The 52609-nt window shown below is 52.7% G+C and carries 49 protein-coding genes, 2 tRNA genes and 1 pseudogene; 29 read left to right on the top strand and 23 right to left on the bottom strand.

All coding sequences use genetic code 11. From position 1 onward, the window contains the following. The 5 genes and pseudogenes from JTI85_RS19745 to gltB all read right to left on the bottom strand — a co-directional run. Positions 1-1094 (bottom strand): cytosine deaminase (locus JTI85_RS19745; RefSeq protein WP_255574903.1); only part of this gene is annotated, 1094 nt, incomplete at its 3' end. After that, complete coding sequence (gene codB, locus JTI85_RS19740) at positions 1084-2334, bottom strand: cytosine permease (RefSeq protein WP_219351936.1); 1251 nt, start codon at positions 2332-2334, stop codon at positions 1084-1086. The genes codB and JTI85_RS19745, both read right to left, overlap by 11 nt. A 122-nt stretch (positions 2335-2456) precedes the next feature. Further along, positions 2457-2588 (bottom strand): annotated as a pseudogene (locus tag JTI85_RS21690) (DUF1016 domain-containing protein); the annotation flags it as partial. A 98-nt stretch (positions 2589-2686) separates the two neighbouring features. Beyond that, positions 2687-4105, bottom strand: a complete 1419-nt coding sequence (locus JTI85_RS19735; RefSeq protein ID WP_219351935.1) for a glutamate synthase small subunit — start codon at positions 4103-4105, stop codon at positions 2687-2689. 12 nt (positions 4106-4117) lie between these two features. Then, positions 4118-8578, bottom strand: coding sequence for a glutamate synthase large subunit (gene gltB / locus JTI85_RS19730; protein ID WP_219351934.1), 4461 nt, complete (start codon positions 8576-8578; stop codon positions 4118-4120). A 686-nt stretch (positions 8579-9264) separates the two neighbouring features. Between gltB and JTI85_RS19725 the strand changes: the two genes are divergently transcribed. The 4 genes from JTI85_RS19725 (at position 9265) to mtgA (ending at position 14327) form a co-directional block, all read left to right on the top strand. Beyond that, on the top strand, positions 9265-10194 hold the full coding sequence (locus tag JTI85_RS19725) for a TIGR01212 family radical SAM protein (RefSeq protein ID WP_101741917.1): 930 nt from the start codon (positions 9265-9267) through the stop codon (positions 10192-10194). 197 nt (positions 10195-10391) lie between these two features. Continuing rightward, on the top strand, positions 10392-12728 hold the full coding sequence (gene arcB, locus JTI85_RS19720) for an aerobic respiration two-component sensor histidine kinase ArcB (protein WP_219351933.1): 2337 nt from the start codon (positions 10392-10394) through the stop codon (positions 12726-12728). A 229-nt stretch (positions 12729-12957) separates the two neighbouring features. Then, the gene (elbB, locus tag JTI85_RS19715) at positions 12958-13611 is read left to right on the top strand and encodes an isoprenoid biosynthesis glyoxalase ElbB (RefSeq protein ID WP_048213430.1); all 654 of its coding nucleotides are present in this window, start codon (positions 12958-12960) and stop codon (positions 13609-13611) included. Beyond that, positions 13608-14327, top strand: a complete 720-nt coding sequence (mtgA, locus tag JTI85_RS19710) for a monofunctional biosynthetic peptidoglycan transglycosylase (RefSeq protein ID WP_048213429.1) — start codon at positions 13608-13610, stop codon at positions 14325-14327. The genes elbB and mtgA overlap by 4 nt, the downstream gene beginning before the upstream one ends. A gap of 11 nt (positions 14328-14338) precedes the next feature. Here mtgA and npr read toward each other — a convergent pair whose 3' ends face one another. From npr to JTI85_RS19655, 11 genes are all read right to left on the bottom strand, one after another. Beyond that, positions 14339-14611, bottom strand: a complete 273-nt coding sequence (gene npr / locus JTI85_RS19705) for a PTS phosphocarrier protein NPr (protein WP_003828770.1) — start codon at positions 14609-14611, stop codon at positions 14339-14341. Further along, on the bottom strand, positions 14608-15462 hold the full coding sequence (gene rapZ / locus JTI85_RS19700) for an RNase adapter RapZ (protein ID WP_048213428.1): 855 nt from the start codon (positions 15460-15462) through the stop codon (positions 14608-14610). Before rapZ ends, npr begins: the two co-directional genes overlap by 4 nt. 45 nt (positions 15463-15507) lie before the next feature. Next, positions 15508-15999 (bottom strand): PTS IIA-like nitrogen regulatory protein PtsN, encoded by a 492-nt coding sequence (gene ptsN, locus JTI85_RS19695; RefSeq protein WP_048213427.1) that lies wholly within the window; start codon positions 15997-15999, stop codon positions 15508-15510. 83 nt (positions 16000-16082) lie between these two features. Then, entirely contained in the window at positions 16083-16370 is a 288-nt protein-coding gene (gene hpf, locus JTI85_RS19690; RefSeq protein WP_005121327.1) for a ribosome hibernation promoting factor, read from the bottom strand. A 22-nt stretch (positions 16371-16392) separates the two neighbouring features. Beyond that, positions 16393-17826 carry an RNA polymerase factor sigma-54 gene (gene rpoN / locus JTI85_RS19685; protein WP_048213426.1) on the bottom strand — a complete coding sequence of 478 codons (1434 nt, stop codon included), beginning with the start codon at positions 17824-17826 and terminating at the stop codon, positions 16393-16395. Between the two features lie 46 nt (positions 17827-17872). Further along, positions 17873-18598 carry an LPS export ABC transporter ATP-binding protein gene (gene lptB / locus JTI85_RS19680; protein ID WP_048213425.1) on the bottom strand — a complete coding sequence of 242 codons (726 nt, stop codon included), beginning with the start codon at positions 18596-18598 and terminating at the stop codon, positions 17873-17875. A gap of 6 nt (positions 18599-18604) precedes the next feature. Further along, on the bottom strand, positions 18605-19159 hold the full coding sequence (lptA, locus tag JTI85_RS19675; protein WP_048213424.1) for a lipopolysaccharide ABC transporter substrate-binding protein LptA: 555 nt from the start codon (positions 19157-19159) through the stop codon (positions 18605-18607). Beyond that, positions 19128-19703 carry an LPS export ABC transporter periplasmic protein LptC gene (gene lptC, locus JTI85_RS19670; protein WP_048213423.1) on the bottom strand — a complete coding sequence of 192 codons (576 nt, stop codon included), beginning with the start codon at positions 19701-19703 and terminating at the stop codon, positions 19128-19130. Before lptC ends, lptA begins: the two co-directional genes overlap by 32 nt. Then, entirely contained in the window at positions 19700-20266 is a 567-nt protein-coding gene (kdsC, locus tag JTI85_RS19665) for a 3-deoxy-manno-octulosonate-8-phosphatase KdsC (protein WP_005121322.1), read from the bottom strand. Before kdsC ends, lptC begins: the two co-directional genes overlap by 4 nt. Positions 20267-20286: 20 nt before the next feature. Then, the gene (kdsD, locus tag JTI85_RS19660; protein WP_048213422.1) at positions 20287-21273 is read right to left on the bottom strand and encodes an arabinose-5-phosphate isomerase KdsD; all 987 of its coding nucleotides are present in this window, start codon (positions 21271-21273) and stop codon (positions 20287-20289) included. Between the two features lie 13 nt (positions 21274-21286). Continuing rightward, positions 21287-22264: a calcium/sodium antiporter gene (locus JTI85_RS19655; protein WP_219351932.1), complete on the bottom strand. Its 978-nt coding sequence runs from the start codon at positions 22262-22264 to the stop codon at positions 21287-21289. A 214-nt stretch (positions 22265-22478) separates the two neighbouring features. Between JTI85_RS19655 and mlaF the strand changes: the two genes are divergently transcribed. The 7 genes from mlaF to murA all read left to right on the top strand — a co-directional run bounded on the left by mlaF (position 22479) and on the right by murA (position 27327). Further along, positions 22479-23291 (top strand): phospholipid ABC transporter ATP-binding protein MlaF, encoded by an 813-nt coding sequence (gene mlaF, locus JTI85_RS19650; RefSeq protein ID WP_048213420.1) that lies wholly within the window; start codon positions 22479-22481, stop codon positions 23289-23291. 7 nt (positions 23292-23298) lie between these two features. Further along, positions 23299-24081: a lipid asymmetry maintenance ABC transporter permease subunit MlaE gene (mlaE, locus tag JTI85_RS19645; RefSeq protein WP_048213419.1), complete on the top strand. Its 783-nt coding sequence runs from the start codon at positions 23299-23301 to the stop codon at positions 24079-24081. A gap of 4 nt (positions 24082-24085) precedes the next feature. Then, on the top strand, positions 24086-24643 hold the full coding sequence (gene mlaD / locus JTI85_RS19640; protein ID WP_048213507.1) for an outer membrane lipid asymmetry maintenance protein MlaD: 558 nt from the start codon (positions 24086-24088) through the stop codon (positions 24641-24643). 18 nt (positions 24644-24661) lie between these two features. Further along, positions 24662-25297 (top strand): phospholipid-binding protein MlaC, encoded by a 636-nt coding sequence (gene mlaC, locus JTI85_RS19635; protein ID WP_048213418.1) that lies wholly within the window; start codon positions 24662-24664, stop codon positions 25295-25297. Beyond that, positions 25297-25590: a lipid asymmetry maintenance protein MlaB gene (gene mlaB, locus JTI85_RS19630; RefSeq protein WP_101741914.1), complete on the top strand. Its 294-nt coding sequence runs from the start codon at positions 25297-25299 to the stop codon at positions 25588-25590. Before mlaC ends, mlaB begins: the two co-directional genes overlap by 1 nt. A 169-nt stretch (positions 25591-25759) precedes the next feature. Next, the gene (gene ibaG / locus JTI85_RS19625; RefSeq protein WP_005121314.1) at positions 25760-26014 is read left to right on the top strand and encodes a BolA family iron metabolism protein IbaG; all 255 of its coding nucleotides are present in this window, start codon (positions 25760-25762) and stop codon (positions 26012-26014) included. A 53-nt stretch (positions 26015-26067) separates the two neighbouring features. Continuing rightward, positions 26068-27327, top strand: coding sequence for a UDP-N-acetylglucosamine 1-carboxyvinyltransferase (murA, locus tag JTI85_RS19620; protein ID WP_219351931.1), 1260 nt, complete (start codon positions 26068-26070; stop codon positions 27325-27327). A gap of 57 nt (positions 27328-27384) precedes the next feature. Here the strand turns inward: murA and sfsB are convergent, their stop codons facing one another. Both sfsB and ispB read right to left on the bottom strand, forming a co-directional pair. After that, a complete protein-coding gene (gene sfsB / locus JTI85_RS19615; protein ID WP_048213415.1) occupies positions 27385-27669 on the bottom strand; it encodes a DNA-binding transcriptional regulator SfsB in 285 nt (94 codons plus the stop codon). 222 nt (positions 27670-27891) lie between these two features. Continuing rightward, the gene (gene ispB, locus JTI85_RS19610; protein ID WP_048213414.1) at positions 27892-28863 is read right to left on the bottom strand and encodes an octaprenyl diphosphate synthase; all 972 of its coding nucleotides are present in this window, start codon (positions 28861-28863) and stop codon (positions 27892-27894) included. A 258-nt stretch (positions 28864-29121) separates the two neighbouring features. Here ispB and rplU point away from each other — a divergent pair, with 258 nt between their 5' ends. The 4 genes from rplU to cgtA all read left to right on the top strand — a co-directional run bounded on the left by rplU (position 29122) and on the right by cgtA (position 31990). Beyond that, positions 29122-29433, top strand: coding sequence for a 50S ribosomal protein L21 (rplU, locus tag JTI85_RS19605; RefSeq protein ID WP_003025032.1), 312 nt, complete (start codon positions 29122-29124; stop codon positions 29431-29433). Between the two features lie 19 nt (positions 29434-29452). Further along, on the top strand, positions 29453-29710 hold the full coding sequence (gene rpmA, locus JTI85_RS19600) for a 50S ribosomal protein L27 (RefSeq protein ID WP_003025030.1): 258 nt from the start codon (positions 29453-29455) through the stop codon (positions 29708-29710). A gap of 126 nt (positions 29711-29836) precedes the next feature. Continuing rightward, positions 29837-30802, top strand: coding sequence for a DMT family transporter (locus JTI85_RS19595; protein ID WP_048213413.1), 966 nt, complete (start codon positions 29837-29839; stop codon positions 30800-30802). A gap of 15 nt (positions 30803-30817) precedes the next feature. Beyond that, positions 30818-31990, top strand: a complete 1173-nt coding sequence (cgtA, locus tag JTI85_RS19590) for an Obg family GTPase CgtA (protein WP_003828732.1) — start codon at positions 30818-30820, stop codon at positions 31988-31990. Positions 31991-32088: 98 nt separating this feature from the next. Here the strand turns inward: cgtA and dacB are convergent, their stop codons facing one another. After that, on the bottom strand, positions 32089-33522 hold the full coding sequence (gene dacB, locus JTI85_RS19585) for a serine-type D-Ala-D-Ala carboxypeptidase (protein ID WP_003025021.1): 1434 nt from the start codon (positions 33520-33522) through the stop codon (positions 32089-32091). A 248-nt stretch (positions 33523-33770) separates the two neighbouring features. Here dacB and greA point away from each other — a divergent pair, with 248 nt between their 5' ends. Then, positions 33771-34247 (top strand): transcription elongation factor GreA, encoded by a 477-nt coding sequence (gene greA, locus JTI85_RS19580; protein ID WP_003025019.1) that lies wholly within the window; start codon positions 33771-33773, stop codon positions 34245-34247. 155 nt (positions 34248-34402) lie between these two features. Here greA and yhbY read toward each other — a convergent pair whose 3' ends face one another. Then, positions 34403-34696, bottom strand: a complete 294-nt coding sequence (gene yhbY / locus JTI85_RS19575; RefSeq protein ID WP_003025016.1) for a ribosome assembly RNA-binding protein YhbY — start codon at positions 34694-34696, stop codon at positions 34403-34405. Between the two features lie 125 nt (positions 34697-34821). Here yhbY and rlmE point away from each other — a divergent pair, with 125 nt between their 5' ends. From rlmE to glmM, 4 genes are all read left to right on the top strand, one after another. Further along, positions 34822-35451, top strand: coding sequence for a 23S rRNA (uridine(2552)-2'-O)-methyltransferase RlmE (gene rlmE / locus JTI85_RS19570; protein WP_004106110.1), 630 nt, complete (start codon positions 34822-34824; stop codon positions 35449-35451). 99 nt (positions 35452-35550) lie between these two features. Then, positions 35551-37482 (top strand): ATP-dependent zinc metalloprotease FtsH, encoded by a 1932-nt coding sequence (gene ftsH / locus JTI85_RS19565; RefSeq protein ID WP_048213411.1) that lies wholly within the window; start codon positions 35551-35553, stop codon positions 37480-37482. Between the two features lie 217 nt (positions 37483-37699). Then, positions 37700-38548, top strand: a complete 849-nt coding sequence (folP, locus tag JTI85_RS19560) for a dihydropteroate synthase (RefSeq protein WP_048213410.1) — start codon at positions 37700-37702, stop codon at positions 38546-38548. Beyond that, on the top strand, positions 38541-39878 hold the full coding sequence (glmM, locus tag JTI85_RS19555; RefSeq protein WP_101741911.1) for a phosphoglucosamine mutase: 1338 nt from the start codon (positions 38541-38543) through the stop codon (positions 39876-39878). The genes folP and glmM overlap by 8 nt, the downstream gene beginning before the upstream one ends. Before the next feature lie 50 nt (positions 39879-39928). Here the strand turns inward: glmM and dcuC are convergent, their stop codons facing one another. Then, entirely contained in the window at positions 39929-41395 is a 1467-nt protein-coding gene (gene dcuC / locus JTI85_RS19550) for a C4-dicarboxylate transporter DcuC (protein ID WP_048213408.1), read from the bottom strand. Between the two features lie 10 nt (positions 41396-41405). After that, positions 41406-42539 carry a beta-aspartyl-peptidase gene (gene iadA / locus JTI85_RS19545; RefSeq protein ID WP_219351930.1) on the bottom strand — a complete coding sequence of 378 codons (1134 nt, stop codon included), beginning with the start codon at positions 42537-42539 and terminating at the stop codon, positions 41406-41408. A gap of 148 nt (positions 42540-42687) precedes the next feature. On the opposite strand from iadA, the gene JTI85_RS19540 reads away from it, so the two are divergent. From JTI85_RS19540 to JTI85_RS19530, 3 genes are all read left to right on the top strand, one after another. Then, a complete protein-coding gene (locus tag JTI85_RS19540; RefSeq protein WP_219351929.1) occupies positions 42688-43581 on the top strand; it encodes a LysR family transcriptional regulator in 894 nt (297 codons plus the stop codon). Between the two features lie 167 nt (positions 43582-43748). Then, positions 43749-44081, top strand: coding sequence for a preprotein translocase subunit SecG (gene secG / locus JTI85_RS19535; protein ID WP_006687886.1), 333 nt, complete (start codon positions 43749-43751; stop codon positions 44079-44081). A gap of 9 nt (positions 44082-44090) precedes the next feature. Continuing rightward, positions 44091-44177: transfer RNA gene (locus JTI85_RS19530), tRNA-Leu, on the top strand. Positions 44178-44382: 205 nt separating this feature from the next. Here JTI85_RS19530 and argG read toward each other — a convergent pair. Beyond that, positions 44383-45726 carry an argininosuccinate synthase gene (gene argG, locus JTI85_RS19525; protein ID WP_005131837.1) on the bottom strand — a complete coding sequence of 448 codons (1344 nt, stop codon included), beginning with the start codon at positions 45724-45726 and terminating at the stop codon, positions 44383-44385. A gap of 334 nt (positions 45727-46060) precedes the next feature. On the opposite strand from argG, the gene JTI85_RS19520 reads away from it, so the two are divergent. From JTI85_RS19520 to truB, 6 genes are all read left to right on the top strand, one after another. Continuing rightward, positions 46061-46137 (top strand) — tRNA-Met (locus JTI85_RS19520). A gap of 207 nt (positions 46138-46344) precedes the next feature. Further along, entirely contained in the window at positions 46345-46797 is a 453-nt protein-coding gene (gene rimP / locus JTI85_RS19515; RefSeq protein ID WP_061068860.1) for a ribosome maturation factor RimP, read from the top strand. Positions 46798-46825: 28 nt separating this feature from the next. Beyond that, entirely contained in the window at positions 46826-48313 is a 1488-nt protein-coding gene (gene nusA, locus JTI85_RS19510) for a transcription termination factor NusA (RefSeq protein ID WP_043017784.1), read from the top strand. Positions 48314-48337: 24 nt separating this feature from the next. Then, the gene (infB, locus tag JTI85_RS19505) at positions 48338-51028 is read left to right on the top strand and encodes a translation initiation factor IF-2 (RefSeq protein ID WP_048213393.1); all 2691 of its coding nucleotides are present in this window, start codon (positions 48338-48340) and stop codon (positions 51026-51028) included. A 146-nt stretch (positions 51029-51174) separates the two neighbouring features. Then, positions 51175-51579 (top strand): 30S ribosome-binding factor RbfA, encoded by a 405-nt coding sequence (gene rbfA, locus JTI85_RS19500; protein WP_003024988.1) that lies wholly within the window; start codon positions 51175-51177, stop codon positions 51577-51579. Next, positions 51579-52523: a tRNA pseudouridine(55) synthase TruB gene (gene truB / locus JTI85_RS19495; RefSeq protein WP_003024986.1), complete on the top strand. Its 945-nt coding sequence runs from the start codon at positions 51579-51581 to the stop codon at positions 52521-52523. Before rbfA ends, truB begins: the two co-directional genes overlap by 1 nt. Positions 52524-52609 lie beyond the last annotated feature (86 nt).

Genomic DNA, 52609 nt, shown 5'->3' with positions numbered 1-52609 from the left:
TCCTGCAGGTGCAGGGTTTTCGCACTGTGGGTAGTGATCAGGTTCAGCCCATCGTTAATCTGTCCGTATCCCATCAGCTGACACACATGTAATCCCATATGCAGAACTTGCAGCATATTCGCGGTTCCCAATGGGTACCACGGGTCAAAAACGTCATCATGGCCGAAGCAGACGTTGATGTCCGCTTCCAGCATCTCCTTGACGAGGGTGATGCCACGGCGCTTAGGATAGGTGTCAAAACGTCCTTGCAGGTGAATATTCACTATCGGATTCGCGACGAAGTTAATACCTGACATTTTTAACAGACGGAAAAGGCGGGAAGCATATGCGCCGTTGTAGGAATGCATCGCTGTGGTGTGGCTGGCGGTCACGCGTGCGCCCATGCCATCGCGATGTGCCAGCGCCGCGACGGTTTCAACAAAGCGCGATTGCTCATCATCAATCTCGTCACAGTGCACATCGATAAGCCGATCGTATTTCTGCGCCAGAGCGAAAATTTTGTGCAGCGACTCAACGCCATATTCACGCGTGAATTCAAAGTGAGGAATTGCGCCAATGACGTCGGCACCCAAACGCACAGCTTCTTCTAGCAGCGCTTCGCCGTTGGGATAAGAAAGAATACCTTCCTGTGGGAACGCCACAATCTGCAGCTCCACCCACGGTGCCACTTCTTGCTTCACTTCCAGCATGGCTTTCAGCGCCGTCAGCGTAGGATCGGAAACGTCTACGTGAGTTCGGACATACTGGATGCCGTTGGCCATCTGCCACTTGAGAGTCTGCATGGCGCGGGTCTTCACGTCTTCGTGGGTGAGCATCGCCTTGCGTTCGGCCCAGCGCTCAATACCTTCAAACAACGTACCCGATTGGTTCCAACTGGGCTCCCCTGCAGTTTGCGTGGTGTCCAGATGGATATGTGGCTCAACGAACGGTGGAATGGCCAGCCCGCCTTCAGCATCAAGCACCTTGCCCTGTGGCGCAGATGCTGTTTCCTGGGGATCAATACGGCTAAAACGCCCGTTTTCAATCGTGATTTGCCACAATCCTTCACGCCCCTGCAGACGGGTTTGAGTTAGAGTGATGGTGTTATTCTGCATGGCTGACCTCCGGGGATTTTGCAGGGCTGCGATTGAAAAGTGGGTTCAGCAGGATATAGCTGAATACGCCGCCAAGTACGGCGTTGACCGGCACAATACCGGGAATATAGTGACCTGCGGCAATGCCTAATGCAACGGACAAGATAGCTATCCAGTTGACGGGAATAAACTGCGCTTTGCTGAAGTCGGCATAGCGGCGATGGTTCAGCAGATAGTCGGCGATGATCACCCCGCCAATGGGGGGAATTGCTGCCGACAGAAAGGTCAGCCAGCCGACAAAGTTATTGTAAAGCCATAATGCGCACAGTGTGCCGATAATACCGTTGGCCACGGACAATGTGCGGCTGGAAAGGCCGGTAATATTGGCAAATCCCAGACCGGAGGCGTACAGCGCGTTGTCATTGGTTGTCCAGATATTCAGGCCGAGAACGATGATCGCGGGCAGCAGCAGTCCCTGGGCAATCATCACGTCAGAGATATCTGCCTGTCCTACCGCGGCGGCTCCGGCGGCTCCGAAGATAAACATCAGCGAGTTGCCAAGGAAAAACGCCACCATGGCAATCAGCACCGCGCCTTTGGCGTTGCGACCAAAGCGAACGAAGTCGGCGGTTAATGTTCCTGCGCTGACAAACGATCCGACGACCAGCGCCAGGGCGGTGGAGAAATTCAGCGGTGTCTGCGGCACAATTGCTTTTAAATGATCCAATCCCCCCACATCGCTCACTGCCAGCCAGACAGAGTAACTGCCAAGAATGACGATAGCGGGAACGGCGATGATGGACAAAATGGTGAGTGCCGAGATACCAAAGAAGATGGTCATGGTCATCAGCAGACCGGAAACTGCAATCAGGATGTTGACGTCAATACCCGTCGCTTTACCCACCGGGATGGCGAACATTGCCACGCCGACGCCAAACCAGCCCACCTGTGTGCCGCCCAGGAGCAGTGAGGGAAGCCATGAACCTTTCAAACCAAATGAGTAACGCGCCAGAAGGTGGGTTGAGAGCCCTGTTTTTGCGCCGATAAAACCGAGAAATGCAGTGTAAATACCGAGGAGAAGATTACCGAAGAGAACTGCCAGGAAGAAATCATTATAGGAAAGACCGGTACCGAGTGTGCCACCGGTCCACATACTGGCTGAAAAGAATGTTAACCCCAACATCACAAACGTCAGTGGTATCACGCCTTTCCGCGCTGCCAGAGGGACGGGGCCCTGGCTATAATTGTTGTCCTGCGACACAACGCCTCCTTGAATTTTGCCCAAAAAATCCGCCGCATCATATACACTTCTCAGAATAAAGCAAACGATTACGTATAATCTTTACATGGTTATTATTTATGGTGTTGATGATTGCGTTGATTTTTGGGCTCGACATTTTTAACCGATAAGAAGCGGACAAACGCCGACCAGGGTAGTGGAAAAGATTAAGTCAGTTACGCCAAATGGTAAGATTCTGCAGACAATGTCTGCGGAATTTCAATGTACTGAATATACGGCTGTATTTGTGAGCGGCTTTCGAAAAATGATTCCGCATGTATTTAGTGGAGGAATATTGGCTCCCCATCCATCAGCATCAGGGGAGCCAGAAGTATTACACTTCCAGGTAATTCAGGATACCGTCTGCCGCTTTACGACCTTCGGCAATTGCGGTGACCACCAGATCCGAACCGCGTACGATGTCGCCGCCGGCGAAGATTTTCGGGTTGCTGGTCTGGAAAGCGTTGTCACTACGTTCCGGGGCAATAATGCGCCCCTGTGAATCCAGCTCGACGCTGTGCTCTTTCAACCATTCCATGCTGTGCGGGCGGAAACCAAACGCCAGGACCACCGCATCAGCCGGAACAACGTGCTCGGAACCCGCGACGATCTCCGCACGGCGACGCCCCTTCGCATCCGGTTCGCCCATCTCCGTGCGCGCCATTTTCACACCACACACTTTGCCGTTGGCATTCACTTCCACACCTAACGGCTGGACGTTGAACTGGAATTCGACGCCTTCTTCACGCGCGTTTTTCACTTCGCGTTTCGAACCCGGCATGTTCTCTTCATCGCGACGGTAGGCGCAAATAACGTGTGACGCACCCTGACGCACGGAGGTGCGCACGCAGTCCATCGCGGTATCGCCACCGCCGAGCACGACGACACGTTTGCCTTCCATGCTGATGTACGGCTCGTCGCTGCTTTCGCCAAAACCCATCAATTGCTTGGTATTAGCAATCAGGAACGGCAGGGCATCAAACACGCCCTCAGCGTCTTCGTTTTCCAGCCCGCCGCGCATTGACTGATAGGTTCCGACGCCCAGGAACACAGCGTCGTAATCCTTCAGCAAATCGTTGAGCTGTACGTCACGGCCCACTTCCACGTTCAGTTTGAACTCAATGCCCATGCCGGTGAAGATTTCACGGCGACGGGTCATGACCTCTTTTTCCAGCTTGAAGGCTGGGATACCGAAGGTCAGCAAGCCGCCGATTTCCGGGTGACGGTCAAATACCACCGCCTTTACGCCGTTGCGGGTCAGCACATCAGCACAGGCCAGGCCCGCCGGACCCGCACCGATAATCGCCACGCGCTTGTCCATCTGGCGAACGCCGGTCATATCCGGACGCCAGCCCATCTCGAATGCTTTATCGTTGATATAGCGCTCGATGTTGCCGATAGTTACCGCGCCAAACTCATCGTTCAGCGTACAGGATCCTTCACACAGTCGATCCTGCGGGCATACGCGACCACAGACTTCCGGCAAGGTGTTGGTCTGGTGCGAAAGCTCTGCCGCTTCAAAAATACGTCCCTCATTCGCCAACTTCAGCCAGTTCGGGATGTAGTTATGCACCGGGCACTTCCACTCGCAGTACGGGTTACCGCAGGACAGGCAGCGATCTGCCTGTGCTTTGGCCTGACCTTCGGAAAACGGCTCGTAAATTTCGATAAACCCGATCTTACGGATCTTCAGCGGCTTCTTCGGCGGATCAACACGCTGCAGGTCGATAAATTGGTATACGTTTTGACTCATTGCTGCTACCCCTTACTGCGCCTGCACACGCAGCTCTGCTGCGCTACGACTACGGTGACCCAACAGTGCTTTCACATCACTGGACTTTGGTTTTACCAGCGCGAATTTCGCCGAGAATGCTGGCCAGTTCGCCAGGATCTCTTCGCCGTGTGAAGATCCGGTATGCTGTACGTGCTCGGTAATCAGGCCGCGCAGGTGCTCTTCGTGGATAGCCAAAGAGTCCACGCTCAGCACTTCGACCAGTTCCGGGTTCACGCGTTTGCGGAATTCACCGTCTTCGTCGAGCACGTAGGCGAATCCGCCGGTCATGCCCGCGCCGAAGTTAACGCCGGTTTTGCCGAGAATACAGACGATGCCGCCGGTCATGTATTCACAGCCGTTGTCGCCAATTCCTTCAACCACGGTGATTGCGCCGGAGTTACGCACCGCAAAGCGCTCACCCGCACGACCCGCAGCAAACAGGCGACCACCGGTGGCGCCATACAGGCAGGTGTTACCGATGATGCTCGCCTCATGGCTACGGAAAGCTGAGCCAACCGGAGGACGCACTGCCAGCAGACCACCCGCCATGCCTTTACCGACATAGTCGTTGGCATCGCCGGTCAGATACAGCTCCACGCCGCCCGCGTTCCACACGCCAAAGCTCTGGCCTGCAGTACCGCTGAAGTGCGCTTTGATCGGGTCAGACGCCAGCCCCTGATCGCCATGCGTCTGAGCGATATAGCCCGACAGCGATGCGCCGACGGAACGGTCGGTGTTGCGGATATCGAACCAGAAGGTTTTGCTCTGGCGCTCGTCGACGAACGGCTTCGCCTGCTGCAACAGCTGGGCGTTCAACACGCCATTATCAAACGGTGGGTTGTTCTCGGTGCAATGCAGCGCTTTACCCGGATGCGGTTCGGCGGTTTCCAGCAGACGAGACAGCTCCAGCTTCTGTTGCTTGGCAGTGAAGCCATCCAGCTCTTTGAGCAGGTCGGTGCGACCAATCAGATCCACCAGGCGGGTAACGCCCAGCTGTGCCATCAGCTCGCGCACTTCACGAGCGATAAATTCAAAGTAGTTGGTCACTTTGAACGGCAGACCGTGATAGTGGTTCTTACGCAGTTTCTCATCCTGAGTCGCCACGCCGGTTGCACAGTTATTCAGATGGCAAATACGCAGGTATTTACAGCCCAGCGCCACCATCGGGCCGGTACCGAAGCCAAAGCTTTCTGCACCCAGAATTGCCGCTTTAATGATATCGACGCCAGTTTTCAGACCGCCATCGACCTGCAGACGAATCTTGTGACGCAGGCCATTAGCCACCAGCGCCTGTTGAGTTTCCACCAGCCCCAGCTCCCACGGACAGCCCGCGTATTTCACCGATGACAGCGGGCTTGCGCCGGTGCCGCCATCGTAACCCGCGATGGTGATCAGATCCGCATAGGCTTTCGCCACGCCGGTAGCGATAGTGCCGACGCCCGGTTCGGAAACCAGTTTCACCGAGATCATCGCCTTCGGGTTGACCTGTTTGAGGTCGAAAATCAGCTGCGCTAAATCCTCGATAGAGTAGATATCGTGGTGCGGCGGCGGGGAGATCAGCGTCACGCCCGGTACCGAATAGCGCAGTTTGGCGATGTACGGGGTGACTTTATCACCCGGTAACTGACCACCTTCGCCAGGTTTCGCACCCTGAGCGACTTTAATCTGAATCACGTCGGCGTTCACCAGATACGCCGGGGTTACGCCAAAGCGACCAGAAGCCACCTGCTTAATCCGCGACACTTTGTTGGTGCCGTAGCGCGCCGGGTCTTCGCCGCCTTCGCCGGAGTTCGAGTTACCGCCGATGCTGTTCATCGCTTCGGCCAGCGCTTCGTGTGCTTCCGGGCTTAATGCGCCGATAGACATGGCCGCAGTATCAAAACGTTTAAACAGTTCGGTTGCGGGTTCTACCTCGTCAATGCTGACGGCTTCATCACCAGGCGTGATCGTCAGCAAATCGCGCAGCGTGGCCGCCGGACGCTCGTTGACCAGCTTGGCGTATTCCTGATAGTCGCTGTACTCGCCGCTTTGCACCGCCTGTTGTAGCGTGCGCACCACGTCCGGGTTGTAGGCGTGGTATTCGCCGCCATGGACGTACTTCAGCAGACCGCCCTGGCTGATAGGTTTACGCGCCAGCCATGCATGTTTGGAGAGGTTCAGCAGATCCTGCTGGAAGTCGGTAAACCCTGCGCCGCTGATGCGGCTGACCACGCCCTGGAAACACAGCGCAACCACATCATCGTGCAGACCAACGGCTTCGAACAGCTTCGAGCAGCGGTAAGAGGCAATGGTCGAGATGCCCATTTTGGACATGATTTTGTACAGGCCTTTATTGATGCCGTTACGGTAGTTCAGCATCACGGTGCGGTAATCTTTGGCAATCGCCTGGGTGTCGATCAAACGTCCCAATGTTTCATACGCGAGATACGGATAAATGGCCGTCGCGCCAAAGCCGAGCAGGACGGCAAAATGGTGCGGGTCACGGGCACTGGCGGTTTCAACGATGATGTTGGCGTCGCAACGCAGGCTTTGTTCAACCAGACGCGTTTGCACTGCGCCCACGGCCATTGGCGCCGGAACCGGCAGACGGTTTTTGGCGATGTTGCGATCAGAGAGTACCAGCAGTACCGTGCCGTTGCGCACCATCTGTTCCGCCTTATCGCACAATGCTTTGACGGTCTCTTCGAGCGTAGTTTCGGTCGCGTCGAAGGTGATATCCAGGCGGTCAGCGCGATAATGCTCCTCTTTCATGGTGGTGAGCTGGGTGAAATCGGAGTACAGCAGGATCGGCGATTTAAAGCTCAGACGGTGTGCCTGACCTTCAGCTTCGCAGAAGACGTTCATCTCACGACCGATGCTGGTGGCCAGCGACATAACGTGCGCTTCACGCAGCGGATCGATCGGTGGGTTGGTGACCTGCGCGAACTGCTGGCGGAAGTAGTCATAGATGATGCGCGGCTGGCTGGAGAGCACGGCAAACGGGGTATCGTCACCCATTGAACCGACCGCTTCCTGGCCATTTTCGCCGAGCACGCGGATCACGGAATCCAGCTCTTCAGCGCTGTAGTTAAATTGTTTTTGGTAGCTGGCGAGGGTGTCATCGTCGAGTTCACGGCTGCCGACCTGATCGTCAGCCAGGTCTTCGAACGGTACCAGGCGGCGGACGTTTTTCTCCATCCACTCTTTGTATGGGTGACGGCTTTTCAGGTCATCATCGGTTTCGGCTGAGTGCAGAATGCGCCCGCTGCGGGTATCGATAACCATCAGCTCGCCAGGGCCGACGCGGCCTTTCTCGACCACTTCATCCGGCTGATAATCCCAGATCCCGACTTCAGAGGCGCAGGTAATTAGCTTGTCTTTGGTGATGACGTAGCGTGCCGGACGCAGGCCGTTACGGTCGAGGTTACAGGCGGCGAAGCGACCATCGGACATCACGATGCCCGCCGGGCCGTCCCACGGTTCCATGTGCATGGAGTTGAAGTCAAAGAACGCGCGCAGCTCCGGGTCCATATCCGGGTTATTCTGCCAGGCCGGTGGAACCAGTAAGCGCATGGCGCGGATGATGTCCATCCCGCCTGCCAGCAGCAGTTCCAGCATGTTATCCATCGAACTGGAGTCTGAGCCGGTTTCGTTAACAAATGGCGCGGCGTCGTGCAGATCCGGGATCAGCGGGGTCTGGAACTTATAGGTACGGGCGCGCGCCCACTGGCGGTTGCCCGTGATGGTGTTGATTTCACCGTTGTGCGCCAGATAGCGGAACGGCTGCGCCAGCGGCCAACGCGGCACGGTGTTGGTGGAGAAGCGCTGGTGGAACAGGCAGATGGCCGATTCCAGACGCAGGTCTGCCAGGTCCAGGTAGAAGCGCGGCAGATCTGCCGGCATACACAGACCTTTATAGATATTGACCAGATTCGACAAGCTACAGACGTAGAAGTCTTTGTCTTGCAGGAGACGTTTTTCGATACGACGACGCGCGATGAACAGGCGACGCTCCATATCACGCGGACGCCAGCCCGCAGGGGCGTTAACAAAAATTTGCTCGATACGAGGCAGGGAGGAAAGGGCTATTTCACCGAGAACACCTTCGTTGGTTGGCACGTCGCGCCAGCCTACGATCGACAGGGTCTCCTGCTGTAATTCTTCTTCAACAATGCGACGAGATGCCGCCGCCAGTTCAGGGTCTTTATTTAAAAAGATCATGCCGACGGCGTAGTTTTTAGCTAAACGCCAGCCGCGCTCTTGCGCAACAATGCGGAAAAAGCGGTCAGGTTTTTGTAACAGCAAGCCGCAACCATCGCCGGTTTTGCCATCGGCAAGAATTGCGCCACGGTGCTGCATACGTGCCAGTGCGTGTATGGCGGTACGCACTACCTTGTGGCTAGGTTCGCCTTCTATGTGGGCGATCAGGCCGAAACCACAGTTATCCTTCTCAAGGGATTTATCGTACAACATATCAGTGAACCTCCCCAGGCTCTGCGGGACACCTCTCCGATACCGTTTGCGCACGGGCACACCAAGAGCATGGCGACGGGGTTTGCGTTTCATACGCTCACCTCGCATTCGCCCTCTTTATCCTTTTCGCATAGGTCAAACAAGTTTGAGGACTTGCTTCAGAGGGAATCTCAATTACTGCATAAATATGATGAGCAGACTGCTCATCCAGAAAGCTTCCAGCGGATTTCCAAGTTATCGGGAATCCACACACAGGTCAAATGGCAATCTTATTTATGCAAAAATGTGCTATAGGGCGATTAACTTTATGAAAATGTTGAAATAAAAGGATTTTTTACATTGATTTAACCTGGGGAGTATACCCCTGGAAGTGTGATCTGTCTCACTGTCAGAAAGGCCTGATATCCCTCATCCTCCCTTTATTTATCGAGATAACTGGCATTTTATGCTGGTTTTTAGAGTTCCGGCGTCTTAAAGATACTGTTTTTGCGCTGAGAGTATAAGAAGATAAAAAAAACCGCTGAATATAAGGAAAAGTAATTAGATTTAGAGTGAATGAAATTTCAATTATTTTGATTTGTTATGCAATAAATAAAGGCTCGCCAGGGCGATTGATCCAGGTCATCGCCGACTGGGGCAAAAAATGGCAGGCTTTGGCCTCTTTTCAAGGCGCGGTCTACCAGATTATGCAGTTACAGAAATTAGTCAATATGTTTGGTGGGGATCTTTCTCGCCGTTATGGGCAAAAGGTTCATAAGCTCACGCTGCACGGCGGCTTTAGCTGCCCAAATCGCGATGGCACCATTGGACGTGGCGGATGTACCTTCTGTAATGTCGCCTCTTTTGCTGACGAAGCGCAGCAGCATCATTCTATCGCTGAACAGCTTGAGCATCAGGCGCAATTAGTGAATCGCGCGAAGCGCTATCTGGCCTATTTTCAGGCTTATACCAGTACCTTTGCGGAAGTACAGGTGCTGCGTTCGATGTACCAACAGGCGGTTAGTCAGGCCAGCATCGTCGGGTTATGCGTTGGCACGCGCCCTGACTGTGTGCCGGGTGCCGTGCTCGATCTGCTATGCGAGTACAAGGATCAGGGCTACGAAGTGTGGCTGGAACTGGGCTTGCAAACGGCCCATGACAAGACGCTGCATCGCATTAATCGTGGGCATGATTTTGCCTGTTATCAGCGAACGACCCAACTGGCGCGTGAACGCGGGCTGAAAGTGTGTTCACACCTGATTGTCGGTTTGCCGGGAGAAGGGCAGGCAGAATGTCTGCAAACCATGGAACGTGTGGTGGAGACGGGTGTCGACGGTATTAAGCTGCATCCGCTGCATATCGTCAAAGGCAGTACGATGGCGAAAGCCTGGGAGGCCGGACGGCTGAACGGTATTGAACTGGACGATTATACGGTTACCGCCGGAGAGATGATCCGCCATACGCCGCCAGAGGTGATTTATCATCGCATTTCTGCCAGCGCGCGTCGCCCAACGCTGCTGGCACCGCTATGGTGTGAAAACCGCTGGACCGGGATGGTTGAACTGGATAAGTACCTTAATGAGCACGGCGTGCAAGGCTCGGCGCTGGGTACGCCGTGGGTGCAGCCGGGGATCTAACCCTCCGTAGTCATGTAGGCCTGAAAGCTGCGCGCCATCAGGTGGCCCGGCGCACATTGCCGGATGGCGGCTATGCCTTATCCGGCCTACCGCCTACCCAGTCATTTCACCGATAACCCCCGCATTTCTTGCACAATCTTCAACGTCACGCTGAGAATTGAGTATTATTGTGCCAAGTTGTCGTGAAGGAACCCTCTATGAAGCAAATTCGTATGCTGGCGCAATACTATGTCGACCTGATGATGAAGTTAGGTCTGGTGCGCTTTTCGCTGCTGTTGGCGCTGGCTTTGGTTGTGTTGGCAATTGTGGTGCAGATGGCTGTCACCATGGTGCTGCATGGCCAGGTAGAAAGCATTGATGTCATCCGTTCTATCTTTTTTGGCCTGTTAATTACCCCCTGGGCCGTCTACTTCCTTTCTGTGGTGGTGGAGCAACTGGAAGAGTCCCGGCAACGCTTGTCACGACTGGTACAAAAGCTGGAAGAGATGCGCGAGCGCGATCTCAAGCTCAATGTGCAGTTGAAAGATAATATTGCCCAGCTCAACCAGGAAATTGTCGAGCGCGAAAAAGCCGAAGCGGAGCGCCAGGAAACGTTCGAACAACTGAAGGTTGAAATCAAAGAGCGCGAAGAAGCGCAGATCCAGCTTGAGCAACAGTCCTCCTTTTTACGCTCTTTCCTTGATGCCTCGCCGGATCTGGTTTTTTATCGCAATGAAGATAAAGAATTTTCCGGCTGTAACCGTGCTATGGAGCTGCTGACCGGTAAGAGCGAAAAGCAACTGGTGAATCTAAAGCCGGCTGATGTGTATTCGCCAGAGGCGGCTGAAAAGGTGATTGAAACCGACGAGAAGGTATTCCGTCATAACGTCTCGCTCACCTATGAACAGTGGCTGGACTACCCGGATGGGCGCAAAGCCTGCTTTGAAATTCGTAAAGTGCCTTACTATGACCGCGTAGGTAAGCGACATGGCCTGATGGGCTTTGGGCGCGATATTACCGAGCGGAAGCGTTATCAGGACGCGCTTGAGCGCGCCAGCCGTGATAAGACCACTTTCATTTCCACCATCAGCCACGAGCTGCGCACTCCGCTTAACGGCATTGTCGGCTTAAGCCGGATCCTGTTGGATACAGATTTAACCGCTGAGCAGGAAAAATATCTCAAAACTATCCATGTTTCCGCCGTGACGCTGGGGAATATTTTCAACGATATTATTGACATGGATAAGATGGAGCGGCGTAAAGTCCAGCTTGATAACCAGCCTGTTGATTTCACCAGCTTTATGGCTGATCTGGAAAACCTCTCCGGCCTGCAGGCGCAACAAAAAGGGCTGCGCTTTGTGCTTGAGCCGACGCTACCGCTGCCACATAAGGTCATCACCGACGGAACGCGTTTGCGCCAGATTCTGTGGAATCTGATCAGCAACGCCGTGAAGTTTACTCAGCAGGGGCAGGTGACCGTACGGGCGCGCTATGACGAGGGAGACATACTGCATTTTGAGGTGGAGGATTCCGGGATCGGTATTCCACAGGATGAGCAGGATAAAATTTTCGCCATGTACTATCAGGTGAAGGACAGCCATGGTGGTAAACCGGCAACGGGAACCGGGATTGGACTGGCCGTCTCGAAGCGTCTGGCGAAAAACATGGGCGGTGATATTACGGTTTCCAGTCAGGCCGGAAAAGGCTCCATCTTTACGCTAACCGTGCATGCTCCTGCCGTGGCAGAAGAAATTGAAGATGCTTTTGAAGACGATGAAATGCCGTTACCAGCCCTGAATGTGCTGCTGGTGGAAGACATTGAACTGAACGTTATTGTTGCGCGTTCGGTGCTGGAAAAGCTGGGCAACAGCGTGGATGTCGCCATGACCGGGAAAGCCGCGCTGGACATGTTCAAACCGGGTGAATATGACCTGGTGCTGCTGGATATTCAGCTACCGGATATGACCGGTCTGGATATCTCACGAGAACTGACGCAAAAATACGCCCGTGAAGATCTGCCGCCGCTGGTGGCTCTCACCGCCAACGTACTGAAAGATAAAAAAGAATATCTGGATGCAGGAATGGACGACGTGCTGAGTAAGCCGCTGTCAGTTCCGGCGTTAACCGCCATGATCAAAAAATACTGGGATACCCGAAACGAAGAGGAGAGCACTGTGACGTCTGAAGAAAGCAGTAAATCGCAAGCGCTGTTAGATATTCCCATGTTGGAACAATACCTCGAACTGGTCGGGCCGAAGCTGATCACCGACGGTCTGGCGGTGTTTGAGAAAATGATGCCAGGATATTTGAGCGTGCTGGAGTCTAATCTGACTGCCCGTGATAAAAAAGGCGTGGTTGAGGAAGGCCATAAAATTAAAGGTGCAGCCGGATCTGTCGGTCTGCGCCACCTGCAACAGTTGGGTCAGCAAATTCAATCACCCGACCTTCCTGCTTGGGAAGATAACGTGGCTGAATGGATTGAAGAGATAAAGCAGGAGTGGCAGCACGACGTGGCGGTGTTAAGAGCCTGGGTTGCGAGCGTGGAAAAAAAATGACCCCGGCTTGACCGGGGTGCGCGAATACTGCGCCAACACCAGGGAAATCGTGGCTGCGCCGTAAATTATTATCATTGTTTACAAGGGCGCAGCCCTAATTTTCAGGCCGCACGCAGTTAAGATAGCAAATCTTAAATAATTTGTTACATGAATCAGTTAAATGTGTGAAGCGTGGCATTCTAATCAGAATTATTAATATGCTTCAGTCAGTTGCGAAAGGAGTATCACGATGAAAAAAGTTGGCGTAGTGCTCAGCGGATGTGGCGTGTATGACGGTGCAGAAATTCACGAAGCCGTACTCACGCTGCTGGCTATTGCCCGCAATGGCGCTCAAGCTATCTGCTTTGCCCCAGATAAACAGCAGGCGGATGTGATTAATCATCTGACGGGCGAGCCGATGCCGGAAACGCGCAATGTCCTGATTGAAGCTGCGCGTATTACGCGTGGTGATATTCGTCCCCTGGCCCAGGCGGTCGCAACGGAGCTGGATGCGCTAATTGTGCCTGGCGGGTTTGGCGCAGCAAAAAATCTGAGCAATTTTGCCAGCCAGGGCAGTGAGTGTCGGATTGATAGCGACTTAGCTGCTCTGGCGAAGGCGCTGCATCAGGCCGGTAAACCTCTTGGATTCATGTGTATTGCTCCTGCTATGTTACCTAAGATTTTTGACTTCCCGCTGCGTCTGACCATTGGCACTGACATCGATACAGCGGAAGTACTGGAGGAGATGGGCGCTGAACATGTGCCTTGCCCGGTCGATGACATTGTGGTTGATGAAGATAATAAAGTTGTCACCACGCCTGCTTACATGCTGGCGCAGGATATCGCTCAGGCGGCGAGTGGGATCGACAAACTGGTCTCGCGTGTTCTGGTACTGGCTGAATGAGAAAAGGGGCTACCGCCTTTCTGCGACGTCTGCTTCTGCGGGCGGTTATTGTCCTCGCCGTGTTTTGGGGCGGGGGTATAGCGCTCTTCAGCGTGATGCCCGTTCCTTTCTCAGCGGTCATGATTGAGCGGCAGCTTGGTGCCTGGATACAGGGTAATTTCGGCTATGTGGCGCATTCTGACTGGGTCAGTATGGATGAGATATCACCGTGGATGGGGCTGGCGGTCATTGCCGCTGAGGACCAGAAATTTCCCGATCACTGGGGATTTGATGTCTCAGCGATAGAGAAAGCGCTGGCGCATAACGAACGTAATGAAAACCGTATTCGGGGCGCTTCGACGTTATCGCAACAAACGGCAAAAAACCTCTTTTTGTGGGATGGGCGTAGCTGGGTGCGCAAAGGGCTCGAGGCCGGGTTAACGCTTGGGATAGAAACCGTCTGGAGCAAGAAACGAATCCTGACGGTTTATTTGAATATTGCGGAGTTTGGCGATGGAGTATTCGGTGTAGAGGCTGCATCACAGCGCTATTTCCATAAACCCGCCAGCCGTCTTAGCCCGTCTGAAGCGGCATTGCTGGCGGCGGTGCTGCCCAATCCGTTACGTTTTAAGGCGAGTGCGCCTTCCGGCTATGTACGCAGTCGTCAGGCGTGGATCATGCGCCAAATGCGCCAGCTGGGCGGTGAGTCGTTTATGCGTGAAAATAAGCTGTATTAGTCGATGCTGCCCTAATCTTCATCAAACCCCGAATTAAACAGCGCAATCACGGCTGCCAGAGCCTCAACCTCCTGCGGACCCGTGGCTTCAACTTCTATCTGGCGTCCTTTGGCGGAATCCAGCATCAGCAGAGCGATAACGCTGTTTGCCTCGGCTTCCGTCCCTTCATCATTACGCAGCAGAACTTCTGCTTCAAAACCCTGCATTAGCTCAAACAGTTTCATTGCCGGCCGGGCATGCATGCCCAGCTTATTCGTGATTTCAACAGTTTGCTTCACGGTCATGATTTGCGTTTTTCCAACGTACGATGGCGTGACTGCACGTTTTTACCGCGTGAGCGGAAGTAGTCTGCCAGTTGCTCTGCAATATACACCGAACGGTGTTTCCCGCCGGTACAGCCGATGGCTACAGTGAGGTAGCTGCGGTTGTTGGTCTCCAGCATGGGTAACCATAGCTCAAGATAGCTGCGAGTCTGGTAGATAAAATTGTGTACTTCTGTGTGTCTGTCTAGGAAGGCCGCGACGGGGCGGTCAAGACCGGTCATCGGGCGCAGCTTCGGATCCCAGTGTGGGTTAGGCAGGAAGCGCACGTCAAATACGTAATCCGCGTCGATCGGAATACCGTGTTTGAAACCAAAGGATTCGAATACCATCGTCAATTCACGTTCACGTTTGCCCAGCAGCCGGGTACGCAACATTTCCGCCAGTTCGTGCACGGACATTTCAGAGGTGTCTACGATCAGGTCAGCGCGTGAACGCAACGGCTCCAGTAAATCGCTTTCTTTATCGATAGCGCTTTCCAGAGACAAGTTCTTGCTGGACAGCGGGTGTAAACGGCGCGTATCGCTGTAGCGGCGAATCAGCGTGTTACGGTCGGCATCAAGGAACAGCAGTTGCGGTGAGAAGCCTTCAGGCAGGTTACTCATGGCCTGCTCAAAAATCTCCGGGGATTCGGGCATATTGCGCACATCAATGCTGACAGCCGCAGATATCTGGCGATCGGCGAGGGTTCGAGCCAGTTCGGGCAACAACACGACGGGAAGGTTATCCACGCAGTAAAAACCCATATCTTCCAGCGCACGCAGGGCGACAGACTTACCTGACCCAGAACGACCGCTGACGATCATCAGTACCATGTACTGTTTCTCCTCACAACGACAGAAAAGGATGCCATTGGGTTGTTATGCTTCATCCTGTCCACCTTCGGTGTCAGTGATGATTTGATACAACTCCTGGTCACTCTGTGCGGCGCGCAGGCGACGACAGATGGTTTTATCTGCCAGGCGTTTGGCAACCAGTGACAATGTATGCAAATGCGTCTTGGTTTGGTCCGCCGGGACCAGCAGGGCGAAAAGCAGATCGACGGGTTGATTATCAATGGCATCGAACGCGATTGGCGTTTCAAGTTGAACAAATACACCAACCGCACGCAGGGTGTCTTCTTCCAGCTTTCCATGCGGAATGGCAATACCATTGCCAATACCGGTACTGCCCATTTTTTCGCGCGTCAGAATGGCTTCAAATACCACCTGAGGAGGCAAGCTGAGTTGTTTGGCCGCCAGTTCACTGATGATTTCCAGTGCGCGTTTCTTGCTTTGGCAGTGAACGGCCGCGCGCGTACATTCCTGGTTAAGAACATTGCTCAGTTGTAGAGTCGTATCGTTATTTGTCATAATTTCACCTAAGCGCTAACTGTACAAATGGCCCGTTGTGCTGCACAACAGGCCGTCCTGCACCCGCTAACTGCCCGGACAAGTTAGTGCTGTTTCAGTTTATCTTTATGTTTTGTTAACTGCCGAGCCAGTTTATCAATTAAACCGTCAATGGCGGCGTACATATCCTGACCTTCCGCGCTGGCATGAATTTCGCCACCGTTCACATGCAGTGTTGCATCCGAGATGTGTGTGACCTTCTCCACTTTCAACACAATATAGACCTGATTAATCCGGTCGAAATATTGCTCAAGCTTGGCAAACTTTGTGGTGACAAAGTCGCGCAGGGCCTCAGTGATTTCGACGTTATTTCCAGTGATGTTGAGCTGCATAGTGTCTTCCTTATCGGTTGGGTCAAACCAGCTGTTTGCGCTGGTTAGACGGCGGAATGGATAAAGACTCTCGGTACTTCGCAACGGTGCGGCGTGCCACCATGATACCTTGTTCTGACAGCATAGAGGTTAACTTGCTGTCACTCAGCGGTTTCGCGGGGTTTTCCGCAGCAATTAATTTCTTCACCAATGCGCGGATAGCTGTAGAAGAGGCTTCGCCTCCACCTTCAGTGTTAACGTGACTGGAGAAGAAATACTTCAATTCAAAAATGCCGCGCGGACTGTGCAGATACTTTTGCGTGGTCACTCGGGAAATGGTCGATTCATGCATCTCGACGGCCTGGGCGATATCGGCCAGAACCATCGGTTTCATATACTCTTCGCCTTGCTCAAAGAAGGCTTGCTGTTGCTCAACGATACAGCGGCTAACGCGCAATAGCGTGTCATTGCGGCTTTCCAGACTTTTAATCAGCCATTTTGCATCCTGCAGGTTGCTACGAATGAACTGGCTGTCAGCATCATTGCGCGCGTTATTGCACAGGGCGGCGTAGTGTTGGTTGATCTGTAAACGCGGAATGCTGTCACTGTTGAGTTCGACTACCCAGCGATCGTTATGCTTACGCACCAGCACATCCGGGATGACGTACTCTGGTTCACCGGTCTGGATAGATTGTCCAGGTCTTGGGTCAAGCGACTGGATAAGATTGACGGCTTCTTTCAGCACATCTTCTTTCAGTCGGGTTACGCGCATCAGGGTGCGGAAGTCGTGGTTGGCGAGCAGATCAAGGTGATCGCTGATGATCAGGCGTGCTTCTTCCAGCCACGGCGTGACTTTATCAAACTGTGAAAGTTGGATCAGTAAGCAGTCGCGGAGATCTTTTGCCGCCACGCCCACGGGATCAAAACGCTGAACGCGTTTAAGCACGGCTTCGATTTCATCGATACCGATGTCGTCATCGCCCATGCTGTCGAGAATGTCGTCCAGCGTGACGGTGAGATAGCCCGTTTCGTCGACTGCATCCACAATTGACGTGGCAATAGCACGATCGGTATCTGAGAATGGGGTCAGTTCCACCTGCCACATCAGGTAATCTTGCAGCGATTGCGTGGTTTCACCCTGATACACAGGCAGTTCGTCGTCAATGTAATCCCCGCTGGTGCCAGACGGCGTCCCTGCGGTGTAAATCTCATCCCAACTGGCATCCAGCGGCAGCTCTTCTGGCATCTCTTTTTGTTCGAGTGCGTCAGCCGTATCGAGGGATTCGCTATCCTGCTTTTCCTGGGTATCAATTTCGTCGTGAAGATCGGTTTGCTCGAGCAGTGGGTTACTTTCCAGCGCTTGCTGAAGTTCTTGCTGAAGTTCCAGCGTGGACAACTGCAACAGACGGATAGCCTGTTGTAGCTGAGGCGTCATCGCCAGTTGTTGGCTAAGCCTGAGTTGCAAACCTTGCTTCATGTTCAGAGTTGTTGTCTCCTGCGGTGACGTGAAGTCTACTACCCTATCAGAGTCTGAAGTCTTCCCCAAGGTATACGCGTTTAACGTGCTCGTCCTGCAGGATTTCTGTCGGCGTACCGTGTGCGATCAGGTGTCCCTGGCTCACAATGTAGGCGCGCTCACAAACAGCCAGCGTTTCGCGCACGTTATGGTCGGTAATCAGCACGCCAAGCCCGCTGTCGCGCAGGTGTTCAATAATACGTTTGATATCAATGACGGAAATTGGGTCAACACCGGCAAAGGGTTCATCCAACAGGATAAATTTTGGATTAGCGGCCAGTGCGCGGGCGATCTCCACACGGCGGCGTTCCCCACCGGAGAGTGCCTGTCCAAGGCTGTCACGCAGATGTTCGATATGGAATTCTTCCATCAGCTCATTGGCGCGATCTTCACGCTGCTCGCTGGAAAGATCGTCACGAATTTGCAGTACCGCCATCAGGTTATCAAATACGCTCAGGCGACGAAAAATAGAGGCTTCCTGCGGTAAGTAGCCGATACCGCGACGGGCACGCGCATGCAGGGGTAACAGACTGATATCTTCGTCATCAATGATAATGTTGCCCGCATCGCGCGGGACAATGCCGACAACCATGTAAAAGGTTGTTGTTTTGCCCGCACCGTTAGGGCCGAGCAGACCGACGATCTCCCCGGAGTTGACGGTCAGGCTGACATCTTCCACCACACGACGGCCTTTGTAGGCTTTTGCAAGATTCTTTGCAGTTAATGTTGCCATAACGAATCAGTTACCTTTTTTCTCTGCCGGAGCCTTGGTCTTGTTTTTGTCCTGCAATTGCGACGGAACCAGAACGGTGGTGACGCGTTTGCCTTTCTCACTGAAGGCCTGCATTTTCTGTTCTTTTACCAGATAGGTGATCTTATCGCCCGTGATGTTGCTATCGAGTTGTTCCAGATAAGCCTTACCGGTAAGGACGACGAAATCTTTTGCCAGCTCATAGTGCATCTGTGAGGCGCGGCCTTTAACCGGTTTACCATTGTCCTGCATCTGGTAAAAGGTCGCCGGATTGCCATAACCGTCAATCACTTCTTTACCGTCTTCACCGCCCGGACGCGTGACGACGACCTTATCGGCATTAATTTTGATCGTGCCCTGAGTCACGATGACATTGCCGGTAAACGTCACCACGTTGCCCTGCATATCCAGAGACTGCTGGTCCGATTCAATGTGGATCGGCTGCTCGGTATCGCCAGTGACGGCGAATGCCGGAATGCTGGCGGCCAGAAGTGAGCTGGCAAGCACAAGATTAAGGCTGAGTTTGTTTGTTTTGGATTTCATATGAGGTTCTAACCTTTTCAATCAGCTCGGCGTTCTTGCTGCGTAAGTTGCCGCGCATCTTCAGTCCGCTGGAGTTAAATGTTGTTCCATACAACGTGACCAGATCATCGGAAGTGACATCTTGCGTCACAAGGTTGATCTGCGCGTTATCGGTAGTAATTCTGCGTAGTTGAGAGTCAGGCACCAGCGCGTTAACCTCAACATGGCCATATAGGTACAGCATCCGATCGTTGGTCAATTTAGCTTTATCGGCCTTGATTGACCAGGTCGGTACTTTGTCCTTATCAAACGTGGTTAACACCGGTTGAGTGAACCACGAAACTGCTTGATCTGAATAATATTCAACGTGTTGCGCGATCAAATGATAGCTCAGCGCGCCCTCAGGGCTGTACACGACGGTGTCGGTATGCTCGCTCTTATAGGTTGGCTCGTTGTTATTAACGACAACCTGAGCGGTGTCGTCTTTGTCTGCCAGGTTAATACCAATCATCACAAGGACAGCCAGCGACAGTAGAATGATAACCCAACGTCTGGTTTTGCTCATATCGATTGCCCTTTGGCCTCATCCAGTTTGCCCTGCGCCAGCAGTAATAAGTCGCAGACTTCGCGCACTGCGCCGCGTCCCCCGTCGATACGGGTGACGTAATCGGCTCGCGGGATCAGCAACGGATGAGCATCCGCTACCGCTACGCTTAATCCCACTTTTGCCATCACCGGCCAGTCGATCAGATCATCGCCAACATACGCCACATTCTCAGGCGCGATCGCCAGTTTGCTAAGCAGATCGCCAAAGGCAACCAGTTTGTCCGACTGCCCCTGATACAGATGTGTGATCCCTAATGTGGCACAGCGATCTTCTACAAGTTTAGCCTTTCGTCCGGTAATAATGGCAACCTCAATGCCGGAAGTGAGCGCGCAGCGAATTCCGTAGCCATCGCGGACGTTAAACGCCTTCAGCTCTTCACCGTTGTTGCCCATATAAATCAGACCATCAGACAGTACGCCATCCACATCAAGGATCAGCAGACGGATGTTTTCTGCCCTGGTGATGACGTCAGTGCTGACGGGTCCATAACAGGTCGCAAGCGACGCACCTGCTTTACTCATTTTCTTTATCCTTGAGTTTCTTACACTACACCTGCACGCAGCAGATCATGCATATGTAACACACCCAGTAACTGGTCGCCATCAGCAACCATTACCGAGGTGATATGGCGGGACTGCATTAAGTTCAGGGCATCAACGGCAAGAATCCCTGGACGCACGCGAATGCCCCCAGGGGTCATCACATCCGCAATACCTAACTGGCGTACATCAACGCCCATATCGAAGACACGACGTAAATCGCCATCCGTAAAGATGCCGTCAATCTTCATCGCGTCATCGCAAATGACGGTCATGCCGAGGTTTTTCCGCGTGATCTCCAGTAAGGCGTCACGCAGGCTGGCGCTTTTGGTCACATGCGGGATTTCGTCTCCCGTATGCATAATATCGTTAACGCGCAACAAAAGCTTACGCCCCAGTGCGCCACCAGGATGAGATAACGCAAAATCTTCTGCGGTGAAGCCGCGTGCTTTTAGTAACGCAACGGCAAGCGCATCGCCCATGACCAGCGTTGCGGTCGTGCTGCTGGTCGGTGCCAGACCTAATGGGCAGGCTTCTTTGGGCACTTTAACACACAGATGGACATCTGCTGCACGCGCCATACTGCTTTCCGGACGACCCGTCATGCAGATAAGGGGGACATGCAGGCGTTTTAACACCGGAATTAACGCTGCAATCTCATTAGATTCACCGGAGTTAGAAATGGCAATCACGACGTCCTGCGGTGACACCATACCCAGATCGCCATGTGCGGCTTCGCCAGGATGCACAAAAAATGAGGGCGTGCCGGTACTGGCAAACGTAGCGGCCATTTTGCGCCCGATATGCCCTGATTTTCCCATTCCCATCACCACGACTTTGCCCGGGCAACTGAAAATCTTTTCACAGGCGAGGGTAAAGTTCTGGTTGATGTACTGATCAAGCTCCGCCAGGCCTTCACGTTCAATTGTCAGGACTTCCTTGCCTGCTTGCTGAAAGTCAAAACCCGGTTGCAACTCTAAGTGCGACATAATGCGTTTCCAGTTATCCAACGAGAAGTGGCGATAACCAATACAGCATCGCCAGCCATATGATAAAACCGCTGGTCAGAAGCGCCCCTGCGCCACGACCAATCTGGCGCGGACGTCGCCAGCAGAGTAATGCAAAAATAAAGCTCACCAGCAGCATGACGCTGTAGTCCCGGACGAAGGCCATCGGGTTGACCTCGCCCGGTGTAATCAGTGCAGGTAACCCAAGAACGATAACAATATTAAAAATGTTAGCGCCGATGATGTTACCGACGGCAATATCGCTTTCACCTTTACGCAAACCTGCAATGGCGGTTGCCAGTTCTGGCAGGCTGGTACCAATGGCGACGACCGTCAAACCGATAGTAAGCTCGCTCATGGCAAAGTAATTTGCCAGTACAGTGGCGTTATCAACCACCATACGCGTTGCCATTGGCATAATGATCAGCGCTATCCCCAGCCATAAAAATGCGACAGGCAATCCGCCTTCGCGAGGCAGTTCCGCAACTTGCTCCCGAGTCAGGCTGTCATTGCCCTGGCGTTCTGCCAGACGGGCGATTTTAACAATGAATAGCAGCCATAGCACGGCCAGAAGCAGAAGAAAGAGGCCATCACTGCGGCTTAACTGCCCGTCATACAGAACGGACGCGGCCAAAATGCTTACCAGCAACATTAACGGTAATTCACGACGCAGAACATCGGAATGCACGGTAAAAGGATGAATGAGTGCTGACAGGCCTAAAATAAGAAGAATATTGGTGATGTTGGAGCCGATGGCGGTACCGACGGCTAAATCGAGCTGCCCATTCATTGATGCCGCAACAGAGACAATAATCTCAGGTAGGGATGTGCCGATGCTGACGACCGTCATTCCAATAATGATGGGGGGGATACCGAAGGTGCGGCATAAAATAGATGCAGCAAATACCAGACGGTCGGCACCGTAGACCACCAGAAGTAAACCAATTATTAACAGTGCCGTCGCTAAAAGCATCTAAAGTCCTTTCTTCAGGTATACTCGCCGGTCCACTTGAAGGATCTTCTGGAAGCCGTAACGAATTCTTAATTTTGACTTTATGCGGCTAAAAAGTAAAACAAATGCCAGCTTTCGCTAACCAGGACAGGCAATAATCTGTAAATATGTCGAGTTCAGGGCTAAATTGAGCGCCAACTCTTCGATCAACGAGGCAATAGTAAAGGATGAATCAATGGGTCAGTCTGTGGCGAATCTAGTCGATATGCGCGATGTCAGCTTTTCCCGAGGTGACCGCTGCATCTTTGATAATATTTCCCTGACGGTGCCGCGCGGTAAGGTGACGGCGATCATGGGGCCATCAGGCATCGGCAAAACGACGCTGTTACGTCTGATTGGCGGGCAGATCCCGCCAGATAAGGGCGAAATCCTGTTTGACGGCGAAAACGTCCCAGCCATGTCTCGTTCACGTTTGTACACCGTGCGTAAGCGCATGAGTATGCTGTTTCAGTCCGGGGCGCTGTTTACCGACATGAACGTGTTTGACAACGTCGCTTATCCACTGCGTGAGCATACGACGCTGCCCAAGGCGTTGCTCAAGAGCACGGTGATGATGAAACTGGAAGCTGTCGGCCTGCGTGGTGCGGCAAAACTCATGCCTTCTGAATTATCCGGGGGGATGGCGCGACGTGCGGCATTAGCACGCGCCATTGCGCTGGAGCCAGATCTCATTATGTTTGATGAACCGTTCGTCGGTCAGGATCCTATCACCATGGGTGTGCTGGTGAAGCTGATTTCAGAACTGAACAACGCGCTGGGCGTCACCTGCGTGGTGGTCTCTCATGATGTGCCAGAGGTACTGAGTATTGCGGATTACGCCTATATTATGGCGGACAAAAAGATAGTGGCCTACGGTAGTGCTCAGGCACTACAAGAAAATGCCGATCCGCGCGTGCGTCAGTTCCTCGATGGTATTGCCGATGGGCCGGTTCCGTTCCGCTACCCAGCGGGCGACTACCACACCGATTTACTCAAAACAGGGAGTTAAGCCACCCATGTTGTTAAATGCGCTGGCATCACTCGGACATCGGGGAATAAAAACCCTCAGGACGTTCGGGCGAGCCGGATTAATGTTGTTCAATGCGGTAGTCGGCAAGCCGGAGTTTCGCAAACATGCGCCGCTGCTGATCCGCCAGCTCTATAATGTCGGTGTCCTGTCGATGCTGATCATTATCGTTTCTGGCGTGTTCATCGGGATGGTGCTGGGATTGCAGGGATACCTGGTCCTGACAACCTACAGCGCAGAAACCAGTCTCGGTATGCTGGTGGCGCTGTCCTTGCTGCGAGAACTGGGGCCGGTTGTTGCGGCGCTGCTGTTCGCCGGGCGAGCCGGATCGGCGTTAACCGCGGAAATCGGCCTGATGCGGGCAACCGAACAGCTTTCCAGCCTGGAAATGATGGCGGTTGATCCTCTGCGTCGAGTGGTCTCTCCGCGTTTTTGGGCGGGTGTCATTTCATTGCCGCTGCTGACGATTATTTTTGTCGCCGTGGGGATCTGGGGTGGTTCACTGGTTGGCGTAAGCTGGAAAGGTATTGATGCCGGCTTTTTCTGGTCGGCTATGCAAAATGCCGTCGACTGGCGTCTGGATCTGGTCAACTGTTTGATTAAGAGCGTGGTGTTCGCCATTACGGTCACCTGGATTGCATTGTTCAATGGTTATGATGCGATTCCGACCTCCGCCGGAATTAGCCGGGCTACGACACGCACCGTTGTGCACGCCTCTCTTGCCGTTCTGGGGCTGGATTTTGTGCTGACCGCACTGATGTTTGGGAATTGAGTTCATGCAAACGAAAAAAAATGAAATTTGGGTTGGGGTATTCCTGCTGGTTGCGCTGCTGGCGGCGCTATTTGTCTGCCTGAAAGCGGCTAATGTGACCTCCATGCGTACTGAACCAACCTACACGGTTTATGCGACCTTTGATAATATCGGCGGCCTGAGAGAGCGCTCTCCCGTGCGGATTGGGGGGGTTGTTGTGGGGCGAGTTTCGGATATCTCGTTAGATCCCAAAACTTACCTGCCACGCGTAACGCTGGACATCGAATCGCGCTTTAACCATATCCCGGACACCAGCTCGCTGAGCATCCGCACCTCTGGTCTGCTGGGTGAGCAGTATCTGGCATTAAACGTGGGTTTTGAAGATCCTGAGCTGGGAACGTCTATCCTCAAAGATGGCAGTACGATTCAGGACACGAAATCCGCGATGGTGCTGGAAGATATGATTGGTCAATTCCTCTACAACAGCAACAGTAAAGGTGATGACAATAAGAATTCTGGCGATGCGCCAGCCGCAACTGAAGGCAATAATGAAGCCACTACGCCTGCGGGCGCAACGAAATAATCTCAGGAGAATCGACGTATGTTTAAACGATTGATGATGGTGGCTATGCTGGTCATTGCCCCACTTAGCGTGGCAACCGCAGCGGACCAGACTAACCCGTATAAACTGATGAATGAGGCGGCGCAGAAAACTTTCGATCGTCTGAAAAACGAGCAACCTAAAATTCGTTCCAACCCGGACTATCTGCGTCAGGTTGTCGATCAGGAGCTGCTGCCGTATGTGCAAGTAAAATATGCGGGGGCGCTGGTATTAGGGCGCTACTACAAAGAAGCTACGCCTGCGCAGCGTGACGCTTATTTCGCCGCGTTTCGCGAATACCTGAAGCAGGCTTACGGTCAGGCGCTGGCAATGTACCACGGTCAGACCTATCAGATCGCGCCGGAACAGCCGCTGGGTGATGCGACGATTGTGCCTATCCGCGTAACCATCATCGATCCAAACGGACGTCCGCCGGTGCGTCTGGATTTCCAGTGGCGTAAAAATTCTCAGACCGGTAACTGGCAGGCGTATGACATGATCGCCGAAGGCGTAAGTATGATCACCACCAAGCAAAATGAGTGGAGCGACCTGCTGCGCACGAAAGGTATTGATGGCCTGACCGCACAGCTGAAATCTATCTCTCAGCAGAAAATCACCCTGGAAGAGAAGAAATAATGACGCAGTCACTCACCTGGACGCGTGAAGGTGACAAGCTTACGCTCGCGGGAGAGCTGGATCAGGACGTGTTAAATCCGTTATGGGATGCACGTATTGAGGCGATGAAAGGGGTCACCTGCATCGATCTGAGTCAGGTTTCCCGGGTTGATACCGGTGGTCTGGCATTGCTGTTGCATCTGGTTGACCAGGGCAAGCAACAGGGGAATCGCGTTTCGCTTACCGGGGTTAACGATAAGGTTTACACCCTGGCACAGCTTTACAATTTGCCTGACGACGTCCTTCCGCGTTAATTTTTGTAGGCCGGATAAGGCCTTGTGCCGCCATCCGGCAAAACCCCTGAAGGGGATCTGCCGCCAAAGCCTTGTCTGATTTATCAGCGAGGCTTTTTGCTTATTTATGACAGCGCCACTTTGCTCTAAGATGTTGGGCTGTTTTCACTATCTGACGAATGAAGAGCCCATGGAAAATAATGAAATTCAGAGCGTGCTGATGAACGCACTCTCCCTCCAGGAAGTCCACGTTTCTGGTGACGGCAGTCACTTTCAGGTTATTGCCGTGGGTGAGATGTTTGACGGCATGAGCCGGGTAAAGAAGCAGCAATCGGTCTATGGCCCATTGATGGAGTATATTGCGGATAACCGCATTCATGCTGTGTCAATTAAAGCGTTTACCCCAGCGGAATGGGCGCGCGATCGCAAACTTAACGGTTTTTGAGCTACGGGTGATATGCCGGTAGCGAAGATGAATTCTTAACAGAGAACAGAATAATGGATAAATTCCGTGTTCAGGGGCCAACCAAGCTCCAGGGCGAAGTCACAATTTCAGGCGCTAAAAATGCCGCACTGCCGATCCTGTTTGCGGCGCTGCTGGCTGAAGAACCTATAGAAATTCAAAACGTCCCAAAACTGAAGGACGTAGATACCTCCATGAAACTGCTGAGCCAGTTGGGGGCGAAAGTAGAGCGTAATGGGTCTGTGCACATTGATGCGCGTGACGTTAACGTCTTCTGTGCACCGTACGATCTGGTGAAAACCATGCGTGCATCTATCTGGGCATTGGGGCCGCTGGTTGCGCGTTTTGGTCAGGGTCAGGTTTCTCTGCCGGGCGGCTGTACTATCGGCGCGCGCCCGGTTGACCTGCACATTACCGGTCTGGAGCAGTTAGGTGCCACAATCAAGCTGGAAGAAGGCTATGTGAAGGCGTCCGTTGATGGCCGCCTGAAAGGCGCGCACATCGTGATGGACAAAGTAAGCGTCGGTGCGACGGTCACTATCATGTGCGCGGCAACGCTTGCCGAAGGCACGACCATCATCGAAAACGCCGCACGTGAGCCGGAAATTGTGGATACCGCGAATTTCCTGATTGCGCTGGGTGCGAAGATCACAGGGCAGGGTACCGACCGTATCACCATTGAAGGCGTTGAACGCCTCGGCGGCGGTGTGTATCGCGTTCTGCCTGATCGTATTGAAACCGGGACGTTCCTGGTGGCGGCGGCGATTTCACGCGGCAAAATTATCTGCCGTAATGCGCAACCAGACACACTGGACGCTGTTCTGGCGAAGCTGCGTGATGCCGGTGCGGATATCGAAGTCGGTGAAGACTGGATTAGCCTCGACATGCACGGCAAACGCCCTAAAGCGGTTAATGTGCGCACTGCGCCACATCCGGCTTTCCCGACCGACATGCAGGCCCAGTTCACGCTGTTGAACCTGGTGGCCGAAGGGACAGGCTTCATTACGGAAACCGTGTTTGAGAACCGCTTTATGCACGTGCCTGAACTGAGCCGTATGGGGGCTCACGCGGAAATCGAAAGCAATACTGTGATTTGTCACGGGGTTGAAACGCTCTCCGGTGCACAGGTAATGGCGACCGATCTGCGCGCGTCAGCAAGTTTGGTGTTAGCGGGATGTATCGCTGAAGGCACAACGGTTGTTGACCGCATTTATCACATCGATCGCGGCTATGAGCGCATCGAGGATAAATTGCGTGCGCTGGGCGCAAACATAGAGCGCATTAAAGGCGAGTAATCGCCTACGCGTGTTGTAACCCCCAGGATCGTTGATCCGGGGGTTGCTGTTTCACCACTACTCAAGACGCTTTTTTTCTTTCCGTACTCTCATCATCCGCGTTCTGTCGATGAATTCATGCGTCCTGGTGTCATGGTAGCGTGACGGCCAAATTACCCACGGGTCTGTTCCCAGTGCTCTCGCGATAATCAATTCACCTTTCGGCCATGGCCGGGTTAACGCATTTGCCAGCGTTGATGAACTCAAGCCATTCTTACGTGACTCAGCGGCCATTGACGTGCCTTTCTTACGTAGCCCCGCGATGATGTCAGCCGGATGCCAGTCAATGAATTTGCTTTCCATAGTTCCACATCTCCTTTGGTTAACCAGTTACGGTTTCACAATCAGCCTGTGGAGTTACTATACGCCTCGAGAACGAATGTTCTAAAATGTTCTCGTAAAGTGCTTACATATTCAGAATATGCCAAGGTCATACATGTTGTTTGATTGTTTTTGTGATTTTTTTAGATCTTATAAGAACATCCCGTGTGTTGCACGGGATGCTGGGAAGCGAGACGAGGGAAATTAACGGTCGCGCTGTACGGCGATATGCGCCAGGCCAATCAGGGCTTCTTTCCACGGAGTATCTGGAAGTACCTGAAGCGCCGCGATGGCTTTATCGGCTTCTTCTTCTGCACGTTGACGGGTCCATTCCAGTGATCCGCAAGCGTTCATTGCTTCCAGAACCGGCTCCAGAAGGTGGCGACCATTACCTTGCTCAATCGCCTGGCGAATCATTTGTGCCTGCTCAGGAGTGCCGTGGCGCATCGCATGCAGTAGCGGTAGCGTAGGTTTACCTTCGTTGAGGTCATCCCCGACGTTTTTACCCAACTGCTCGCCATCTGCGCTGTAATCCAGTAAATCGTCGATAAGCTGGAAAGCGGTGCCAAGGTAACGGCCATAATCCTGCAGGCCTTTCTCTTGCTCATCGCTACAACCTGCAAGGATACCTGAACATTGGGCCGCGGCTTCAAACAGACGAGCCGTCTTGCTGTAGATAACACGCATATAGTTTTCTTCGGTGATATCCGGGTCATTGACGTTCATTAACTGCAGGACTTCGCCTTCAGCAATAACGTTGACCGCTTTAGACATCACTTCCAGCACTTTCAGCGAACCGAGGCTGGTCATCATCTGAAAGGCGCGGGTATAGATAAAATCGCCGACCAGAACGCTGGCCGCATTACCAAAGGCTGCATTCGCCGTGGCTTTCCCACGGCGCATATCGGATTCATCCACTACATCGTCATGAAGCAGGGTCGCGGTGTGGATAAACTCGATTAAGGCAGCGATCGTGACGTGGGCATTTTCCTGATAACCAACAGCGCGCGCCGCGAGTACAGCGATCATTGGACGAATGCGTTTTCCGCCGCCGCTCACGATGTAGTACCCCAATTGATTGATCAACTGGACGTCGGAATTGAGCTGTTCAAGGATTGTCGCATTGACCCCCGCCATATCTTGCGCGGTTAACTCATTGATTTTTTCTAAATTCATCGCAAAAGCCGGGCTTCTCGCCCCGATTACCTCACTATTTGAGAAGGTAACGTCGGGTTTAGGGTTAGAAATATATGCTGATTGTACTGAAAAAACGCCGCAGATAAACGTTACGGTACACGTTGTGTTTTTTTTCTTCATGTATTGACGGTAGCACTTGTCAAAGGCTCGCGTTTTGCGTAATATTCGCGCCCTATTGTGAATATTTATAGCGCACTCTGAATCATCAAAAAGGTGTGCGCGGAAGCGGAGTTTTTTATGTACGCGGTTTTCCAAAGTGGTGGTAAACAACACCGAGTAAGCGAAGGTCAGACCGTTCGCCTGGAAAAGCTGGACATCGCAACTGGCGAATCTGTTGAGTTCGCTGAAGTTCTGATGATCGCAAACGGTGAAGAAGTCAAAATCGGCGTTCCTTTCGTTGATGGCGGCGTTATCAAAGCTGAAGTCGTTGCTCACGGTCGTGGCGAGAAAGTTAAAATTGTTAAGTTTCGTCGTCGTAAACACTACCGTAAGCAGCAGGGCCATCGTCAGTGGTTCACTGATGTGAAAATCACTGGCATCAGCGCTTAAGTTAAGGGGAGCAGATTAAATGGCACATAAAAAGGCTGGCGGCTCGACTCGTAACGGTCGCGATTCAGAAGCTAAACGTCTGGGCGTAAAACGCTTCGGCGGTGAAACAGTTCTGGCTGGTAGCATCATCGTTCGTCAACGTGGTACTAAATTCCACGCTGGCTCCAACGTTGGTTGCGGCAAAGACCACACTCTGTTTGCTAAAGCAGACGGTAAAGTGAAATTTGAAGTGAAAGGCCCGAAAAACCGTAAATTCATCAGCATCGTTGCTGAATAAGTTTTTCGCGTCCCGGTAACGGATAAAAGCCCCGCAACACGTTGCGGGGCTTTTTACATTCGACGGCCGGTAAATACGCTCGTCGCGCGTGACAACCCGGAAACGAGCCCTTGCAGGGAATACGGCATGAAGCAGCAGGCAGGCATTGGTATTCTGTTAGCACTCACGACAGCTGTCTGTTGGGGGGCTTTACCAATAGCGATGAAGCAAGTGCTGGAGGTGATGGAGCCTCCTACCGTGGTGTTTTACCGTTTTTTAATGGCAAGTATTGGCCTTGGCGCTATTCTTGCGGTTAAAAAAAAGCTCCCTCCATTGCGTATTTTTCGCAAAGCGCGTTGGCTGGTACTGCTGGCTATCGCTACCGGTGGGCTGTTCGGTAACTTCATTCTGTTTAGTTCATCCTTGCAATATTTGAGCCCAACGGCTTCGCAGGTTATCGGTCAACTGTCACCGGTTGGCATGATGATCGCCAGCGTCTTTATCCTGAAGGAGAAGATGCGCGGCACGCAGATTATTGGCGCTATTATGCTTCTGAGCGGATTGGTGTTGTTTTTTAATACCAGTCTGATCGAAATTTTTACCCGGCTGACCGATTACACCTGGGGTGTGATCTTTGGTGTCGGTGCCGCGACGGTTTGGGTGTGTTATGGGGTCGCGCAAAAGGTGTTATTGCGCCGGCTGGCATCACCGCAGATCCTGTTTTTACTGTACACTTTATGTACGATAGCGTTGTTGCCGCTGGCTAAACCCGGTGTAATAGCGCAACTCAGCGACTGGCAGCTGGCATGCCTCGTGTTCTGCGGCCTGAATACGCTGGTAGGATACGGTGCCCTTGCGGAAGCAATGGCTCGCTGGCAGGCGGCGCAGGTGAGCGCCATAATTACGCTCACGCCGCTGTTTACGTTGTTATTTTCAGATTTATTATCACTGGCCTGGCCCGATTTCTTCGCCAGACCGATGCTAAACCTTTTAGGTTATCTCGGTGCGTTTATCGTGGTTGCGGGCGCGATGTATTCCGCCATTGGTCATCGAATTTGGGGCGGTTTACGTAAGCATGAAACGGTGGTTTCGCAACCCCGCTCAGGCGAATGATTTACGGAGAGTAAAATGAAGTTTGTTGATGAAGCATCGATTCTGGTCGTTGCAGGCGATGGCGGTAACGGTTGTGTCAGCTTCCGCCGCGAAAAATACATCCCAAAAGGCGGTCCGGACGGTGGTGACGGTGGTGATGGCGGTGACGTCTGGCTGGAAGCCGACGAAAACCTGAACACGCTGATCGATTACCGTTTTGAAAAATCATTCCGTGCGGAACGTGGTCAGAATGGCGCGAGCCGTGATTGCACCGGTAAGCGTGGTAAAGATGTCACGATTAAAGTGCCTGTCGGTACGCGTGTTATCGATCAGGGCACGGGCGAAACTATGGGCGACATGACCAAACACGGTCAGCGTCTGATGGTCGCTAAAGGCGGCTGGCACGGTCTGGGTAACACCCGTTTTAAATCGTCGGTCAACCGTACCCCGCGTCAGAAAACGATGGGTACACCTGGCGATAAGCGTGACCTGATGCTGGAGCTGATGCTGCTGGCAGACGTGGGTATGCTGGGTATGCCAAACGCCGGTAAATCGACGTTTATCCGTGCAGTGTCTGCGGCGAAACCGAAAGTGGCGGATTATCCGTTCACCACGCTGGTACCGAGCCTCGGCGTTGTGCGTATGGACAACGAAAAGAGCTTCGTGGTTGCCGACATTCCGGGTCTGATTGAAGGCGCGGCTGAAGGCGCTGGTCTTGGTATCCGCTTCCTGAAGCACCTGGAGCGTTGCCGCGTGTTGCTGCACCTCATTGATATCGATCCGATTGACGGTTCCGATCCGGTAGAAAACGCCCGTATCATTATTGGCGAACTGGAAAAATACAGTCAGGATCTGGCGTCTAAACCACGCTGGTTAGTGTTCAACAAAATTGATTTGATGGACAAAGCTGAAGCGGAAGAAAAAGCGAAAGCCATCGCTGAAGCGCTGGGCTGGGAAGGTAAATATTACCTGATCTCTGCCGCCAGCCAGCTGGGTGTGAAGGATCTTTGCTGGGATGTAATGACCTTTATCATTGAGAACCCAATCGTTCAGGCTGAAGAAGCGAAACAGCCGGAGAAAGTTGAGTTCATGTGGGATGATTATCACCGCCAGCAGCTCGCTGAAGTCGAAGACGAAGCGGAAGATGACTGGGATGATGATTGGGACGAAGACGACGAAGAAGGCGTTGAGTTCATTTACAAGCGTTAATCGCATGAAAAACCCCGGCCATGTTGCCGGGGTTTTTGTTTCCAGGACGCGCTGTAGGCCGGATAAGGCGCGTTTGCGCCGCCATCCGGCAAACATACTCAGTTATTTTGATATATATCTTTGTACAGCCGACTCTCGAAGCGCACCAGTGGAATACGTCGGTTGCGCTGGTCTGCAGGCTCTACCGCATAGCCAGACAGATACTGCACGAACGCCATGCGTTGCCCGCTGGCGGTGGTGATGAACCCCGCGAGGTTGTACACCCCTTGAAGTGAGCCTGTTTTCGCTGAAACCTTACCATCAACACCAGCCTGATGCAGGCCTGCACGGTATTGCAGGGAGCCATCGTGGCCAGCCAGCGGTAGCATGGTGATAAAGTTCAGCTCATTGTCATGCTGCGCGATGTATTGCAGCACCTGCATCATGGTGGCGGGGGCAATCAGGTTATGGCGAGAGAGGCCAGAGCCGTCGGCAATAATCGTGTTGCCAATATCGACGCCCGCCTGCTGACGCAGGATCTGACGTACGGCATCTGAACCTGCCCGCCAGGTGCCCGGTACGTTAAATCGCGCATGGCCAATCATGCGAAAAACGGTGTCGGCAATCATGTTGTCCGATTTTTTCAGCATAATCTTAAGCAGGTCATGCAGTGGCGCTGACTGCTTACTGGCGACCACCGTTCCCGGCTCGTTGACCAGCGTCTGGCGCAGCAGCGTACCGCTGTAGGTGATACCTGCTTGTTTTAGCTCATCTTTGATAATCGCCCCGGCATAGCTGGCTCCGTCCTGAATGGCGAACGCCAGCGGCAGCGGATCGGCTCGTTGGGGCAGGCATCCGGTCAGCGTATAGCGGTTGAGATCGCCGGGAACCACATCCAGTTCACAATATTGCGCTTCCGCAGAACCTCGGGCGAGAGTACGCACCTGGCTGAACATGGTGACCGGGTAATAAGATGCCACGCGAATAAAGGCGAGATCGTTGGGTTTTTGCGCGCTGTAGAGTGAAACCGAGAAACAGTTACGATCGACAATGGCTGCTGCGGGCGGTGCGCTAAAACACTGCGTCATGTCGTTCCAGGGCCAGCCAGGGGCTTTATCATGACTGGCGAAAATAGAGGTGTCGATCAGGACATTTCCGGCAATTTGCGTCACGCCTGATTTTTTCAGGGTTGCCACCATATTGCGGATATCCTGACGTTTTAGCGTCGGATCGGCACCAAATCGCGCCACTAAGTCACCTTTTAATACCCCGCCTTCCACGTTGCCTTTCGTCTCAAGCGTGGTGGTAAAACGAAAGTCCGGCCCGAGCTGAATCAATGCCGCCAGCGCGGTGATCACTTTCTGGGTACTGGCGGGGAGTGCCATCTGCTGGCTATGAAAATCAATAGCAGGAGCAGGAGCGCCAACCTTCTGTACCATAAGGGCGAGGTTGGCCCCGGCAGGGAGCTGATTGATATACTCGTCGACGTTCGCAGCCTGAACGCTGAACGCTATACTGGCAGTCAATCCAATGGTAAATCTGGAAAATCGCATAATCTCGCGCTAACAACCTGGAAACAGGCCGTCATACTACGGCGCAACGCCCCAAAAAGTAAACGATGACCCATAGGGAACTCCAGGGTAAAATGAACATCAAATGGAGAATTGTAGCTGACCTGGGACCTCGTGCCCCGGGTCGGTATTTTTTTGCTTCTGACTCTGGCATGGCGTATGCCAGGGTGGGCTTAGCAGCCGGGGTGAGGACAACCACCCCCTACAGGAATGTTCAAGAGGTATAACAAATGCAAGCTATCCCGATGACCTTACGTGGTGCTGAAAAACTGCGCGAAGAACTGGATTTTCTTAAATCTGTGCGTCGCCCTGAAATTATTGCCGCGATCGCGGAAGCGCGTGAACACGGTGACCTGAAAGAGAACGCGGAGTATCACGCGGCGCGTGAACAGCAGGGATTCTGCGAGGGTCGCATTAAAGATATCGAAGCCAAACTGTCTAACGCGCAGGTTATTGACGTCACTAAAATGCCAAATAACGGCCGCGTTGTGTTCGGTGCGACGGTTACCGTTCTGAATCTTGATAACGATGAAGAGCAGACCTGGCGCATTGTGGGCGATGATGAGGCCGATTTTAAACAAAACCTGATTTCGGTGAACTCACCTATTGCTCGTGGCCTGATTGGTAAAGAGCAGGATGACGTGGTGGTTATCAAAACGCCGGGCGGCGAAGTTGAGTATGAAGTGACGAAGGTCGAATACCTGTAAGAATTTCCCAATACTCAAGATGTTGATGTATTGTAAAGAAAGGAAAAAGGCCGCATAGCGGCCTTTTATCAACGAAGAGAGCGTGGCATTTTGCTCTCCTGCTAGCGGAAATTCCCGCGTTTTACACAAACTTCGTGTTCAACTTTGGGATATTCTTAGCGTGGCAGCGAGATTTTACGTTCTTTAGTCGGGCGATACAGTACCAGCGTTTTGCCGATGACCTGTACATTGCAGGCGCCGGTTTCGCGTACGATAGCTTCCACGATCAAGGTTTTAGTATCGCGATCTTCCGAGGCGATTTTCACCTTGATAAGCTCATGGTGCTCTAACGCTTGTTCAATCTCGGCCAGTACCCCTTCGGTCAAACCATTATTGCCAAGCATAACTACAGGCTTGAGCGGATGTGCCAGACCTTTCAGGTGCTGTTTTTGTTTAGTACTCAGATTCATCGTATATTTTTGCTTACGTTGGGATTGAAAACGGGTCATTCTACCGCCATCTCCCATATATCGCCAAATAGCTGTGTAGATATTTACACCATTGGTTACGATGAACTGCCCGATGGGAAAGTGAAATGACAGGTAAAAAGCGTTCTGCCAGCTCGAGTCGCTGGCTTCAGGAACACTTTAGCGATAAATATGTTCAACAGGCACAGAAAAAGGGGTTACGTTCCCGTGCCTGGTTTAAACTTGATGAAATACAGCAAAGTGACAAAATTTTTAAACCGGGGATGACGATTGTTGACCTCGGCGCTGCACCCGGTGGCTGGTCGCAATATGCGGTTACGCAGATCGGAAACAGCGGCCGCATTATCGCTTGCGATCTTTTACCTATGGATCCAATCGTTGGTGTGGACTTCCTTCAGGGCGACTTTCGTGATGAATTAGTCCTGAAAGCGTTACTTGAGCGTGTAGGTGACAGTAAAGTACAAGTTGTCATGTCTGATATGGCGCCAAATATGTGTGGAACACCGGCGGTGGATATTCCCCGGGCCATGTATCTGGTTGAACTGGCACTTGGAATGGCTCGTGATGTATTAGCGCCAGGTGGTAGTTTTGTAGTGAAGGTGTTCCAGGGCGAAGGCTTCGATGAGTATCTAAGAGAGATTCGCTCCCTGTTTACGAAGGTCAAAGTTCGTAAGCCGGACTCTTCTCGCGCCCGTTCGCGTGAAGTGTACATTGTAGCGACCGGGCGTAAACCATAACCGGTAGATTTCAAACGAAAGTTTGAAAGACACTGGATATAGAGTATCCTGACGCTGTTTTTAACACAGTTGTAATATGAGGTTAATCCCTTGAGTGACATGGCGAAAAACCTAATACTCTGGCTGGTCATTGCCGTTGTGCTGATGTCAGTATTCCAGAGCTTTGGGCCCAGCGAGTCTAATGGCCGTAAGGTTGATTACTCTACCTTCCTGCAAGAGGTCAATCAGGACCAGGTTCGTGAAGCGCGTATCAACGGACGTGAGATTAACGTTACCAAGAAAGATAGTAACCGTTACACGACCTACATTCCGGTTAACGATCCGAAGCTGCTTGATAACCTGCTGACCAAAAACGTCAAGGTTGTTGGTGAGCCGCCTGAAGAGCCGAGCCTGCTGGCTTCTATCTTCATTTCCTGGTTCCCAATGCTGCTGCTGATTGGTGTCTGGATCTTCTTTATGCGTCAAATGCAGGGCGGTGGTGGCAAAGGTGCCATGTCGTTCGGTAAGAGCAAAGCGCGCATGTTGACCGAAGATCAGATCAAAACCACTTTTGCTGATGTCGCGGGTTGTGACGAAGCGAAAGAAGAGGTCGCTGAACTGGTTGAATACCTGCGCGAACCGAGCCGTTTCCAGAAGCTGGGCGGTAAGATCCCGAAAGGCGTCCTGATGGTTGGTCCTCCGGGTACAGGTAAAACCCTGCTGGCAAAAGCCATCGCGGGTGAAGCGAAGGTTCCATTCTTCACAATTTCCGGTTCTGATTTCGTGGAAATGTTCGTTGGTGTGGGCGCATCTCGTGTGCGTGACATGTTCGAACAAGCCAAGAAAGCGGCACCGTGTATCATCTTCATCGATGAAATCGACGCCGTAGGTCGCCAGCGTGGCGCTGGTCTGGGTGGCGGTCACGATGAACGTGAACAGACGCTGAACCAGATGCTGGTTGAGATGGACGGCTTCGAAGGTAACGAAGGTATTATCGTTATCGCGGCAACTAACCGTCCGGATGTTCTTGACCCTGCGCTGTTGCGCCCAGGCCGTTTTGACCGTCAGGTTGTGGTGGGGCTGCCAGACGTTCGCGGTCGTGAACAGATTCTGAAAGTGCATATGCGTCGCGTACCGCTGTCTCCGGATATCGATGCGGCAATCATTGCTCGTGGTACGCCTGGTTTCTCCGGTGCGGACCTTGCGAACCTGGTGAACGAAGCGGCACTGTTTGCAGCGCGTGGTAACAAGCGTGTTGTATCGATGGTTGAGTTCGAGAAAGCGAAAGACAAAATCATGATGGGTGCGGAACGTCGCTCCATGGTGATGACGGAAGCGCAGAAAGAATCTACCGCGTATCACGAAGCTGGCCATGCAATCATCGGTCGCCTGGTGCCGGAGCACGATCCGGTGCACAAAGTGACGATTATTCCGCGCGGTCGTGCGCTGGGTGTCACCTTCTTCCTGCCTGAAGGCGACGCAATTAGCGCCAGCCGTCAGAAACTGGAAAGTCAGATCTCCACGCTGTACGGCGGTCGCCTGGCGGAAGAGATCATCTACGGTGCTGAACATGTTTCTACCGGTGCGTCCAACGACATTAAAGTCGCGACGAACCTGGCGCGTAACATGGTCACTCAGTGGGGCTTCTCTGACAAACTGGGGCCGTTGCTGTACGCGGAAGAAGAAGGCGAAGTGTTCCTCGGTCGTTCTGTTGCGAAAGCAAAACATATGTCCGATGAAACCGCGCGTATTATCGATCAGGAAGTGAAATCACTGATTGAGCGCAACTATGACCGTGCTCGCCGTCTGCTGAACGATAACCTGGACATTCTGCACTCGATGAAAGATGCGCTCATGAAATATGAGACCATCGATGCACCGCAGATTGATGATCTAATGGCTCGCCGCGATGTGCGCCCGCCAGCGGGTTGGGAAGAGTCTGGTTCATCTAACAACTCTGGCAACAATGGCACCCCGAGTGCACCGCGTCCGGCTGAAGAGCCGCGTACGCCGAACCCGGGCAACATGTCAGAGCAGTTAGGCGACAAATAAGTTATCGTCATCTGATGACCATGTTTTAATTGAAAACCCTGGGGCTTGCTCCGGGGTTTTTTTATTTATCAACTTATACCCAATGAATTTCGAGTTGCATCAAGGCGGCGACGCAGGGAATCCCCTGGAGCGTACATCAGTACGTGACTGGGGTGAGCGAGGAAAGCTAACGCAGATGCAGCTTGAAAGACGATGGGTATATACCAGGGATAACACTATGAAACTCTTTGCTCAGGGATCTTCGCTGGATCTCAGCCATCCCCACGTCATGGGGATTTTAAACGTCACACCAGACTCTTTTTCTGATGGCGGGGCGCACAACTCTCTGGTTGAGGCGGTAAAACACGCAAATCTGATGATTAACGCAGGGGCGACTATCATTGATGTGGGTGGTGAGTCTACGCGACCGGGAGCGGCGGATGTTAGCGTGGAAGAAGAACTGCAGCGAGTGATCCCGGTGGTGGAGGCAATTGCTCAACGTTTTGAAGTGTGGATTTCGGTAGATACCTCAAAACCAGAGGTCATTCGTGAGTGCGCCAGAGTGGGCGCACATATCATTAATGACATTCGCTCACTCTCGGAGCCGGGCGCGCTGGAAGCTGCGGCAGAAACTGGATTGCCGGTTTGCCTGATGCATATGCAGGGGCAGCCGAAAACTATGCAGGAAGCACCGAAGTATGAGGATGTATTTGCTGAGGTAAATCGTTACTTTGTTGAGCAAATAGCACGTTGTGAACGGGCCGGAATCACAAAAGATAAATTGCTACTCGACCCAGGATTCGGATTCGGTAAAAATCTTACTCACAACTACACATTGCTGGCACGTCTGGCGGAATTTCATCATTTTAATCTGCCGCTGCTGGTAGGGATGTCACGAAAATCAATGGTTGGCCAATTGCTCAATGTGGGTCCATCTGAGCGTTTGAGCGGCAGCCTTGCATGCGCGGTCATTGCCGCAATGCAGGGAGCGCAGATTATTCGTGTCCATGACGTCAAAGAAACCGTAGAAGCGATGCGTGTGGTGGAAGCCACATTGTCTGCAAAGGAAAACAAACGCTATGAGTAATCGTAAATATTTTGGCACCGATGGGATTCGTGGTCGTGTAGGCGACGCTCCAATCACTCCTGACTTTGTGCTCAAGCTGGGCTGGGCGGCAGGAAAAGTGCTGGCACGTCATGGTTCACGCAAAATCATTATCGGTAAAGATACGCGTATTTCCGGCTATATGCTGGAGTCCGCGCTGGAAGCGGGCCTGGCTGCCGCGGGGTTGTCAGCTTCTTTCACCGGCCCCATGCCAACACCTGCCGTTGCTTATCTGACGCGTGCTTTCCGTGCTGAAGCCGGGATTGTTATCTCCGCTTCTCACAACCCATTTTATGACAACGGGATTAAATTCTTCTCCATCGACGGGACCAAACTGCCTGATGCAGTTGAAGAAGCAATTGAAGCGGAGATGGAAAAAGCAATCACCTGCGTGGATTCGGCCGAATTGGGTAAAGCCAGTCGTATTGTCGATGCTGCCGGTCGTTATATTGAGTTCTGCAAAGGCACATTCCCGAATGAACTGAGCCTGAACGAGCTTAAAATTGTGGTGGACTGCGCTAACGGCGCAACGTACCACATTGCGCCAAATGTACTGCGCGAGCTGGGTGCTAACGTCATTGCGATTGGCTGTGAACCGAACGGCGTGAACATCAATGAAGAAGTTGGCGCGACCGATGTTCGTGCGCTGCAGGCGCGCGTAATCGCGGAAAAAGCCGATCTGGGTATTGCTCTGGACGGTGACGGCGACCGCGTCATTATGGTTGATCACGAAGGTAATAAAGTCGACGGCGACCAGATCATGTACATCATCGCTCGTGAAGCGCTGCGCCAGGGGCAACTGCGCGGCGGCGCGGTGGGTACTCTGATGAGCAACATGGGCCTCGAGCTGGCGCTGAAACAACTGGGCATTCCGTTTGCTCGTGCGAAAGTGGGCGACCGTTATGTGCTGGAAAAAATGCAGGAAAAAGGCTGGCGTATCGGCGCGGAAAACTCAGGTCATGTGATCCTGCTGGATAAAACCACCACGGGTGACGGTATTGTGGCGGGTCTGCAGGTACTGGCAGCGATGGTGCGTAACCATATGAGTCTGCACGATCTGTGCAGCGGCATGAAAATGTTCCCGCAACTGCTGGTTAACGTACGTTACACCGCAGGCAGCGGCGATCCGCTGGAACACGAAAGCGTGAAAGCGGTGATGGCAGAGGTTGAAGCGGCACTGGGTAACCGTGGACGCGTCCTGCTGCGTAAGTCGGGCACTGAGCCATTAATCCGTGTGATGGTTGAAGGTGAAGACGAAGCACAGGTTACGGAGTTTGCGCACCGCATTGCGGATGCAGTGAAAGCCGTTTAACCCTTTCCGTAAAGTGTAAGAGCCGGAGTCTGAGAGACTCCGGCTTTTTTTTACTGTACTGCCAGCGGCTGTTTACGTCGGCGCTGCCAGAAGTAGCCACCGACCATCAATAGCACGAGGACGCTCAGCCACGGGAGAACCGCCAACAAGTGCCCGGATCGGGCGAATGTCAGCGCAATCATCAGCAGCCATCCTCCCAGCATCGGAATTGCGGTGCGTTTAACGATATCCACCGGTGATACACCTGCGATCCCAGCGATGGCGATAATCACGCCGGCAATAGGCGACAATGTCCGTCCAATGCCCGCTGAGATCTGAATCGGTAGCATCATAACCGCCACGTCGCTGCCGATATGGCGGCTGATATCCGGCACCATCGGGGCGAAGGAGAAAAATGCTGCATTTCCGGAGCCCATTAACGCTGAAATCGCAAAGGTGATTAGCGTCATCAGCAAGATTATGGAAGCTGCGCTGAGGCCAAATTCTCCTGAGAGTGACAGCAGCGCATCAACCGCACCAATCGCTTTCAGACCGGCGGAGAAGACTTCACCGGCGATAATCAGCGTGACTACCGTGGCAAACACACTGCCCATGCTGTCGAAGACTTTTTGTACGCCAGCCATCACGTCGCGAGCTTTACGATGGCGGCAATATTCGCAAATCAGGGTAATGGCCAGGCTTATCAGTACGGCGGTATCGAGCGTAATTTTGAGTGAGCTGAATACTAAATCACTGCACACCAGCATCAACACCAGCGGTAACATCGGCAGGAATAGCCAGGCAACCGGCGCTTCAGCTTCTTCGGTTGAGGTTAATGTCTGCATTTGCTGCGCGGTATTGTCATCGCTCTCCCGGCGATCGAAAAAGCGTTGTACAACAATATGCAGCAGGGCGATGAACAGAATAACGGGGACAACGATCGGTAACTGATCCTGAACAAAATAGTTAACTACCTCGATACCCGCCGTTTTAGCGGCGAGAACTGAGTTCCCGGAACCCGGGCCAAATTCAACGGCACAGGTACTGGCGATAACTGCAGCAACGGCGGCGCGGCTGCAGCCAAGACGGGTCAGCAGGGGGTAAAGCGTTGCCATCAATAGCAGACCCAGTCCGGTGGCGCTACTGATAAATAGCGACAGAAATTGGCCCAGCAGCAAGGCCAGCCCTAGCAGCAGGTAAGGGGAGTTCAGACGTTGCAAGGGGCGGGATGTGACGCGCACCAGCACCTGACTTGCGCCAATGGCCGACATATAGGTGGCAAAGCCACCTATCAGCATGATTTGTAGCCCGAGACCGCCGAGACGCACGCTCAGGGTGTCGCGAATAAACTCAAAGGCGTCAAAGGGGCCAAATCCGGTGCTCTTTTTTACCAGGTTACTGAGCGTGGTCATCCCGCTAAAATGCGCGACAAGCAGTAGTACGATCCCGGTTAAGAGCAACACCGACTGAGGGTGGTACTTTTTCAGGATCAGACGTCCGGCGAAAATGATGGCGAGTAGCGCCAGTAATAATGACATTCTCGCCCCCTTACTCGAAGTTGCCGGTAACCAGACACTCACCATCACGCAGTAGCGGCTTTCCAGCGGCAAACAGGTGGGCCAGTGAGAGGTCGTCATTGAGCACGCAAATATCAGCACGTTCTCCTGCGCAAAGTACGCCGCCAGAAATACCCAGTGAGCGTGCGACGTTCGCCGTCAACATCGCGATCGCCTGAGACACTGGAATACCGACATCAATCAGACGAGGCAGCAGGTTGAGGTTGCCAGCTACCGGCGCGGCGCTTAACCCTTCTACGATGCCTTGCGCATTAAAGCGCGGCACGCTGCCATTGCCATCAGAGCTAATGGTGATGCGATCGGCCGGAACCTGTGATTCCAGCGCGTGGAGAATCGCTTGCTCCTGGGGCATAAATCGACTGCCGCCAGACGTCACGTCGATATGGCCACCGCGATGTGCGAAAGCGATAGCCTGTTCGAACAATACTTCTGTCCTCGCGACATGCGTCGGTGAAATGTGATGAATTGGAATACCGGCATCACACAGTTCCATCAGCTGTGACATCCCTTCCGGCAGATTGCCCAGGTGTACGTGCAGCAACCCTTTTTTTCCGGCCAGCAGTGAAGCCACGCGGATATCACTGACTATCCTCAATAATTCCTGGAAAGAGGGGTAAGAGCCACGGTGGTCGGCGAGGGCGATTTTGACACCCAGGATTGCCGGGATAAATGCCATATCATCGCGAATGGATCGTGTAATTGTCGGGCTGGGTACCGCGTAGGCTCCGGTATGCATATACGCACGCAGGCCTTCCAGATTGAGGGACTGCATTTTGGCGTAAAGATCTTTCGGGGAGCGGGATATCGCATCAGTACCCAGCACGCCGACGACCGTCGTAATACCGGCCTGAATCAGATCGCGCAGCTTGACGGCTGGCGTCCGGCTGGCAAAGCCGGCTTCACCGCCGCCGCCGGTAAGATGAACATGCTGATCGATAATTCCGGGAATTACCCACTTACCGCGGCAATCGATGACCTCTTTGACACCATCAAAGAGTGCAATATCTTTTTCAACAGCCACAATGCGATCGGCATGTATGAGCAGGGAACAGAGGCCTAAATCCTCCGGAGAAAAAACGCGGGCATTGGTCAGTAAAGTAAACATATCGGTCCTGTCAAACGTCGAGGGTGAGAGTCGGCAGGTGAAACAGAATATTGTTGTTATGATGCCCACATTAAAGCCATTACTATAACTGTGACTATTGCCGATTTGTCATCGGTGGATACGGTTATGGCATGATGGGGAATGAGACGTGGATTCGAAGTGGTTAGAAGATTTTCTGGTGTTGAGCCAGTATGGGAATTACTCCCAGGCAGCGATACAGCGGCATATCACCCAACCCGCGCTAAGCCGACGTATAAAGGCTCTGGAGGAGATGTTGGGGGTCCCGCTGTTTGACCGCACCACGACGCCCGTTACACTAACCTGTTATGGCGAACGCTTTGAACCTTATGCCAGGCACGTCCTCAGCACGTTAACAGAGGCGCGCCACGAGCTGTCGGCGATGATGCCAGCAACGGACAATACGCTGGTTATGGTTAGCCTGCATACGCTGTCGGTGAATATCTTGCCGGATATGATCAACTATTTGCGCCAAAGTGAACCGCAATTAAACTTCACGGTAAATGCCAGCATCCAGGGGATTGATAATCACTTTAATGCCCTGATAAACCGGCAAATTGATATGCTGGTGACGTACGATTTACCCTCTTCACAACCGGGGCTGGAGATTGCCGGAGGGCTGAAACGTTCTTTATGGCGATATGAGCGTTTTATCCCGGTGGTTTCTGCGCAACTCGCGGACAAACTGGATGATCCGCATACCGCGATCCCCTGGCTATGCTACAGCGACTATACCTTTGTCAGACGTATTATTGATCCGGCAGAACAACGAGTGCGCCCACGGTTGAAAAAAGTGTTTGAGACTGGGCTAAGCGAAACAATACGAGAAATGGTACTGCGCCATATGGGAATGGCGTGGTTACCTGAATCAATGGTGGCTGAGGAGTTGGTGAATCAGGAGATCATTCAGTGTTGGCCAGAAAATTCGGATCTGGTCTGTGAGATCCCAATTGTTGTTTGGGCAAACCTTGACGATCAGCGGTCAGTAATGCAGCGATGCTGGGATAAGTTGCTGCGTTTTTGATTGATGTGGCGATTTTTTCCGCACTTGATACAATGCTAACAAATTGCCCTTGCGAAGGTTATTCGCTTTGGTTAGTATTCACACCCGCTTCAGTGGGAAACAGTAAATATTCCCGCTTTAATGGTCGAAGCATTGTACGCGGCAACTCCGCAAGGAACAGGTTGATTATGCACGAAGCTCTTTTAGTAGTTTTCCTTATTGTGGCAATTGGCCTGGTAGGCTTGATCATGCTGCAGCAAGGCAAAGGCGCTGATATGGGAGCCTCTTTTGGCGCAGGCGCTTCTGGTACACTGTTTGGTTCAAGTGGTTCTGGCAACTTCATGACCCGTATGACAGCTGTGTTAGGAACTCTGTTCTTCATTATCAGTCTGGTGCTGGGTAACATGAACAGCAATAAGACCAATAAAGGAAGTGAGTGGGAAAATCTGAGCGCACCGGCGAAAACCGAGCAAACTCAGCCAGCTGCTCCGGCTCAGCCGACCAGCGATATCCCGCACTAAGTATTCTGTACCGAGGTGGTGGAATTGGTAGACACGCTACCTTGAGGTGGTAGTGCCCTAACGGGCTTGTGGGTTCGAGTCCCATCCTCGGTACCAAATTCCAAAAAAAAGACGCTGCAAAGCGTCTTTTTTTTCGTCTGTTATTTGTGGCTGTCCTGTAGGCCTGTAGGTCGGATAAGGCGTTTACGCCGCCATCCGACATTATTACAACGCCTGATGGTGCTACGCTTATCAGGCCTACAAACACTCTATATTCCGCGCATAAAAAAGGCCGCTTTCGCGGCCTTAAGACGATGAATGATTATTTCGCCTTGTTTTCCAGATTCTCAACCTGTGGCAGGCCGGTTGCGGAAGAGGCGGTGAGCAGGCCAGACTGCGCGTAGCCAAACAGCTTCTCGCGGGTATCGGTGATATCCAGATTACGCATAGTCAACTGACCGATACGATCGTCTGGCGAGAATACCGAATCACCTTTCTCCATGGTCAGACGTTCTGGCTTGTAGGTCAGGTTGTCAGACACGGTGTTGAGGATTGAATAGTCGTTACCGCGACGCAGTTCCAGCGTGACTTCACCGGTGATCTGGCTGGCAACCCAACGCTGCAGACCATCACGCAGCATCAGCGCCTGAGAGTCGAACCAGCGGCCCTGATACAGCAGACGACCCAACTGGCGACCGTGCGCGTGATATTGCTCAATGGTGTCTTCGTTGTGAATACCGGTCAGCAGACGCTCGTAGGCGATGTGCAGCAGTGCCATCCCCGGGGCTTCATAGATACCGCGGCTTTTTGCTTCAATGATACGGTTTTCAATCTGGTCGCTCATACCCAGACCATGACGGCCGCCGATACGGTTGGCTTCCAGCATCATCTCAACGTCGTCGCTGAAGGTCTTACCGTTCAGGGCAACCGGATGGCCTTGCTCAAAACGCACGGTCACTTCTTCTGCCGGGATCTTCACGCTCTCATCCCAGAACTTCACGCCCATAATCGGGTTGACGATTTTGACGCTGGAGTTCAGGAACTCGAGGTCTTTAGCTTCGTGGGTCGCGCCGAGCATATTGGAGTCGGTGGAATACGCTTTTTCGACAGACATCTTGTAGTCGAAACCACAGGCAATCATAAATTCGGACATCTCATGGCGACCGCCGAGTTCGTCGATGAAGTCGGTATCCAGCCATGGTTTGTAAATCTGCAGTTCGGCGTTGGTCAGCAGGCCGTAACGATAGAAACGTTCAATATCGTTCCCTTTATAGGTGCTACCGTCACCCCAGATATTTACGCCATCTTCTTTCATGGCAGCAACCAGCATGGTGCCGGTGACTGCACGACCCAGCGGGGTGGTATTGAAATAGGTCAGTCCGCCGGTGGTGTTGTGGAATGCACCGCACTGAATGGCAGCGATCCCTTCGGCAACCAGCTGCTTACGGCAATCTACCAGGCGAGCATTCTCAGCACCATATTCCATTGCACGGCGAGGGATGGCGTCATAGTCATCCTCATCCGGCTGGCCCAAATTCGCAGTATATGCATATGGGACAGCCCCTTTTTGTCGCATCCACAGCAGTGCTGCACTGGTGTCCAGGCCGCCGGAAAAAGCGATACCAATACGTTGACCTACCGGGAGATGCTTGAGAATCGTCGTCATAAAATAAAACCCTGCTTGATAGACTGGTGAAGAGGTCGGCTTATTATACTAATTGCATTTTTATGCAAAATAAATGAGTTTTCATTTAATCATCTTTTCTGGATGACAGGAAGAGTTTAGTGATAATTTCGTTAAATAACGGCGTGGATGGCATATTTATCTTGCTGAACATCCACGGGCCAGCATTCATTGATTTGCATAGTCGTAACAAGGTTGACATAACGCATAGTGAATCAATATACTGTGCGCAGATTTTACGTCCCGTCCTCGGTACCAAATCCCAGCAGTATTTGCATTTTTTACCCAAAACGCGTAAAATTTGCCACGTTTCAGGCGCGGGGTGGAGCAGCCTGGTAGCTCGTCGGGCTCATAACCCGAAGGTCGTCGGTTCAAATCCGGCCCCCGCAACCACTTTCCCTTAGAGTTCTTTTTCAAATATACTGTGAAGACTTAGGCCTTCGTAGCTGGATTTGAAAAAAATTCTTTCGGAAGGTTTTCCGAACCGCAGGTGCGGTTATAGGGTTCAGTTATCTAAAGCCCCGATTTATCGGGGTTTTTTGTTATCTGACTACAGAATAACTGGGCTTTAGGCCCTTTTTTTATGTCTTGGGGGTGGGCTTGTCCACATTAGAGCAAAAATTAACAGAGATGATTACAGCGCCGGTTGAAGCCCTGGGCTACGAACTGGTCGGCATCGAATTTATTCGCGGTCGCACATCCACACTGCGCATCTATATTGATAGTGAAGATGGCATCAATGTTGATGATTGTGCTGATGTGAGCCATCAGGTAAGCGCCGTGATGGATGTCGAAGACCCGATCACCGTTGCCTATAACCTGGAAGTCTCCTCTCCGGGTCTCGACCGTCCTCTGTTCACAGCTGAACACTACGTGCGTTTCCTGGGTGAAGAAGTCACGCTGGTTCTTCGTATGGCGGTACAAAACCGCCGTAAATGGCAGGGCGTTATCAAAGCGGTGGACGGTGAGATGATCACGGTCACAGTCGACGGTAAAGATGAAGTGTTCGCGCTGAGTAATATCCAGAAGGCGAACCTGGTTCCCCACTTTTAACAGTCTGGATTGAGGTGAAAAGCCCGCGATGAACAAAGAAATTTTGGCTGTTGTTGAAGCCGTATCCAACGAAAAAGCGCTGCCACGCGAGAAAATTTTTGAAGCGCTGGAAAGTGCGCTGGCTACAGCAACAAAGAAAAAATATGAGCAAGAGATCGACGTTCGCGTAGAAATCGATCGTAAAAGCGGTGATTTCGATACCTTCCGTCGTTGGGTAATCGTAGAAGAAGTTACTCAGCCGACCAAAGAAATTACGCTGGAAGCGGCACGTTTCGAAGACGAAAGTCTGAACGTGGGCGAATATGTTGAAGATCAGATTGAATCTGTCACCTTTGACCGTATCACTACCCAGACCGCGAAACAGGTTATCGTACAGAAAGTACGTGAAGCTGAACGTGCAATGGTTGTTGATCAGTTCCGCGAGCACGAAGGCGAAATCGTTACTGGCGTGGTGAAGAAAGTAAACCGCGACAACATTTCTCTGGATCTGGGCAGCAATGCTGAAGCCGTGATCCTGCGTGAAGACATGCTCCCGCGTGAAAACTTCCGCCCAGGTGACCGTATTCGTGGCGTTCTGTACTCTGTACGCCCGGAAGCGCGCGGTGCGCAACTGTTCGTAACTCGTTCCAAACCGGAAATGCTGGTTGAACTGTTCCGCATTGAAGTGCCAGAAATTGGCGAAGAAGTGATCGAAATTAAAGCGGCAGCTCGCGATCCAGGGTCGCGTGCGAAAATCGCCGTTAAGACCAACGACAAGCGTATTGATCCGGTCGGCGCGTGTGTTGGTATGCGCGGTGCGCGCGTTCAGGCGGTTTCTACCGAACTGGGCGGCGAGCGTATTGATATCGTCCTGTGGGATGATAACCCGGCGCAATTCGTGATTAACGCAATGGCGCCAGCAGACGTCGCTTCTATCGTGGTGGATGAAGACAAACACACCATGGATATCGCGGTTGAAGCCGGTAACCTGGCGCAGGCGATTGGACGTAATGGTCAGAACGTCCGCCTGGCTTCACAACTGAGCGGTTGGGAACTCAACGTGATGACCGTTGATGACCTGCAGGCGAAGCATCAGGCTGAAGCACATGCAGCCATTGACACCTTCACCAAATATCTCGATATCGACGAAGATTTCGCGACCGTTCTGGTGGAAGAAGGGTTTGCGACGCTGGAAGAACTGGCCTACGTGCCAATGAAAGAGCTGCTGGAAATCGACGGCCTGGATGAACAGACCGTTGAAGCGCTGCGCGAGCGTGCTAAAAACGCACTGACCACTCTGGCACTGGCCCAGGAAGAAAGCCTCGGTGATAACAAACCGGCTGACGATCTGCTGAATCTGGAAGGATTGGATCGTGAGATGGCCTTCAAACTGGCTGCCCGTGGTGTTTGTACGCTGGAAGATCTCGCTGAACAGGGCATTGATGATCTGGCTGATATCGAAGGGTTGACCGACGAAAAAGCCGGTGAGCTGATTATGGCTGCCCGTAATATTTGCTGGTTCGGCGACGAAGCGTAATAAACTGTAGCAGGAAGGAACAGTATGACAGATGTAACCGTAAAAACACTGGCTGCAGAGATACAGACCTCCGTGGATCGCCTGGTACAGCAATTTGCTGATGCAGGTATCCCGAAGTCTGCTGACGACTCTGTATCCGCACAAGAGAAACAAACCTTACTGGCGCACCTGAACCGTGAAAACGGCTCAGCGCCGGATAAGTTGACATTGCAGCGTAAAACGCGCAGTACTCTCAATATTCCAGGTACCGGTGGGAAAAGTAAATCGGTACAAATCGAAGTCCGCAAGACACGCACCTTTGTGAAACGCGATCCGCAAGAGGCTGAACGCCTTGCCGCGGAAGAGCAGGCGCAGCGTGAAGCGGAAGAGCAAGCCCGTCGAGAGGCAGAAGAAGCTGCCAAACGCGAGGCGCAACAAAAAGCCGAACGTGAGGCCGCAGAACAAGCTAAGCGTGAAGCCGCTGATAAAGCGAAACGTGAAGCTGCGGAAAAAGACAAAGTGAGCAATCAACAGACCGACGATATGACTAAAACCGCCCAGGCCGAAAAAGCCCGCCGTGAAAATGAAGCCGCTGAACTGAAGCGTAAAGCGGAAGAAGAAGCACGTCGCAAGCTTGAAGAAGAAGCGCGCCGCGTAGCGGAAGAAGCTCGCCGTATGGCGGAAGAAAATGAGAAAAATGGTGTGAATAACGCTGAACCTGTTGAAGATACCAGCGATTATCACGTCACCACTTCCCAGCACGCTCGCCAGGCTGAAGACGAGAACGATCGTGAAGTCGAAGGCGGCCGTGGTCGTACTCGCAGCACGAAAGCAGCGCGTCCGGCGAAGAAAGGCAACAAACACGCTGAATCTAAAGCTGACCGTGAAGAAGCGCGTGCCGCGGTTCGCGGTGGTAAAGGCGGTAAGCAGCGTAAAGGTTCCGCTCTGCAGCAGGGCTTCCAGAAGCCAGCTCAGGCCGTTAACCGTGACGTTGTGATCGGTGAAACCATCACCGTTGGCGATCTGGCGAACAAAATGGCAGTTAAAGGCTCTCAGGTCATCAAAGCGATGATGAAACTGGGCGCAATGGCGACCATTAACCAGGTCATCGACCAGGAAACCGCACAGCTGGTTGCCGAAGAGATGGGCCACAAAGTTATCCTGCGTCGTGAAAACGAGCTGGAAGAAGCGGTAATGAGCGACCGTGATACCGGCGCTGCGGCTGAACCGCGCGCACCGGTAGTCACCATCATGGGTCACGTTGACCATGGTAAAACGTCTCTGCTGGACTACATTCGTTCCACGAAAGTGGCCTCTGGCGAAGCAGGCGGCATTACCCAGCACATCGGTGCGTACCACGTTGAAACTGACAACGGTATGATCACCTTCCTGGATACCCCGGGTCACGCCGCGTTTACCTCCATGCGTGCTCGTGGTGCTCAGGCAACGGATATCGTGGTTCTGGTTGTTGCAGCAGACGACGGCGTGATGCCGCAGACTATCGAAGCAATCCAGCACGCGAAAGCGGCAGGTGTGCCGGTAGTGGTTGCAGTCAATAAGATCGATAAACCAGAAGCGGATCCTGATCGCGTTAAAAACGAACTGTCCCAGTACGGCATCATGCCGGAAGAGTGGGGCGGCGAGAGCCAATTCGTTCACGTTTCTGCGAAAGCGGGTACCGGTATCGACGAGCTGCTGGATGCTATCCTGCTGCAGGCCGAAGTACTGGAACTGAAAGCTGTGCGTAAAGGTATGGCGAGCGGTGCGGTTATCGAATCCTTCCTGGATAAAGGTCGTGGTCCGGTTGCTACCGTACTGGTGCGTGAAGGTACGCTGCACAAAGGCGACATCGTACTCTGTGGCTTCGAATACGGTCGCGTTCGTGCGATGCGTAACGAATTGGGTCAGGAAGTACTGGAAGCAGGTCCATCCATTCCGGTGGAAATCCTCGGTCTGTCCGGTGTTCCGGCTGCAGGTGACGAAGTTACTGTCGTTCGTGACGAGAAGAAAGCCCGTGAAGTTGCACTGTATCGTCAGGGCAAATTCCGTGAAGTTAAACTGGCTCGTCAGCAGAAATCTAAACTTGAAAACATGTTCGCTAACATGACTGATGGTGAAGTTCACGAAGTGAACATCGTCCTGAAAGCCGACGTGCAGGGTTCTGTCGAAGCGATTTCTGACTCTTTACTGAAACTGTCTACCGACGAAGTAAAAGTGAAGATCATCGGTTCCGGCGTGGGTGGTATCACCGAAACCGACGCGACTCTGGCAGCGGCATCCAACGCGATTCTGGTTGGCTTCAACGTCCGTGCTGATGCATCTGCACGTAAAGTTATCGAATCTGAAAGCCTGGATCTGCGTTACTACTCCGTCATCTATCATCTGATCGACGAAGTGAAAGCAGCGATGAGCGGCATGCTGTCTCCGGAGCTGAAACAGCAGATCATTGGTCTGGCTGAAGTGCGTGATGTGTTCAAATCACCGAAATTCGGCGCTATCGCAGGCTGTATGGTTACCGAAGGTACGATTAAACGTCACAACCCAATCCGCGTACTGCGCGACAACGTGGTTATCTATGAAGGTGAGCTGGAATCCCTGCGCCGCTTCAAAGATGATGTCAACGAAGTCCGTAACGGCATGGAATGTGGTATCGGCGTGAAGAACTACAACGACGTTCGCGTTGGCGATATGATCGAAGTGTTCGAGATCATCGAGATTAAACGTACCATCGCATAATCTTCGTCGTCTTTTGGGTCGCAACTTGCAACCCAAAATCCTTAGAAGATGATTAAGCGTAGGCCGGGTAAGCGAAGCGCCACCCGGCAAGAAATTTAAAAAGGGGCTTATTGCCCCTTTTTTGTCTTTATTCTGGAGAATTTATTATGGCGAAAGAATTTGGTCGCCCGCAGCGCGTCGCGCAGGAGATGCAGAAAGAAATCGCACTCATCCTGCAACGCGAAATCAAAGACCCACGCGTGGGCATGATGACTACCGTGTCTGGTGTTGAGATGTCCCGTGATCTGGCGTATGCCAAAGTATTCGTGACGTTCCTGAACGACCAGGACGAAGCTGCCGTTAAAAATGGTATTAAGGCGCTGCAGGAAGCTTCTGGTTTTATCCGCTCTCTGCTGGGTAAAGCCATGCGTCTGCGTATCGTGCCGGAACTGACCTTCTTCTACGACAACTCACTGGTCGAAGGGATGCGCATGTCCAACCTGGTGACCAGCGTGGTGAAACATGACGATGAGCGTCGTGTGAACCCAGCGGACGACAGCAAGGAGGACTGATGAGTCGTCCTCGTCGTCGTGGTCGCGACATTCACGGTGTTCTGCTGCTGGACAAACCGCAAGGCATGTCCAGCAATGACGTACTGCAAAAAGTAAAGCGCATCTACAATGCCAACCGCGCGGGACATACCGGCGCGCTGGATCCGCTGGCGACAGGCATGCTGCCGATTTGCCTCGGTGAAGCGACGAAGTTTTCACAGTATTTGCTGGATTCTGATAAACGCTATCGCGTGGTTGCCCGTCTGGGCCAGCGTACAGACACTTCCGATGCTGATGGGCAAATCGTGCAGGAACGTCCGGTAACCTTCACCGCTGAGCAGCTTGCAAGCGCGCTGGAGACTTTCCGCGGCGATATCGAGCAGATCCCGTCAATGTATTCGGCGCTGAAGTATCAGGGTAAGAAGCTGTACGAATATGCGCGTCAGGGCATTGAAGTGCCGCGTGAAGCGCGCCCGATTACCGTCTATGAGCTGCTGTTTATTCGCCACGAAGGTAACGAGCTGGAGCTGGAAGTTCACTGCTCCAAAGGCACCTATATTCGCACCATCGTTGACGATCTCGGTGAGAAGTTGGGCTGCGGCGCGCACGTCACGTATCTGCGTCGTTTGACGGTCAGCAAGTATCCGGTGGATCGAATGGTGACGCTGGAACATCTGCGTGAGCTGGTTGAACAGGCCGAGCAGCAGAACATTCCGGCGGCACAGCTGCTTGATCCTTTGCTGATGCCAATGGACAGTCCAGCATCGGACTATCCTGTTGTTAATTTGCCTTTAACATCCTCGGTTTACTTTAAAAATGGTAACCCGGTACGGACGTCAGGCGCGCCGCTGGAAGGGCTGGTGCGTGTGACGGAAGGCGATGACGGCAAGTTTATCGGCATGGGGGAGATGGACGATGAAGGTCGTGTCGCCCCCCGTCGCCTGGTGGTTGAGTATCCTGCATAACGCTCTCTGTCTTGCGATAAAAGGGCGCTGCGAGTAGAATACTGCCGCTTAACGTCACGTAAATTGTTTAACAATCTACGTGGCGT

Origin of the sequence: Citrobacter sp. Colony219, from assembly GCF_019382635.1 — a bacterium.
Classification (GTDB): Bacteria; Pseudomonadota; Gammaproteobacteria; order Enterobacterales; family Enterobacteriaceae; genus Citrobacter; species Citrobacter youngae.
This window is presented reverse-complemented; position numbering and strand designations above follow the sequence as displayed.

Excerpts from the sequence above, each read along its gene's own strand:
- rpmA (WP_003025030.1), top strand. The coding sequence starts at position 29,453 with ATGGCACATAAAAAGGCTGGCGGCTCGACTCGTAACGGTCGCGATTCA.
- mlaE (WP_048213419.1), top strand. The coding sequence starts at position 23,299 with ATGTTGTTAAATGCGCTGGCATCACTCGGACATCGGGGAATAAAAACC.
- rlmE (WP_004106110.1), top strand. The coding sequence starts at position 34,822 with ATGACAGGTAAAAAGCGTTCTGCCAGCTCGAGTCGCTGGCTTCAGGAA.
- greA (WP_003025019.1), top strand. The coding sequence starts at position 33,771 with ATGCAAGCTATCCCGATGACCTTACGTGGTGCTGAAAAACTGCGCGAA.
- folP (WP_048213410.1), top strand. The coding sequence starts at position 37,700 with ATGAAACTCTTTGCTCAGGGATCTTCGCTGGATCTCAGCCATCCCCAC.
- gltB (WP_219351934.1), bottom strand. The coding sequence starts at position 8,578 with ATGTTGTACGATAAATCCCTTGAGAAGGATAACTGTGGTTTCGGCCTG.
- secG (WP_006687886.1), top strand. The coding sequence starts at position 43,749 with ATGCACGAAGCTCTTTTAGTAGTTTTCCTTATTGTGGCAATTGGCCTG.
- npr (WP_003828770.1), bottom strand. The coding sequence starts at position 14,611 with ATGACCGTGAAGCAAACTGTTGAAATCACGAATAAGCTGGGCATGCAT.
- elbB (WP_048213430.1), top strand. The coding sequence starts at position 12,958 with ATGAAAAAAGTTGGCGTAGTGCTCAGCGGATGTGGCGTGTATGACGGT.
- mlaC (WP_048213418.1), top strand. The coding sequence starts at position 24,662 with ATGTTTAAACGATTGATGATGGTGGCTATGCTGGTCATTGCCCCACTT.
- mlaD (WP_048213507.1), top strand. The coding sequence starts at position 24,086 with ATGCAAACGAAAAAAAATGAAATTTGGGTTGGGGTATTCCTGCTGGTT.
- dcuC (WP_048213408.1), bottom strand. The coding sequence starts at position 41,395 with ATGTCATTATTACTGGCGCTACTCGCCATCATTTTCGCCGGACGTCTG.
- mlaB (WP_101741914.1), top strand. The coding sequence starts at position 25,297 with ATGACGCAGTCACTCACCTGGACGCGTGAAGGTGACAAGCTTACGCTC.
- truB (WP_003024986.1), top strand. The coding sequence starts at position 51,579 with ATGAGTCGTCCTCGTCGTCGTGGTCGCGACATTCACGGTGTTCTGCTG.
- ptsN (WP_048213427.1), bottom strand. The coding sequence starts at position 15,999 with ATGACAAATAACGATACGACTCTACAACTGAGCAATGTTCTTAACCAG.
- glmM (WP_101741911.1), top strand. The coding sequence starts at position 38,541 with ATGAGTAATCGTAAATATTTTGGCACCGATGGGATTCGTGGTCGTGTA.
- mlaF (WP_048213420.1), top strand. The coding sequence starts at position 22,479 with ATGGGTCAGTCTGTGGCGAATCTAGTCGATATGCGCGATGTCAGCTTT.
- JTI85_RS19725 (WP_101741917.1), top strand. The coding sequence starts at position 9,265 with ATGCAGTTACAGAAATTAGTCAATATGTTTGGTGGGGATCTTTCTCGC.
- JTI85_RS19655 (WP_219351932.1), bottom strand. The coding sequence starts at position 22,264 with ATGCTTTTAGCGACGGCACTGTTAATAATTGGTTTACTTCTGGTGGTC.
- rpoN (WP_048213426.1), bottom strand. The coding sequence starts at position 17,826 with ATGAAGCAAGGTTTGCAACTCAGGCTTAGCCAACAACTGGCGATGACG.
- rbfA (WP_003024988.1), top strand. The coding sequence starts at position 51,175 with ATGGCGAAAGAATTTGGTCGCCCGCAGCGCGTCGCGCAGGAGATGCAG.
- yhbY (WP_003025016.1), bottom strand. The coding sequence starts at position 34,696 with ATGAATCTGAGTACTAAACAAAAACAGCACCTGAAAGGTCTGGCACAT.
- lptB (WP_048213425.1), bottom strand. The coding sequence starts at position 18,598 with ATGGCAACATTAACTGCAAAGAATCTTGCAAAAGCCTACAAAGGCCGT.
- iadA (WP_219351930.1), bottom strand. The coding sequence starts at position 42,539 with ATGTTTACTTTACTGACCAATGCCCGCGTTTTTTCTCCGGAGGATTTA.
- rplU (WP_003025032.1), top strand. The coding sequence starts at position 29,122 with ATGTACGCGGTTTTCCAAAGTGGTGGTAAACAACACCGAGTAAGCGAA.
- ftsH (WP_048213411.1), top strand. The coding sequence starts at position 35,551 with ATGGCGAAAAACCTAATACTCTGGCTGGTCATTGCCGTTGTGCTGATG.
- ispB (WP_048213414.1), bottom strand. The coding sequence starts at position 28,863 with ATGAATTTAGAAAAAATCAATGAGTTAACCGCGCAAGATATGGCGGGG.
- ibaG (WP_005121314.1), top strand. The coding sequence starts at position 25,760 with ATGGAAAATAATGAAATTCAGAGCGTGCTGATGAACGCACTCTCCCTC.
- kdsC (WP_005121322.1), bottom strand. The coding sequence starts at position 20,266 with ATGAGTAAAGCAGGTGCGTCGCTTGCGACCTGTTATGGACCCGTCAGC.
- hpf (WP_005121327.1), bottom strand. The coding sequence starts at position 16,370 with ATGCAGCTCAACATCACTGGAAATAACGTCGAAATCACTGAGGCCCTG.
- arcB (WP_219351933.1), top strand. The coding sequence starts at position 10,392 with ATGAAGCAAATTCGTATGCTGGCGCAATACTATGTCGACCTGATGATG.
- sfsB (WP_048213415.1), bottom strand. The coding sequence starts at position 27,669 with ATGGAAAGCAAATTCATTGACTGGCATCCGGCTGACATCATCGCGGGG.
- rapZ (WP_048213428.1), bottom strand. The coding sequence starts at position 15,462 with ATGGTACTGATGATCGTCAGCGGTCGTTCTGGGTCAGGTAAGTCTGTC.
- mtgA (WP_048213429.1), top strand. The coding sequence starts at position 13,608 with ATGAGAAAAGGGGCTACCGCCTTTCTGCGACGTCTGCTTCTGCGGGCG.
- argG (WP_005131837.1), bottom strand. The coding sequence starts at position 45,726 with ATGACGACGATTCTCAAGCATCTCCCGGTAGGTCAACGTATTGGTATC.
- murA (WP_219351931.1), top strand. The coding sequence starts at position 26,068 with ATGGATAAATTCCGTGTTCAGGGGCCAACCAAGCTCCAGGGCGAAGTC.
- kdsD (WP_048213422.1), bottom strand. The coding sequence starts at position 21,273 with ATGTCGCACTTAGAGTTGCAACCGGGTTTTGACTTTCAGCAAGCAGGC.
- lptC (WP_048213423.1), bottom strand. The coding sequence starts at position 19,703 with ATGAGCAAAACCAGACGTTGGGTTATCATTCTACTGTCGCTGGCTGTC.
- JTI85_RS19595 (WP_048213413.1), top strand. The coding sequence starts at position 29,837 with ATGAAGCAGCAGGCAGGCATTGGTATTCTGTTAGCACTCACGACAGCT.
- nusA (WP_043017784.1), top strand. The coding sequence starts at position 46,826 with ATGAACAAAGAAATTTTGGCTGTTGTTGAAGCCGTATCCAACGAAAAA.
- cgtA (WP_003828732.1), top strand. The coding sequence starts at position 30,818 with ATGAAGTTTGTTGATGAAGCATCGATTCTGGTCGTTGCAGGCGATGGC.
- JTI85_RS19735 (WP_219351935.1), bottom strand. The coding sequence starts at position 4,105 with ATGAGTCAAAACGTATACCAATTTATCGACCTGCAGCGTGTTGATCCG.
- infB (WP_048213393.1), top strand. The coding sequence starts at position 48,338 with ATGACAGATGTAACCGTAAAAACACTGGCTGCAGAGATACAGACCTCC.
- lptA (WP_048213424.1), bottom strand. The coding sequence starts at position 19,159 with ATGAAATCCAAAACAAACAAACTCAGCCTTAATCTTGTGCTTGCCAGC.
- dacB (WP_003025021.1), bottom strand. The coding sequence starts at position 33,522 with ATGCGATTTTCCAGATTTACCATTGGATTGACTGCCAGTATAGCGTTC.